The organism is Parvibaculum sp., from assembly GCF_039973015.1.
Taxonomy (GTDB): Bacteria; Pseudomonadota; Alphaproteobacteria; order Parvibaculales; family Parvibaculaceae; genus Parvibaculum.
The window spans coordinates 284126-337930 of sequence record NZ_JBDWLT010000002.1; the positions used below are offsets into that span (position 1 = coordinate 284126).

A 53805-nucleotide genomic window follows, 5' to 3' on the forward strand; every position below is an offset into this window, starting at 1 on the left:
GACATGCAGATGGCGGCAGGCGCGACCGAGCGTCTTGTCGAAATTCTCGATGTCGAGCCTCTGATTGCCGCGCCCGAAAATCCGGTGCCCATTCCTCAGGCGCAGGGTGAAATTGTCTTTGGCAATGTCACCTTCTCTTATCCCTCACGGCCCGGCATTTCGGCACTTCACGACTATTCGCTGACTGTTTCGCCTGGCGAGACCGTTGCGCTGGTTGGCCCCTCGGGCGCGGGCAAAAGCACGGTCTTCCAACTATTGCTGCGCTTCTATGACCCGCAGCAGGGCTCGATCCGGCTCGATGGTGTGGATCTGCGTCAGGCGGACCCCAAGGAGCTTCGCCGCCATCTCGCGCTTGTGCCGCAGGAAACAGTCGTTTTCGGGACGACCGTCACCGAGAATATCCGCTATGGCCGACCCGACGCTTCCTTCGAGGAAGTGCGTGCGGCGGCGATGGCGGCGCGGATCGACGATTTCATCATGCGCTTGCCGGATGGCTACGAGACCGAAGTCGGAGAGCGCGGTGTTACGCTTTCGGGCGGACAGCGTCAGCGCATCGCGATCGCGCGCGCGATCCTGCGCGATGCACCGGTTCTGTTGCTCGATGAGGCGACGAGTGCGCTCGACGCGGAAAGCGAGACGCTGGTGCAGCAGGCGCTTGAAGGGTTGATGCAGAACCGTACAACACTCGTCATTGCGCATCGTCTTGCGACCGTCCTCAAGGCGGATCGAATAGTGGTGATGGATGAAGGCCGTGTGGTTGCCTCGGGCACCCATGAGGAACTGGTAAAACAGGGCGGGCTCTATGCGCGCCTTGCGCAGCTGCAATTCGCAGGTGCGCGGGATATGGATCTCGGCGTGGAAGAACGTTCGGCCGCCCAGGGCGGCTGACAGGGAAGAAGAGAAGGGGAGAATATGTCCAGGGGTTGGCGCATTGCGGGCTATGTGGCCCTTGCGGGTATCGTGATTGTCAGTGTTCTCGCCTGGCGTTTTCTTTCGGCTGCCGGTTATTTCACTGGCATCCGGCAGGAGGTCGCAGCCGAGTGCCGCGCGATCCCGGCTGTGCCGGGGCCCGAGGACATCCTCATCGACCATGAGCGCAAGCTTGCCTATGTCTCCGCCTATGATCGCCGTGCGGTCATGTCCGGTGCACCGGGCTCAGACGCCATTCGCGGCGGCATCTACGCGATCGATCTTTCGTTGCCGGAAGCGGATTGGGCTCTCTACCCTGTGACGCCGCCGGCGCCGGAAGATTTCCGTCCTCATGGCATCAGCCTCTATATCGGCCCCGATGGCGAGCGGAGGCTCTTCGCGGTCAGCCATCCGGCAAAGGGCGGCGAGCGCGTCGAGGTTTTCTCCATCGCGGCGGATGGTACGCTCTCCCATGAAGAGAGTATGGAGAGCTCGCTTTTCATTTCGCTGAACGATGTGCTGGCCGTCGGCCCGCGCAGTTTCTACGCAACAAACGATCACACGACGCAGAGTCAGCTCATGCAGACGCTGAGCGACGGGCTGCTGCTTCGCAATTCCAATGTCGTCTATTTCGATGGAAGCGAAGCGAAAGTCGCCGCCGATACGCTGCTTTATCCCAATGGCATCAACATGAGTCCTGACGGGAAACAGGTCTATGTCGCTTCCGCTCTGGGCATGAGCATGTATATCTACAATCGCGATACGGAGACGGGCGTACTGACGGGTTTCGATCATGTCCGCCTCGGAACCGGCGTGGACAATATCGACGTGCAGCCGGATGGAACACTGCTTCTCGGTGCGCATCCGAAAATCCTCGACTTCCTTTCCCATGCTTCGGATGCGGAAGAGCTTTCGCCGAGCCAGGTCGTGCGCATGGAGCCCTCGCAGAAGAAAGCGGGCACGATCTATCTCAATATGGGCGAGGAAATTTCGGGTATCAGCGTCGCCGCCGGATATGGCAGCAAGATGCTGCTCGGTCAGGTCTTCCAGCCGGAAGTGCTTGTCTGCACGCAGTCCGAGGAGCTTCGCTCCTACTGATCAGCGTTCCGTCAGCTTGAACTCGATGCGGCGGTTACGCGTGTTTGCGGTCTCGCTGCGTCCCTGTTCAAGCGGATGGTACTGGCCGAAACCTGCGGCAACGAGACGGTTTGCCGGTACGCCCTGCTCGACAAGGTAATCCACGACGGCGATGGCCCGTGCACTGGACAGATACCAGTTCGAGGGAAATTGCGGGGTCGCGATCGGGTTTGCGTCGGTGTGGCCATCGACGCGCAGGACCCAGGGGATATCGCCGGGAATTTCCGCCGCGATTTCCCTGATTGCCTGGGAAATCTTGTCGAGTTGCTGCTCGCCGGACGGGTTGAGATCGGCCGAGCCCGAGGCGAAGAAAATTTCCGACTGCATTGCGAAGCGATCGCCGACGATTTCAATGTCCTGCCGGTCACCGAGAATGGCGCGCAGACGGCCGAAGAATTCGGAACGGTATTTTGCGAGTTCCTGGACCTTTTGTGCGAGTGCGGCATTGAGACGGCGGCCGAGATTGGCGATCTGTGCCTGTTGCTCGCGGTCCTTCTGCTCGGCAGCATCCAGCGCCGCCTCAAGCGTGGCGAGCTGACGGCGCAAGGCCGCGATCTGCTGGTTCAGGAGTTCAACCTGTGACAGCGCCTCGCTCGATACCTTTTTTTCGTCCGAGAGGGCGCTTTCGAGTTCGGCGACGCGCGATCCCGCGCCAGCACCTTCTTCGGCCATTGCGGAAAGACGGTCGCGCTCGGCGGTGGCGGCCGAAAGGGAATCCTGCAGCGAGAGGATTGTCGCCTGGAGGTCGGCCTTTTCCTGCTTTTCCAGCGCCAGCTGGTTCACGAGTTCGGCGATCTGACTTTTGAGGCTTTCGAGTGCGGAGTCCTTGTTGCTTACGAGCTGGCTCAGGAAAAACTGCGTGATCATGAAGATCGTAAGCAGGAAAATCAGAACGAGGAGCAGGCTCGACATCGCGTCGACAAAGCCCGGCCAGTAATCCCCGGTGGGCGCGCGGCCCCTGATGCGTCTGCCGCCGTGTGCCATGCGCGTCAGCCCTGCTGGCCGAGGCGGCGCGACAGCTCTTCGAGCACCGGCTGAAGGTTTTGCTGATTTTCCGCCATCTGCACGAGCAATTGCCGCTCCGCCTGCATCTGTTCGGTGAGTGCCGTGACCTGTCCCGCAAGGGCCTTGAGCGCGCCCTGATCGCTACCGGAGGCGAGCGCCTGTTCGATATTGCGAAGCCGCTTTGCGGTTTCACCGAGCATGCCCGGCGCGGCGGGATCGTAGTCGCCTGAAAGATTGGTCACGGTGGAGAGCCATTCTTCCAGTTCGTTGTAGAAGCGATTTTGCGCCTGCCCGGCCTGCAGATCGAGAAAGCCCAGGACGAGTGAACCGGCAAGACCGAAAAGCGAGGAAGAGAAGGCCGTGCCCATACCTCTGAGAGGGCCTTCGAGACCGCTCTTCAGGTTCGCGAAGACCGCCGCCGGATCGGTTCCTTCCACGCTCAGGCCCTGGATCGTGCCCGCGACGGAGGTCACGGTCGTCAGCAATCCCCAGAAGGTGCCGAGCAGCCCCAGGAAAATCAGGAGGCCGATGATGTAGCGCGAAATTTCGCGCTGTTCATCGAGGCGTGAGCCCAGCGAATCGAGGATTGAGCGCATGGAAAGCGCGTTGAGCTGCATCCGTCCCTTGCGGTCGCCGAGCATGGTGGCCATTGGCGCAAGAAGCTGGGGAGGCGGTGGCATGGCGAGGCCCGGATCGGCGCGGCGGAAGTCGTTGACCCAGCGTATTTCGCCGCGCAGCGACTGGACCTGCCTCAAGGCATAGAGGATGCCAATGAGGAGAACGCCGGCAATAAGCCCGTTAAGCCCCGGATTTGCGAGAAAAGCCGTTTCGATCTGCCGGTAGAGGATTGCGCCTACAAATGCCGTCAGGATGATGAAGAGGATCATCCGCGTCAGGTAAGTCCGCGGTTGGGAAAGCGCGAATCCGTCCCTGGTTTCCCTTGCCATGCGTTCTGCCCCTGTCCTTTTGCCGGGCGGCCGGTCAGCCGCCGAAAAGTCTTACATCCACGCGGTCGGTCGGACCGCTGTCGGATGTGCCCCCGAGCGCGCGCACATGGATGCGCTCCGCTGTTACACCGTTCGAGACGAGAACCCGTCTCACCGAAAGCGCGCGCTTCAAGGCAAGCCGGCGCGCATTAGACGAGGTGTCGTGCGGCGGGCCTGCATAAGCGCGCAATTCAAGCCGCCCGCTGCGGCGCCTGAAGTCTTCTGCGAAGACGGTCAGGTCTTCGCGTGATGTCTGCCCCATCGTCGCGGTTTCCGGCTCGAAGAGAACGCGGACGAGCGCAGGTTTGGGCGGCGACAGCGGCGCTTCGGCCGCGGCGAGCGGAGAAATGCCAAGCGTCAGCCAGATAGCGGCGCCAAGCATCGCGCCGAGCGCGCTCATGAGTCTTCTCTCGATAGGGCGGATCGTTATCCTGCAGAGTAAGGTCATGTGAAGCGAGGTCATCCGGGCGGGCAATCATTCGTGGCGGGCCGGCGGCAATCGTTTGCGCTAGTCTAGGCATGTTCGCGGCAAGGGAACAGACCCCGCCCAAAACAGGGATTTAGGCGGGGAATCCGGCGGAATTGGGGCTCTTTGGAAGAGGGGCTTTCAGTAGCCGTCGAAGCGGATATCGACGCGATCTTCAAGCGCATCGCCCTTGTCGGTGTTGCCCATGGTGCTCGCACGGATGCGGCCTGCTTCGATTCCTTGCGCGAGAAGTGCCTCCTGCACGGCGAGTGCGCGCTGCATGGCGATATCTTTCGCATTGGCATCGTCGCCCCGTGAGCGGTCGGCATAGCCCTTGATGTCCACATTGCCGACGCGCTGCCGGAAGTTCTGAACGAAGCCTGAAATGTGGTTCCTTGCCGAGCCGTCGAGCCGCGTCTCGCCCGGTTTGAAATAGATGCGGGCCAGTGTGCCGCGCGGGAGAACATCGGGGATAGACGACTGATAGACATCGTGAGGCTGGGTGATGTCTTGCTGGTTTTCTTCGCGCGGGGCCTGCTGCCTGGAGGAAGGGGTGGCAGGGCCAGTGCCGGGTGTCACCAATGTGCCCACGGGTTTGATGATTGCGCGCCCAAGGCTGTCGACAGGTGTTTCCTCCGGCTCGGGGCCGGGCAGGCCGATATTTTCCGTGGTTTTTGAGACCGTTTCGCCTGCCGTAGAGAGCGTCTCGTTCACGGTGCGGCCTGCGCCCGACACGGTCCTGCCTGTGGTGTCTGTAACCTTCTTTACGGTGCCGGTTACGGTGGAAAGGGGGTCGGCGTTTGCGGCAGGCGGCGATGCGCACAGCAGAGCGGCTGCCAGTACGAGCCTGTGGCGTTGCCCAAAAAACTTGTTGGAGCCGGTCATGTTTCTGCGCATGTCTTCCCTTGGCTCTCGGGGACGCGCTCAGCGCATCCCGACACAAGGATAGCATGCGTTGCCTTCGCCCTTGGGCGTGGACCTTGCCTTCGTGTGTAACGGCTTGAAGAAAATCGGTGGATCAGGCCTGCTTATGGGCCTTTTTGAGCAGGTCGCCGAGCTTGCGGTAGAGCGCATCGTTTCCCGCAATGATTCCACCGCTTTTGAGCATGGTGTCGCCGCCCTTGAGGTCGGAGACAAAACCGCCGGCTTCGCGGACGAGAACGATGCCTGCCGCCATGTCCCAGGGTGAGAGCGCGGCTTCCCAATAGGCATCGAAGCGGCCCGCCGCGATATAGGCAAGGTCGAGCGCCGCGGAGCCCATGCGGCGGACACCCGCCACTTCGTTCATGACCACGCCGAGTTCCGTATTGAAGCGGGCATGGTCCGGGCGTCCGATATGCGGGATACCGGTCGCGACGACGGATTGTGCGAGTTCGCGGCGTGCGGCAACGCGGATGCGGCGATCGTTCAGGAATGCTCCCTGACCCTTTTCCGCGATGAACATCTCATCGGAAATCGGATTATAGACGAGGCCCGCGACGAGCTGTCCTTCGCGTTCCAGCGCTATCGAAATCGAAAACATCGGAATGCCGTGGAGGAAGTTCGTCGTACCATCGAGTGGATCGATGATCCAGCGATGCGACTTGTCGGCACCTTCGACGACGCCGCCTTCTTCCATCAGGAAGCCATAGCCCGGCCGCCCTTTCGACAGTTCCTCGAAAATGACCTTCTCGGCTTTTTTGTCGGCGGCTGTAACGAAGTTCGCGGGCCCCTTGAGCGAGACCTGCAAGTTTTCGACTTCACCGAAGTCGCGCTGCAGGCCACGCGCTGCCTTGCGGGCAGCCGCGACCATGATGCTCATCGAAGGGGTGTGGCGGGACATCTTTACTTTTTTCCGTTCAGTCGGCGCGACGGAGATAGGTGACTTCGTTCGTGTCGACGACGATCTTTTCCCCGGTAGTGATGAAGGGCGGCACCATGACGCGAACGCCATTTTCGAGAAGTGCAGGCTTGTAGGAGCTTGCCGCCGTCTGGCCCTTTACCGTGGGTTCCGTCTCGGTGATTTCGAGCACAACCTGGTCGGGGAGCGAGATGCCAAGCGCTTTGCCTTCGTGGCTTTCCACCGTCACCTTCATGCCGTCCTGCAGGAAGGCGGCACGGTCGCCGACCCAGTCCTTCGCGAGTTCGATCTGTTCGTAGGTCTCGTTGTCCATGAAGGTCAGCATCCCGTCATTCTCATAGAGATACTGGTAGTCCTTCTGCTCAAGACGAACGCGTTCAACGGTTGCAGCCGAGCGGAAGCGTTCGTTGAGCTTGCGGCCGTCGACGAGGTTTTTCAATTCGACCTGCGCAAAGGCGCCGCCCTTGCCGGGCTTCACGTGCTGGACTTTCACCGCCGCCCAGAGGCCGCCTTCATGCTCGATGACGTTGCCGGGACGGATTTCATTGCCGTTGATCTTCATGGGACGCTCGAATTCTTGAAAAGGGTATGGGGCGGGCTCCGCCGGAGAGTCCGCAACCGGCGCTCTGATAACATCCCGGGCCCTTCATGCACAGTGCTTTTGGCCGGGCTCCCGGCCGGTGCTTTCGGGTAGCAGGGGAGGGGAGGGCGGTGCGCTCAGTTTGGCGAAGCGCTGTCCTTGTCGAGTTTTGCTATTTCCGCTGCGACCTTGGCCCGGATTTCCGGCGTAATCTCCGGCTCCATGGCGCTTCTGAGCGTATCGTCGGTCATGCCGTTCTGTTCTGCCAGGGTCAGCCATAGAAGCGCCGCCTCCACGTCCCGCGTCACACCCTGACCAAGGAAATAGAGGCGGGCAAGGCGGTCCTGGGCGAGCGCGTCGCCCCGCATGGCGGCTTCCACAAACCATTTTGCCGCCAACGTGTCGTTCTTTTCGATGCCCTCTCCGTTCAGATAGGAGAAAGCGAGGGAAGTCTGCGCGCCGGACACGCCCTTTTGAGCGGCCTCCTTGAAGCGGGTTACAGCCTCGGCAAGGCTTTTTTCGGTACCTGCGCCATCCTGCAGCATCAAGCCGAGCTGATAAGCCGCCTGCGGCTGCCCCTGGTCGGCGGCCATGCGGAAATAGCGGGCAGCTTCGCCGAGGTCGCGGGGTTTACCTTTACCTGACGCATAGAGAGTGCCGAGGTAGTACCGGGCGTTGGCATTGCCTTTGGCGGCTGCGCGATCAAACCATTTGGCAGCCTCTGCGAGATCCTGCGGGCCGCCGCGTCCGGTCGTGTACATGAGGCCAAGTTCAGCTTGTGAGGCGACATGGTTCTGTTCAGCGGCGCCTCTGAAATATTTGCGTGCCGCGACAGGATCGGCTCCATCGACGCGGCCATATTCCATGAGCATACCGAGCGCATATTGAGCGCCAGCCTCGCCTTTGGCTGCGGCCTTCGTGAACCATTTGGCCGCTTCTTCCGGATTGGGGGTAACCCCTTCGCCATTGTTGTAGATGGACCCCAGCATGAGCTGCGCCGAGACATTGCCCTTCTCGGCCAGCGGCGTTGCAATCAGCAGCGCCTGTTCATAGCGGCCTGCGCGGTAGGCTTCGAGCGCGGGGGCCATTGCGTCGTTGTCCTCGGTGGAGGAAGAGGCGCCCTGCGCGTGCGAAGGTGAGAGCGGCATCAGTAACATTGTGAGCGCTCCAGCAAGCGCTATCAGAAGATGCCTCATCGGGCCTTGCCTTCCTCCATCATGATCCTGTTCAGCGCACGGATGGCCGCCGCCGGTCCATCTTCATGAGACCATACTCCCGACGAGACGGCCAAGAAATCGGCTCCGGCCCGGACGAGCGGTGCGGCGTTATTCGCGGTTATTCCTCCGATAGCGACGCAGGGCAATTCGAACAGCTCGGACCACCAGGTGAGGATATCGGGCTCGGCCATACTTATAGGGTCTTTTGTGTCGGTTTTATAAAAGGCGCCGAACGCCACATAATCGGCGCCCGCTTCGCCGGCTTCCATGGCGAGATGGCGGGAGTCATGACAGGTGACACCCAGAATCTTGTCCGGCCCCAGCAGTTCTCTCGCCTCAGCATAGGCCAGGTCCGTCTGGCCGATATGTGCGCCGTCCGCGTCGAGTTCTGCGGCAAGGTCCGGGCGGTCGTTGATGAGGAAAGCGACCTCGTAGCTATGCGCCAGAGGCATCAGGATTTCGGTCGCTTTGCGAATGGCGTCGGCATCGGGCGGCGTTTCCTTCTCACCTTTCAGGCGCAGTTGAAGGCTGGCCACATCGCCTGCATCGAGGGCGGCCTTCAGCGTGTCGGCGAAGGCGAGCGGTTCGATGCGGGGAGGGGTGATGAGGTAGAGGCGGCAGGATTGGTCTGACATGGCGGTGTTTTATCCCGGAGGATTGGAAACGCAAAACGCCCCGCTCGCGGTGAACGGGGCGTTTCGAGAGTGAAAACTGCGCTTCAGGCAGATTTTTCGAGAGAGCTCTGCCATTCGCCAAGCGCGGCAAGGCTGTTCATCTTCGCGCGATGAAGGAAGGCCTTCTGGGCGGCGGGTACGTTTTCCGCCTTGCCTGCCCATGCCTTTTGCGGCGCTGCCTGCAGCGCGCGGCCATAGGAGAAAGACATCTTCCAGGGGAAGCCGCCGATCTTGTTCATGGCATCGAGATGGGCTGTCGCATCCTCATCGGACTGGCCGCCCGACAGGAAGACGATGCCCGGAATCGCCGACGGAACCGTGCGTTTGAAACAGGCGATGGTCTTTTCCGCCACTTCCTCGACACCGGCCTGCGTCGGGCACTTCTTGCCCGATACGATCATGTTCGGCTTAAGGATCGCGCCTTCGAGGTTCACATTGTGAAGCGCGAGGCGATTGAAGACGGCGCGGAGTGTCGCTTCCGTCACTTCGAAGCAGCGCTCGGCGGTATGTGCGCCGTCCATCAGGACTTCGGGCTCCACGATCGGAACGATCTTCGCTTCCTGGCAAAGTGCTGCATAGCGGGCAAGGGCCTCGGCGTTCGCTTCGATGCAGGCATTGGTCGGGATGCCGTCGGCAATGTCGATCACCGCGCGCCATTTCGCGAAGCGGGCGCCGAGATCGTAATATTCGGCAAGCCGCTCACGCAGGCCATCGAGGCCTTCCGTTACCGTTTCACCCGGGAAACCGGCCATCGGCTTTGCGCCCGCGTCCACCTTGATGCCCGGAATGGAACCGGCTTTCTTGATGAGGTCGACGAGGGGCGTACCGTCTTTTGCTTTCTGGCGGATCGTTTCGTCGTAAAGGATTACGCCCGAAATATGCTTCTGCATCGCCTCGTCGGTGCGGAACAGCAGTTCGCGATAGTCGCGGCGGTTGTCTTCCGTGGAGGCGACGTTGATCGCGTCGAAGCGCTTCTTGATCGTGCCGGAGCTTTCGTCGGCTGCCAGAATGCCCTTGCCCGGCGCAACCATGGCCTGTGCAATCGATTCAAGCGTCTCAGTCATTGTCTTGTCCTCTGGATACCAAACGGTGTTCGTCTATTTGCGGCTGAGAGCCGCGACGCCCGGCAGTTCAACACCTTCCATCCACTCCAGGAAGGCCCCGCCGGCGGCGGAAACATAGGTGAAATCATCGGCGGCGCCGGCTTCGTTCAAGGCCGCGACGGTATCGCCACCCCCGGCAACGGAAACGAGCTCGCCCTGTTTGCTGCGCATCGCAACAATACGAGCGGCTTCAGTCGTGCCGCGGTCGAAAGGCGGGACTTCGAAAGCGCCGAGCGGGCCGTTCCAGACTACCGTATTGGCCGTCTCGAAGCGTCCGGCAAGATGGGCGAGGGTATCGGGCCCTACGTCCAGGATCATCTCGTCTTCGGGAACCTCGTCAACCGTCGTCACCTTTGTCTTGGCGCCGGCTTTCAATTCCCTGGCTACCACAACGTCTGTCGGCAGCACGATGTCGCATTTTGCGCCGCGGGCATTGGCCAGAATGTGGCGCGCCGTGTCGAAGAGGTCGGGTTCGCAAAGCGATTTGCCGACCTTCTTGCCCTGTGCGGCCAGAAACGTGTTTGCCATGCCGCCGCCAATGACGAGTGCGTCCACCTTCTTGACGAGATTGCCGAGCAGGGAAATCTTCGTCGAAACCTTGGCGCCGCCCACGATAGCCACCACGGGGCGCTTGGGATTTCCGAGTGCGGCGTCGAGAGCGGTAAGTTCGGCTTCCATGGCGCGCCCTGCATAGGAGGGCAGAAAATAGGTGATGCCTTCGGTCGAGGCATGAGCGCGATGGGCGCATGAGAAGGCGTCGTTCACGTAGACATTACCGTTTTCGGCAAGTGCCTTCGCAAAATCCGGATCGTTGTTTTCCTCGCCTTCGTGAAAGCGGGTGTTTTCAAGGACGAGGATAGTGCCCGGCGCCATGCCGTCGCAGGCATTTGCGGCCTTCTCGCCCACGCAATCCTCGGCGAAGCCGACTTTCACGCCGACATAGGCGCCAAGCGCCTCGGCGACAGGTTTCAGCGAATATTTTGCCTCCGGCTTGCCTTTCGGGCGGCCGAAATGGGAAAGCACGATGACCCGGGCGCCCTGGCTTGCGAGTTCTTTCAGGGTGGGAGCAACGCGCTCGATGCGCGTTGCGTCCGACACCTTGCCGTCCTGCATGGGCACGTTGAGATCGGCCCGGACGAGAACCCTGAGGCCTTTCAGGCCAACCGCGGCAGCGAGATCGTCAAGCGTCTTGTGATCGGCCATGAGAGTTCGCTGCTCCGTTCAGAGCAGCTTGCCCATGGCGACAGCCGTGTCGCCCATGCGGTTCGAGAAGCCCCACTCGTTGTCGTACCAGGACAGTACCCGCACAAGCTTGCCGTCGATCACCTGCGTCTGCGTCAGATCGAAGGTGGAAGAGGCGGGGTTGTGATTGAAGTCGATGGAAACATTCGGCTCGTTGGTCGTCGCAAGGACGCCCTTGAGCGGGCCTTTCGCGGCGGCAACGATCGCAGCGTTCACTTCCTCGGCGGTGGTCTTCTTCTTCGACGTGAAGACGAGGTCGATCACCGATACGTTCGGGGTCGGTACGCGGATCGAAGTGCCGTCCAGCTTGCCCTGCAGTTCCGGCAGCACGAGGCCGACGGCCTTGGCGGCACCGGTCGAGGTCGGGATCATGGAGACGCCTGCGGCGCGGGCGCGGCGCGGGTCTTTATGCAGCGTGTCGACCGTGTTCTGGTCGCCGGTATAAGCGTGGATCGTCGTCATGTAGCCCTGTTCGATGCCGCAGGCCTTGTGCAGCACCTGTGCCACCGGTGCGAGGCAGTTGGTCGTGCAGGAGGCATTCGAGACGATCTTGTGGCTCTTTTTCAGGGCGCTGTGGTTCACGCCGTAAACGACGGTGAGGTCCGAATCTTCGCCCGGCGCGGAAATCAGGACTTTTTTCGCTCCCGCAGTCAGATGCGCTGCGGCCTTGTCGCGCGCCGTGAAGAGGCCCGTGCATTCGAGAGCGATGTCGACGCCGAGATCTTCCCAGGGAAGCTTTGAGGGATCGCGTTCGGCGAGCACCTTGATCGGGCCGCGGCCGAGATCCATGGAGGATTTCGTCGTCTTGATCTTGCCGGGGAAGCGGCCGTGTACGCTGTCGTATTTCAGCAGGAGCGCATTGGCATCGACCGAGCCGAGGTCGTTGATGGCTACAACTTCGATATCCTTGCGGCCGGATTCCGCAATGGCGCGGAGCACAAGGCGTCCGATCCGACCAAATCCGTTAATCGCAACGCGCACTGCCATTTCCTTGTTCTCCTGAGCGTAAGTTAGGCTTTTTCTGCGAGACAGGCTTTCGCCGCGGCTACTGCCGCCTCGGGCGTGATGTTGAAGTGCTTATAGAGTTCCGGCGCAGGTGCGGAAGCACCAAAGCCGGTCATGCCGATGAAAGCACCATCGGGGCCTATGTAGCGGTCCCAGCCGAAGCGGACACCGGCCTCGATTGCAATCTTCACCGTGCCCTGACCGAGCATGTCGGCCTGGAAGTCCTTCGACTGTTGATCGAAAATGTCGAGGCAGGGCATGGACACAACGCGCGCGGGGATACCGTCGCGTTCGAGCAGTTTCTGCGCCGCGAGCGCGATTTCGATCTCCGAGCCGGTGGCGAGAAGCGACACTTCGGCCTTGGAGGAGGCGGGCGAGAGCTCATAGGCGCCACGGGCGCAGAGGTTCTTGTCCGAATTCTCGGTGCGAACCGCCGGAAGGTTCTGGCGTGAAAGGGCGAGGATCGACGGTGTTCCCTTCGCCTCCAGCGCGAGCTGCCAGCATTCAAGCGTTTCAACGGCGTCCGCCGGGCGGAAGACATTGAGGTTTGGCATGGCGCGGAGGCTGGCGAGGTGCTCGACCGGCTGATGCGTCGGCCCGTCTTCGCCAAGGCCGATGGAATCATGCGTCATGACATAGATGACGCGCTGCCCCATCAGTGCGGAGAGGCGGATCGCGGGCCGGCAGTAATCGGTGAAGACGAGGAAGGTGCCCGAATAGGGGATCAGACCCTTGTGGAGCGCGATGCCGTTCATCGCAGCCGCCATGCCGTGCTCGCGGATGCCCCAATGGATGAAGGAGCCTGAGAAATCTTCCGCCGAGACGGGTTTTTGTTCCTTCGAGCGCGTGTTGTTCGAGCCCGTCAGGTCCGCGGAACCGCCAATGGTTTCGGGCAACGCTGCGTTGATGACGTTGAGCGCCTCTTCGGAGGATTTACGTGTCGCCCATTTCGGCTGGTCGATGACGAGCTTTTCCTTGAAGGCCTCGACGGCCTTGGCGAGACCCGCGGGAAGGTCACCGGCGATCCTGCGCTCGAACTCAGTACGGGTTTCGGCAGGCAGGGCCGCGAGCTTTTCCTCCCAGGCCTTGCGCTGCTTGGTGTTGCGAAGCCCTGCAATGCGCCAGGCATCCAGTGTCTCGCTCGGCACGGTGAAAGGTTCCGCCTTCCAGTGCAGCGTTTCGCGGGCAAGCACGATTTCGTCGGCGCCGAGCGGCGAACCATGCGCCGAGGATTTGCCCTGCTTGTTGGGCGAGCCATAGCCGATCACGGTACGGCAGGCGATGAGCGTCGGCTTGTCGGACTTCTGTGCTTTTTCGATGGCAGCGGCGATTTCGTCCGGGTTGTGGCCGTCGATACGGCTCGCGTTCCAGCCCGCAGCCTCGAAACGCTGCAGGGCATCACCCGATTCCGAGAGCGAAAGCGCGCCGTCGATGGTGATTTCGTTGTCATCGTAGAGAACGATGAGCTTCGAAAGCTTCAGGTGGCCAGCAATGCTGATCGCCTCGTGGCTGATGCCTTCCATAAGGTCGCCGTCGGAGGCGATAACATATGTATGGTGATCGACGATATCATTGCCGAAGCGGGCTGCCTGCAGGCGTTCGGCGAGCGCCATGCCTACCGCTGTCGAGATTCCCTGACCGAGCGGGCCGGTTGTCGTCTCGATGCCTTCGGCGTGGCCGTATTCGGGATGGCCGGCGGTGATCGAACCAAGCTGGCGGAAATTCCTGATCTGCTCGATCGTCATGTCTTCGTAGCCGAGCAGGTAGTTCACCGCGTAGAGCAGCATCGAGCCATGGCCGGCCGAGAGCACGAAACGGTCGCGGTCCGGCCAGCCGGGCTGGCGCGGGTCGATCTTGAGAAACTTCGTGAAAAGGACGGTGGCGATATCGGCGGTGCCCATCGGCATGCCGGGATGGCCGCAATTTGCCTGCTGGACGGCGTCCATCGCCAGGGCGCGGATCGCGTTCGCCATCGCATCGTGTGAGGCGCCAGAGGATTTCTCGGCTCCGGCTGATGATTTCGCCTTTTCGGCGACGGCTGATTTTTCAGTTGGCGTCATGTGTCACTCTGTTGCCCAGCCGGGCGCTGAGCGGGCAGGAGATTGCGGATGTTCCGCGCCTTGGGAAACCCGCTCATTTGCTCGTATCGGGGGCTTAACTCGGGCCCTGCCGAGAGCGGCGCCACAATGACCACGGACCCCCCCTGAGTCAATGCCGGAATCCCCGTATCGGGCGCGATTCCACGCATATCGGATTGCCAAATCGCGTCGACATGTCACTGGCGGCGTTGACCTCATTTCGAAGCCCTGCCTATCTTGGCAAAAGAATGCTCCGGCTGCTTTGGCCAGAGCGGTCAGCCCGGGAAAGACATGAGCAAACTCGATTCGGCTGTAGAGCGCTTTTCAGGCGCACTGGACAGGCTGGAAGCGACCATAAACCGGCAGGTGCAACGCGCCCAGGCGGCGCGACGGTTGCAGGAAGAGGTGGATACGCTGACCGAAAGCCGTTCGGAGCTTGCCGAGGAGCTTGACCAGATCAAGGCCGAGGCGCGGCGTTTGAACGAACTCAATGAACGCGCCTCCGAAACGCTCGCAGATGCGATAGAAGGCATCAGGGAAGTTCTCGCCGAAGGCTGAGAAGACCCGCCAGAAAGGAAGTTTCATGGGACAGGTCAAAGTCTCGATCAATGATCGCTCCTACACGGTCGCCTGTGGGGACGGGGAGGAGGAGCATGTCCGGGAACTCGCGTCCTATATTAACAAGCATGTAACCGACCTTGCTCAGGAAGTCGGGCAGGTGGGTGATGCGAGGCTTCTGCTCATGGCCGGGCTCCTGATCGCGGACGAGCTTTCCGACGCGTTTCAGAAAAACAAGCTTCTGGAACAGGAAATCGAAAATCTCAGCGGATCGCGGGCTTCCGCGCTCGAACGCTCCCGGGAGGCCGAGGATTCGCTGGCCGATGTGATGGACGATGCGGCCCGCCGGATCGAGGATCTTGCCAAGCGGATCGAGGCAGCGTGACGTTCTGCCTCTGGCTTTTCAGGCTGGCCTGTCAGCTATTTAGCTTGACCGGAGACCGCCGTACCCCAGATAGAATAAAGTCGGGTACTGCCCGGTACGTTAGGAATAATTACTCTCGGGGCCTTACGCTCCTTGAGGGAGCTGTCCCTGGGGGAGACCGTGGTCTCCTTCACACGGCGCCCACCTACGTTAGTAGGTCTCCGAGGAACGACATTCCGACGGCCGTGGCGGTCCCACATCATGTTTCCGGTTTATCATGAGCGCCGAAGCGAAGCGGCGCGCCCGGGAACAGGCGCGGCTCAGACGGGACGCCGCCCATGCGGCGCTGGCGAAAACAGCGCCTGCGCTCATTGCTTCTCATTTTCTCCGGTCGGTTCCGCTCGCAGCAGGGGCCTGCGTGGCGGGCTATGCCCCCATCGGGAGCGAGCCCGATCCGGCGTTTCTTCTCGGTCAGCTTGCCGGGCGCGGTCATCCTTGTGTGTTGCCGCGTGTCGCCACGCGCAACAGGCCGCTCGTCTTCAATCTCTGGCAGCCGGGCGATGAACTGGTGCCCGGCGATCATGGCACACGCGAACCCCGGCCCGGAGCACCGGAGCGCCGGCCGGATGTCGTGCTGGTGCCGCTTCTCGCTTTTGATAGCGACGGGCGCCGCCTCGGATATGGTGGCGGCTATTATGACCGGACGTTCGAGCAGCTAAGACGAGCGGGGGGGCAGGTTCTGGCTGTCGGGGTTGCGTTTTCGGCGCAGGAAGCTCAAGACCTCCCCGAAGAGGAATTCGACGCCCGGCTCGACTGGATCGTGACGGAAAAAGGCGCAAGGGCGTTCGGCCCGCGTGCCGGAGGTTGAGTATGAGACTGCTGTTCATGGGCGATATTGTTGGGCGCAGCGGACGCGACGCGCTTGTCGCGGAGCTGCCAAACCTGCGCCGCGAGCTCGGCCTCGATTTCATTGTTGTGAACGGCGAAAACGCAGCAGGCGGTTTCGGCATCACGGGCGCAATCTGCGACGATATTTTCGATGCGGGCGCCGATGTCATCACGCTCGGCAATCATTCATGGGATCAGCGCGAGGCGCTGGTCCATATCGAGCGCGAGCCGCGTCTCGTAAGGCCCGCGAATTACCCTTCCGGCACGCCGGGGCGGGGCGCGGCACTGGTCGAGGGGACGACGGGTGCCCGGGTTCTCGTCGTCAATGCTCTTGGCCGTGTCTTCATGGAGGCGCTCGATTGTCCCTTCGAGGCAATCGACGAGCAGATTTCGGCTTGCCCGCTCGGCGAGGGAGCGGATGCCATTCTCGTCGACATGCATGCCGAGGCGACCTCGGAAAAGATGGCGATGGGGCATTACTGCGACGGGCGCGTGTCGCTCGTTGTCGGTACGCATAGCCATGTGCCGACCGCGGACGCGCAGATATTGCCGGGCGGGACCGCCTACCAGACCGATGCGGGCATGTGCGGCGACTACAACTCCGTCATCGGCATGGACAAGGACGAGCCATTGAACCGCTTTGTAACGCGCATTCCCAGCGGGCGTTTTCAGCCTGCGCTCGGGCCTGCGACGCTTTGCGGCGTCTTTGTCGAGACGGACAGTTCCGGTCTTGCGCGCCGTGTCGAGCCTGTGCGCATTGGCGGACGCCTTTCCCAGGTTCTGCCGGAGGTTTGAGCGTCATGCGGATCGTGCTTGCCGGGAATTTCAACGAGAAGCGCGCCGGCACGAATTTCTATGCAACGGTTCGCAAGTTTGCGAACGGGTTTGTGCGCAATGGCCATCAGGTGATGGGCTTCAGCGACCGCGATATCGCCCGCGAGGCGGGCAAATGGGGCATTGGCCGTGCGGGCAACCGCCACGCGAACAGGCGGCTCATTGAGCTTTGTTCCAATTTCCGGCCCGAGCTTCTCGTTCTTTTCCATGCCGACAAGATCGAGAACGACACGATACGAACCTTGCGCAGGATGCTGCCTGCGCTGCGTGTTTGCGTCATCAATATCGATGCGCTTTTTCTGGATGAAAATGTTGCGCGCATTCATCGCTTTGCCGAGGTTGCCGATACAACCTTCATCACGACGGCAGGCGAGCGCCTCGACGACTTCGTGACGCCAACCCATTCACTCGCCTTTATTCCCAATCCCGCCGACCCGTCCATCGAGACGCTGGAATGCTTTGCGGAAAGCGATCAGCCCGTCGATTTTCTTTGTGCGGTCGGGTCCGAAACATCGACATCGCCGCGCGGCCGGTTCCTCAAGGACATTGAGAAGCGTGTGCCCGAGGCGCGTTATGCGTTCTACGGTCTGGAGGAGCGTGCTGCCTTGCAGGGCATGGATTATTACGACGCCATTGCCGGTGCCCGGATGGGGCTCAACCTCAACCGGGAGGAGGGGTATCCCCTCTATTCTTCCGATCGTCTCGCGCAATATGCAGGGAACGGGCTCCTCGTCTTCGTGGCGCGCTCGACCGGCTATGACGAGATTTTCTCGGATGAGGAATTCGCCTTCTATCGCGATCTGGACGAACTCGCGGACAAGCTTCGGTATTTTCTGAAGAATGACGGCGAACGTCAGCGCATCGCGCGCAACGGGCATGAGCGGTATCACAGTTTTTTTAGTGAGTGCCTTGTCGCCCGATATGTTGTGGAGACGATGGAGGGCAGGCCTCTTTCAGGGCCCTATGCCTGGCCGACCGATATTCACAAATAGCGCCGTCAGACTTGTCCAGCGAAGAACCGCCCCGTCCGCTTCTGCCGGCCGAGGTGGGTGAGGCGGACAGGGGGACGAGGCGGTGCGCCTTCGCGTGCGTTGCGTTGGCTTAATCCGGCGCGGGCTGGGCGGGGCCACGAGCCGGTCTCTGGTATTGCCGCCAGCCTCTGGAGAAAGTTGGGCAAACCTCCCCTTCCGGCGACAGGAACAGCCTGCCCGGGAAACCTTAAACACACGTTAAGGGAGCATAAAAATATAAATAACACGTTATGCGTGTATACCGTTGTGCCGTCCGAAGTATGGATTTCGGCAGGTGTGACCTCTATAAAGGCGCAAATTTCAGCACTTGCTCGAAAGGTTTTCGGAGGCGGAATGGCCGGCCACTCACAATTCAAGAACATCATGTATCGCAAGGGCGCGCAGGATAAGAAGCGCGCCAAGCTCTTTGCCAAGCTTGCCAAGGAAATCACCGTGGCGGCGAAAATGGGTTTGGCAGATCCTGAATATAATCCACGCCTTCGCGCGGCAATTCAGGCGGCGCGCGCGGAAAACATGCCGAAAGACAATATCGAACGCGCGATCAAGAAGAGTACGGATCAGGGCGGCGAGAATTATGAGGAAGTCCGCTACGAGGGCTTTGGTGTGGGGGGTGTCGGTGTCATCGTTGAAACCCTGACTGACAATCGCAACCGGACGGCGGGCGAAGTACGCGCCATTTTCACCAAAAATGGCGGCAATCTCGGTGAAACGGGCGCCGTGTCTTTTGGTTTCGACCGCCTCGGCCTCGTCGAATATCCCGCGGATGTCGCGACCGCCGATGAAATGCTCGAAGCAGCGATCGAGGCTGGTGCGGACGATTGCCAGTCGGGTGAGGAGCTGCATGAGCTCTACTGCGCGCCGGATGCGTTGCATGAAGTATCCGGTGAGCTTGAGAAGAAATTCGGTGAACCGCGCAGCGGGCGTATCGTCTGGAAGCCGCAGAACACCATTGAGCTGGACGACGAAAAAGCCGAGACGATCCTCAAGATGCTCGAAGCGCTGGACGACAATGACGATGTGCAGCAGGTTTATGCGAACTTCGAGATGTCCGATTCGGTCCTGGAGAAGATGTCCGCCTGACGCCATCGAGCGCGAAGCGGCTTCCCGGCAGCGGGCATGAACCGGACGGTTCCGGCCTCGCCCGAGGCTGGCCCGGACACAAGGACTTTCCGCTCATGCCGGCATCGTTCAGATATCTCGGCATCGATCCCGGCCTCACCGCCACGGGATGGGGCATAATCTCCGTCCAGGGCTCGAAACTCGTCCATATCGCGAATGGCACAATCACCTCGAATGCGCGTCTCGGCATTGCGGAGCGGCTTGTCGAGATCGAGGCGGGGCTCGTTCGTATTGTCGATGAACATGGACCGGATGCCGCCGCCGTCGAGCAGGCCTTCGTCGCGCGTGATGCATCCGCTGCCTTGAAGCTCGGTCAGGCGCGTGCCATCGCGCTTCTGGTCGCCGCGCGGGCCGGGCTCGCGGTTGCCGAATACGCGCCCAATCATGTGAAGAAATCCGTCGTCGGAGCAGGCCATGCTGACAAGGCGCAGATAAGGCTCATGGTCGAGATGCTTTTGCCTGGTTCGAAAGCGGGGAGCGAACATGCCGCCGATGCGCTTGCCATCGCCATAGCGCATGCGCATTCGGGGGCCGCGAATGAAAGGCTCGCCGCTGCCGTTGCGCGGGCCGGGGCGGGCCGATGATCGGCAAGCTCAAAGGTATCGTTGATTCCACGGGCGAGGACTGGGTTGTCGTTGATGTTGGCGGTGTCGGCTATCACGTCACCTGTTCGCGCCGTACGTTGCAGAACCTCGCGGCGCCGGGTGGCGCAGTAACACTCTCCATCGAGACCAAGGTGAGCGACGACGCCATCCGCCTGATCGGATTCGAGACCGATAACGAGCGCGACTGGTTCCGTCTTTTGCTCGGTGTGCAGGGTGTGGGTACGAGGGTTGCGCTTGGTGTGCTGGGGACGCTTGCACCCGACGATCTTGCCCGTGCCATTGCGCTGGACGACAAGAAAGCGATTTCGGCGGCGCCCGGCGTTGGGGCGAAAGTTGCCGCGCGTATCGCAGCCGAGTTGAAAGACAAGGCGCCCGAAGGTGCATCGCTTGCCGCCGTTCTCGACGGGCAGGTCAATGGTGCGGCGGCACCCGTTTCTCCCGCTCCCATGCGCGATGCCGTCTCCGCCCTCGTGAATCTCGGCTATCCGCAAGCGCAAGCCACGGGCGCCGTGTCGGCGGCGGCGAAGACGCTTGAAGGTGCCGCGAGCACGGAGCAGCTCATCAGGCAGGGTCTGAAGGAGCTGGCGCGATGACGGAAAGGCTTGTCGGTGCGGCCAAGCGCGAGGAAGACGAGCTGGAGCGCACGCTTCGGCCGCAGCTTCTTGCCGACTTCACCGGACAGGCGCGCGCGCGTGAAAATCTTGCGGTCTTCATCGAGGCCGCGCGCAAGCGCGGCGAGGCGCTCGATCATGTTCTCTTCGCGGGACCGCCCGGTCTCGGCAAGACGACCCTGGCGCAGATCGTTGCGCGCGAACTGGGCGTCAATTTCCGTTCGACTTCCGGTCCGGTGATTTCCAAGGCAGGCGATCTCGCCGCGCTGCTCACCAATCTCGAACCGCGCGATGTTCTCTTCATCGATGAAATCCATCGCCTGTCGCCTGCGGTCGAGGAAATCCTCTATCCGGCGATGGAGGATTTTCAGCTCGACCTCATCATCGGCGAAGGGCCGGGCGCGCGTTCCGTGCGTATCGAGCTGGCGCCCTTCACGCTGGTCGGCGCGACAACGAGGACGGGCCTTCTGACAACGCCGCTGCGCGACCGCTTCGGCATTCCGGTACGGCTCAATTTCTACGAGATCGGCGAACTGGAAAGTATCGTCCGTCGCGGGGCCAGCGTTCTCGGTATTTCCATGACTGCCGATGGCGCACATGAGATCGCGCGCCGTGCGCGCGGTACGCCTCGTGTCGCCGGAAGGCTGCTTCGCCGTGTGCGGGACTTTGCAGCGGTCGAAGGCGTCACGAGCATCGATGCCAAGGCGGCGGACCGGGCGCTTCAGCGCCTTGAGGTCGATGAACTGGGGCTCGACGCGCTCGATCATCGTTATTTGCGTTGTATCGCAGTCAGTTTTTCTGGCGGGCCTGTCGGGGTCGAAACGATTGCCGCCTCGCTTTCCGAGCCACGCGATGCGATCGAGGAAATCATCGAGCCCTATCTTATCCAGCAGGGGCTGGTGAACCGTACGCCGCGAGGGCGCGTGCTGACGGCGGCGGCTTTCGCTCATATCGGGCTTTCCGTCCCCTCGGTTTCTCCTGCGGGTCAGCCGGGCCTTTTCGGTGCGGAGGGAGAGGGCGAGGCATGAGCGAGTGGCCCGATATTTCCGGCCGGATCGAGGGACAGGTCCACAAGTTGCCCGTCCGCGTCTATTATGAGGACACGGATTTCTCCGGCATCGTCTACCACGCGAATTATCTGCGGTTTGCCGAAAGGGGGCGCTCCGACTTCCTGCGGCTCGCCGGGGTCCACCATACAGACCTCTTCGATACCGAGGATCCCGTCGCCTTCGCCATTCATCGCATGGAAATGGATTTCCGTCAGCCTGCACGCATCGACGACCGGCTGGAGGTTCATACCGTCTATGTGCGGGCGAGCGGCGCGCGGATCAAGGCCGAGCAGTCGATCTGGCGTCTCGGGCCGGATAGTAAGCCGGTGGATGAATTATGGCGGGCGAAGGTCTTTGCAGCGGTTCTCGACAAGGAGGGCAGGCCACGCCGCCTCCCTGCGGCCGTGAAGGAGGCGCTGGCCCCTTATATCGGCCGGGCCTGATGCGGGTCGCCGAGCCTGCGGGCCTTCCTCCACTCTGTGACCGGGCCGCAACATTCGCCTGCTAACCTCTTGAGCAAGCGACTCGAATCCCGCCAGACGCCACGGTAATGACATAATTGAACGACTAACTTCAGCCGCAATTCGGGGGCACACATACGGCAGTAGGGCGCAACGGGCACAGCTCGACTGCGTAAGCTGCGTCTGTCATGTGCCGCTCCCTGCAATGAGCCCGAGAGCACGGAGAGGCACCGAATGGATCCCGTCACCACCACTCAGGTGATTACAGAAACGACAGCCGCTGACGCGGTCCCGCTGGATTTTTCCATCTGGGGCCTGTTCATGCGCGCCGACGTCATCGTCAAACTCGTGATGCTGGGGCTGTTCTTCGCCTCGATCTGGTCATGGGCGATCATTTTCGACAAGTGGTGGCGTTTTGCCCGCGTCGAGCGCCGCGCCGACCAGTTTGAACGCATCTTCTGGTCGGGCCGCTCGCTGGACGACCTCTATCAGGAGATGGGCCACCGCCCGCAGCATCCGCTTTCCGCTCTCTTCATCGCGGCCATGCGTGAATGGCGCCGCTCGCAAGATGTCGTGACGAGTTCCTTCGTCGGTCTGAAAGAGCGTGTCGACAAGGTCATGCAGGTCACGATCAGCCGGGAGATGATGGCGCTTGAAAGCCGCCTTCTCTTTTTGGCGACAGTTGGATCGGTTGCACCCTTCGTCGGTCTGTTCGGCACGGTCTGGGGCATCATGAACTCGTTCCAGTCCATCGCGATCAGCCGCGACACAAATCTTGCGGTCGTGGCACCGGGCATCGCCGAAGCGCTGTTTGCGACGGCGCTCGGCCTTGTCGCCGCCATTCCGGCGGTCATCGCCTATAACCGCTTCTCCAATCAGGTTTCGCGTATCGGCGGACGTATGGAGAGTTTCTCCGACGAGTTCTCCGCGATCCTGTCGCGCCAGCTCGACGAGCGGGGCTGATCAATGGCGATGTCGGTCGGGAACAAGAGCAAGGGCCGCGGACGCTATGCGCGTCAGCCCATGTCCGAAATCAACGTGACACCCGTCGTTGATGTGATGCTGGTGCTGCTCATCGTCTTCATGGTGGCGGCCCCGCTTCTCACCGTCGGTGTGCCGGTCGACCTGCCCAAGACGGAGGCGGCCCCGCTTTCGGGCGATACCGAGCCCTTGACGATCACGATCAACGGCAAGGGCGAGATCTTTGTGCAGGAAACGCTGACCGAGCCGGATGCTCTCGTGCCCCAGCTCACCGCGATTGCGGAGAACGGTTATGAGCAGCGCATTTTCGTGCGCGCGGACAACTCGATCAACTATGGCTCGGTCATGGATGTGATGGGCCGGTTGAGTGCTGCCGGTTTCTCCAAGGTTGGTCTCGTGACCGAGACCCAAACGTCGCCGGCGAAGAAGCCGGGTGCAAATTAAACGGCGAGAATGCGTAAACCGGTTCTCCTTTCGGCCGCGGCGCATGTGGTGATCGTGTCGCTCGCGCTTGTGGCGTTTCCTTCACCCGAGGAGCTTCCCTCGGTGCAGACGCGCGCGCTGCCGGTCGAACTCGTGACGATCGATCAGGTGACGAACCTGATGAGTACGAAAAAGGTCGAAAATCCGAAGCCGGTCGAGAAGCCGGAACCGCCGAAGCCGGAAGAGCCCGAGAAGCCGACGCCAGAACCGAAACCGGAACCGGAGCCCGCGCCTCCGCCGCCGGAGGAGAAGGCCGAGATTATTCCGGAAAAGAAGGTCGAGAAGAAAGAAGAGAAGCCGAAGCCGGTCGAGAAGAAGGTCGAAAAGAAACCGACGCCGCCAAAGAAGGAACCGGAGAAGAAATCCTTCGACCCGAACCAGATCGCGGCGCTGCTCGACAAGACGCCTGACACGGCGCGGAAGAGCGAGGCGCTGGAATCGACACAAGATTTCGAGTCGCCCGTGACCGACGATCCTTCGGCGGCAATGACGATGAGCGAGATCGATGCGGTGCGGCAGAAGGTTCAGCGTTGCTGGAACATTCGCGACTTCGCGGGCAGTGCGGACGCAGACAAGCTTGCGGCGACGATTAGCTTCTCGCTCAATCAAGACGGATCGCTTGCTGGCTTTCCGTCGATCGCAAAAACAAGTGGCGGATCGTTGTCGCGTCTTTTTGCCGAACGCGCCATTCAGGCCGTTCAGAAATGCGCCCCTTACGATTTTCTGCCGCCCGACAAATTTACAAGCTGGCGGGATATGAGGCTCTCATTCACTCTCTCTGAAATGATGTGAGCGGACGAAGCGAACCCGAAAGGCAGGAGAAGCCGAAATGGTTGAATTCCGAAATGTGATGATCGCTATTCGTGCGCTGATGCCGGCGCGGCCATTGATGGCGCTGGCTGCAATGATTGCGTTTGTTCTTGCTGCGCTGCCCGCAAGGGCCGAACTGCAGATCGATATCGGTCAGGGCAATGTCGAGCCGCTTCCCATCGCGATCACCGATTTTGTCGGTGGAACCGAGCAGGATTCGAAGGTTGGTGCCGACATCTCATCCGTCATCACCAACAATCTCGAACGCTCGGGCCTTTTCCGCCCGCTACCGAAGGCCTCCTTCATCGAGAAGATTTCCGACATCAACGTGCAGCCGCGCTTCGGCGACTGGCGCGTGATCAGTGGGCAGGCGCTGGTGACCGGTCAGACGCGCCTCGAATCCGATGGACGGCTTCGCGTTGAATTCCGTCTCTGGGACGTGCTCGGCGAACAGCAGATGACGGGACTTCAGTTCTTCACGACACCGGATAACTGGCGCCGCGTTGCACATCTCATCTCGGATGCGATCTACAAGCGGCTGACCGGTGAGGAAGGTTATTTCGACACCCGCATCGTCTATGTCTCGGAAACCGGACCGAAGAATGCGCGCGTGAAACGTCTCGCGATCATGGACCAGGACGGGCACAATCCGCGCATGCTGACGAACGGCAACGACCTCGTTCTCACGCCGCGCTTCAGCCCGAACTCGCAGGAGATTACCTATCTCGCCTACCGGAACGCCCGGCCGCGGGTCTATGTCCTCGACATCGAAACCGGCCAGCAGGAAGTGGTGGGCGAGTTCCCGGGCATGACCTTCGCGCCGCGTTTCTCGCCCGACGGGCAGAAGATCATCATGAGCCTTCAGCGCGGCGGCAATTCCGACATCTATACGATGGATCTGCGCAGCCGGCAGGTGACGCGCCTGACCAATACCGCCGCCATCGATACGGCGCCGAGCTATTCGCCCGACGGGCGGCAAGTCACGTTCGAATCGGACCGCGGCGGCTCCCAGCAGGTCTATGTCATGGACGCTAACGGCTCGAACCAGCGCCGCATCAGCTTCGGGCAGGGCAGCTACGCCACCCCGGTCTGGTCGCCGCGTGGCGATCTCATTGCCTTCACCAAGATATCGGGCGGCCGGTTCGTGATCGGTGTGATGCGGCCGGACGGGACGGGTGAGCGCATTCTGACCGAGGGCTATCACAATGAAGGCCCCACATGGGCGCCGAATGGCCGCTTGCTGATGTTCTTCCGCGAGACGCGCGGCGCGCAGGGCGGCCCCGGGCTCTGGTCGGTCGATGTGACCGGTTATAACGAGCGGCCCGTGCCGGCTACGACCATGGCGTCGGACCCGGCCTGGTCACCGCGGATTCAGTAAGGAATACAAGTATTCGGAGTGGACCGGTTGCGTGACTGCTTCATTCATGATGTAAAAATGTCACTTAACCTTGGCTGAAAAGTCGCATGATATTTGTTGCTTCTTGCCTGATACTCCGTTGCTAGCTAGTATCGTGTTGCGGTACAGCAACCCCAGCGTCGGCCAATTGCGGGCGACGTAAATTTCGGTCTGGAACGATGCCGGTCCGAAAAGGTTCTCTAGCATGATGCTGCCTCCGGTAGTCGGGTCTGGGCCCGTTTTACTGCGGGGGCTGCACGTGCAAGAGTGTCTATTCAATGGAGCGCTGAGGCGCCATGGCCGCTGAGATCAAAAGGAGATCACCCGAATGAAGTCCCCGAATGCTGGCCTGCGGTTTGCCGCCGTGGCTGCTGCTTTCCTTATGCTTGCCGCTTGCTCGTCGACCGATGAGAATGCCGGTGCGAACACCTCTCCCTCCTCGTCGTCCAGCACGATCGCGCCGGGCTCGCAGGAAGACCTCGTTGCCAATGTCGGCGACCGCGTTTTCTTCGACACCGACCGCTCTTCGCTCAGCGATGAAGCCCGTGCGACCCTGCAGCGTCAGGCCGCGTGGATGGAGCTTTACCCGAACCTGACCTTCACGCTTGAAGGTCATGCCGACGAACGCGGCACGCGCGAATACAACCTTGCGCTGGGTGGCCGCCGTGCCAACTCCGCGAAGGATTATCTCGTGAGCCTCGGCGTCGATGGCGGCCGTCTCAACACCGTGTCCTACGGTAAAGAGCGTCCGGTCTGCCTCGAATCCAATGAGAATTGCTGGGCCCAGAACCGTCGCGCCGTGACGGTTGTTGCCTCCGGCGCCGCGAGCTAAGCGGCGCTTAGCGAATCCGGGTTCGCAAGAGAATAAGAAGCGCTCTTCCGCCCTGCGCGGAAGGGCGCTTTTTTGTTGCCGTCCCTAATTCCGGCCGATGCGGTTATCTTGGATGCCGCAATTTGGTCGCGTTTGATTTTAAGATAGCGTCTTGATCACAAACCCGAACGGGAGGTTCGATTGCGGCCCGATCGTCGTTCTTTGAAAACCGTCTTTCTCCACGCCGCCGCGGCAGCGCTTGTTGGCATGCCGCTCATAGCAGCTGGAACCGCGCATGCGCAGGATACGGACCCGCGTGCCATGGCAAATCGTATCGACAGGATCGAGCGCGAGATTTCCGATCTTCAGCGCCAGGCGTATAGCGGTGGCGGCTCGTCCGGCTCGCCGGTTGTGATGGAGAGCGGGGCCGGTGCGGCCAATCTTCAGGCCCGCGTCGTCGAGCTTGAGGACCAGGTGCGCGCACTGAATGGCCGTCTGGAAGAGGCGAACCACCGGGCCGAGACGCTTGCGCGCAATCTCGAAGCCTTCAGGCAGGATGTGGATCTTCGTTTCCGCGATCTCGGTGCTGCTTCTGCTCCTGCGGGTGCTTCTGCGGGCGGAGAGGGTGGGGCGCAGTCTTCCGCCGCGCCCGCCCAAGGGACGCTCGGCGCGGCCTCTCCCGCAGGTTCCCCCGGGGCGGCGGCCGGTGGCGGTTCGGCTCCCTCGGTGCTGCCGAACGGTACGCCCGAAACGCAGTATGATTTTGCAATCGATCTCATGAAGCGCGGGCAGTACGACAAGGCGCGTGGTGCCTTCGAGGAATTTCTCCAGCTTCATCCCAAGCATGCGCTTGCGGGCAATGCGCAATACTGGCTTGGCGAAACCTTCTACGCGCAGAACGACTACAAGCGCGCGGGCGATGCTTTCCTCACCGGCTACACGACCTATGCGTCGAGCAGCAAGGCGCCGGACAGCTTGCTCAAGCTCGGTATGAGCCTCGCCGCGCTCGACAACAAGGATGCGGCCTGTACGGTCTGGGGCGAGCTTGGCTCGAAGTTCCCGCAGGCTTCGCCTTCGGTCGTGGCCCGCGCGAAGCTTGAGCGGCAAAAAGCCGGTTGCTGATTATTCATGTCGGAGGGGGAAATGAACGCGGAGGATGAAACCGCGCGCCCTTCTTCCCCTGTTACGGCCTCTCCCGTCACGGCCTCTCCCGTTTCGGCGGCGGAGTTCGCTGCCTGCATGGTCTCCCTTGATCCGGGAAAGGGCGTAGCGGTCGCCCTGTCGGGCGGGCCGGATTCGCTTGCGCTTCTTGTTCTTGCGGCGCGTTGGGCCGCTCGGCGCAAGAGCACGTCGCTTTACGCTTTTACCGTCGATCATGGGCTGCGTCCGGCTTCTGCTCGCGAGGCGAAAATTGCGGCCCGGTTCTCGGCGAAGCTCGGTGTCCCTCATCGTATTTTGAAGTGGAAGGGCGGAAAGCCGGCCAGCGGTATTCAGGCCGCCGCGCGCGATGCGCGTTACCGGCTGCTTCTCGCTGCTTGCCGCGAAGCGGGTGTGGCGGATCTTCTGGTCGCCCACCATCTCGAAGATCAGGCGGAGACCTTTCTTCTCCGGCTTGCGCGGGGGAGCGGCGTGGATGGGCTTTCCGGCATGACGGCATCGCGGCCTCTTTCTGCCGAGAAGCCTGAAGTGCGTCTCCTGCGTCCCCTGCTCGATTTTCCGAAGGTCAGACTGGCGGCAACAGTGGCGAAGGCGGGTTTCACGCCGATCCTGGACCCGAGCAACGAGGATGAACGCTTCGACAGGGTGAAGATGCGCAACGCTCTTTCCGTTCTCGCGCCGCTCGGGCTTGATGCCGGGCAGCTTGCCCGCACGGCCGCCCGGATGGGGCGGGCCCGCGAAGCGCTGGAAAGGCAGACAGGGGCGCTCCTCTCTGCGCATGCCGCGCTCTCACCCTTCGGCTTTGTAGAGATGAGGGTGGAACCTTTTGCCGCCGCACCGCCGGAAATCGGGCTGCGGGCGCTTGCAGCCCTCATGTCTATTGTCGGGGGCGGGCACTATGCGCCGCGTCTGGCCGCGCTTGAAGCCGTCCATGCCGCAATCGGCAAGCGGGAGCTTGGCCGGGGGCGGACGCTTGGCGGCGTCAAGCTGGCGCTGAAGGGAGAGACCCTTGTTGTGACCCGGGAGGTGGCGGCGGCGCTGAAATCACCGTCTCTTTCGCTCAAACAGGGCGGGCAGGGGCTTTGGGACGAAAGGTTCCATGTATCGTTTGTGAAGGCGCCACGCGGCCAGTGCGTCGAGGTGCGCGCGCTGGGTGCGCAGGGTCTTGCCGCTCTTCGCGCAGCGAAAATGGCCCTTCCAGCGGTGCCGAGCGCCGTTCTTCAGGCCCTGCCGGGCTTCTGGCAGCACGATAAATTGCTTGCCGCGCCCCAATTGGGGACGCTGCGCCCCGACGTCGAGGCCCATGTGGCGCTCGGCCGCACACTCCCCCCATAGCTCGGCAAACCGGCGAGAAATGCCCGAATGTGAGGCAAACAAACGGGTGCTGGTACTTGGTAAACCTTTCTATGGTCACTATCTTCTCTTAGATTAGAAACACTCGAGAAGCGGCGGTGCATCTGGCACGCACCCTGCAAAGTAGCGCCTGTCGTCAGGTAAAAAGGTAAAAGCTCTTGTCCAATTTCAAGAATTTCGCTGTCTGGGTTCTTGGCGCGCTGCTTCTGGTGGCGCTGTTCAATCTCTTCCAGAACCCCTCGCCGCAGAATGCCTCCGGCACCGAGATCACTTTCTCGCGCCTGCTGGCGGACGTCGACTCCGGCAGCGTGAGCGAAGTCACCATTCAAGGCGAGAAGATCAGCGGCACCTATTCTGACGGTCGCAAGTTCTCGACTTTCGCGCCGCAGGATCCCTCGCTGGTCGACCGTCTCTACAACAAGGGCGTCACGATCACCGCCAAGCCGACAGATGACAACGTACCCTCGTTGCTCGGTGTTCTTGTTTCCTGGTTCCCGATGCTGCTGCTTATCGCGGTCTGGATTTTCTTCATGCGCCAGATGCAGGGCGGTGGCGGCAAGGCCATGGGCTTCGGCAAGTCCAAGGCGAAGCTGCTGACCGAACGGCATGGCCGCGTGATGTTCGACGACGTTGCGGGCATTGACGAGGCGAAGGACGACCTCACCGAGATCGTCGACTTCCTCCGCGACCCGGCGAAGTTTCAGCGCCTTGGCGGCCGCATTCCGAAGGGCGTGCTGCTCGTCGGTCCTCCCGGCACGGGCAAGACGCTTCTCGCGCGCGCCATCGCAGGCGAGGCCAATGTTCCCTTCTTCACGATTTCCGGTTCGGATTTCGTCGAGATGTTCGTCGGCGTCGGCGCGAGCCGTGTGCGCGACATGTTCGAGCAGGCGAAGAAGAACGCGCCCTGCATCATCTTCATCGACGAAATCGATGCGGTGGGCCGTCATCGCGGCGCCGGTCTGGGCGGCGGGAATGACGAACGCGAGCAGACGCTGAACCAGTTGCTTGTCGAGATGGACGGTTTCGAGCCGAACGAGGGCATCATCCTCATTGCGGCGACCAACCGGCCGGACGTGCTCGACCCCGCGCTGCTGCGCCCGGGCCGCTTCGACCGCCAGGTCGTGGTGCCGAACCCGGATGTCATCGGCCGCGAAAAGATCCTCAAGGTCCACATGAAAAAGGTGCCGCTGGCGCCGGATGTCGAGCCGCGCACGATCGCGCGCGGTACGCCGGGCTTCTCGGGCGCCGATCTGGCCAACCTCGTCAACGAGGCTGCGCTCATGGCGGCTCGCCGCGGCAAGCGCCTCGTCACCATGGCCGAGTTCGAGGATGCGAAAGACAAGGTCATGATGGGCGCGGAACGCCGCTCCATGGTCATGACGGAAGAAGAAAAGAAGCTCACGGCCTATCATGAAGGTGGTCATGCGCTGGTTGCTCTTCACATGCCGGCCTCTGATCCGATCCACAAGGCGACGATCATTCCGCGCGGACGTGCGCTCGGCATGGTGATGCGCCTGCCGGAACGCGACCAGATTTCGGTGACGCGCGGCAAGCTCCAGGCCGACCTTGCGGTTGCGATGGGCGGGCGTATCGCCGAGGAAGTCATCTTCGGGCACGACAAGGTAACGTCGGGCGCGTCATCCGATATCGCGATGGCGACCAAGATGGCGAAGGCGATGGTTACGCGCTGGGGCATGAGCGACAAGCTCGGGCCGCTCGCCTATGGCGAGAACGAGGAAGAAGTCTTTCTCGGCCATTCTGTCGCGCGGACCCAGAACATGTCGGAAGAGACGCAACGCACGATCGACTCGGAAGTGCGGCGCATCGTCGATGAAGGCTACGATACGGCAAAGAAGATTCTCGCCGATCACATCGACGAATTGCACATCATCGCCAAGGGCTTGCTGGAATACGAAACGCTTTCGGGCGACGAGATCCAGAACCTTCTCAAGGGCGAACCGCCGGTCCGCGATCGCGGCGAACCGGAAAAGCCCGCCGAAGGTCCGACCTCCTCGGTCCCGGTTTCGGGAGGGAATGGTCCGGTTGGTGCGCCGCCAGCCCCGCAGGGAACATAAAGCCCCGCAGGGAACGAAAAAACGCCGCGACAGCGGAATGAAAAAGGGAGGCTCCGGCCCCCTTTTTGCTGTTCTTTGCTGTTCGTGACTGTCTCGCGTCAGGCGTGCAGCTTTACCGGCATATAGGCGTAACCGCGCACGAAGTTGGAGCGGACGCGTTCCGGCTCCTTCAGCACTTCGATATGGGAGAAGCGCGCGAGTATTTCCTCCCAGAGAATCCTCAACTGCATTTCAGCCAGCCGGTTGCCGACGCAGCGATGAACGCCGAAGCCGAAGGAGAGATGCTGGCGCGGACGGGCGCGGTCGATGATGAGTTCTTCCGGCCGTTCGATCGCGTCTTCGTCACGATTGCCGGACAGGTACCACATCACCACCTTGTCGCCTTTCTTGATCGTCTTGCCGCCGATCTCGTGGTCTTCCATCGCCGTGCGGCGCATATGGGCGAGCGGCGTCTGCCAGCGGATCACTTCCGGCACCATCGTATCGATGAGTGCGTGATTGGCTTTCAGCTTTTCGAATTCCTTCGGAAAGCGGTTGAGCGCCAGCACACTGCCCGTCATCGAGTTGCGCGTGGTGTCGTTGCCGCCGACAATCAGCAGCAGAATATTCCCGAGGAATTCTTCCGGCGGCATGTTCCGTGTCGCGGGCGAATGGGCGAGCATCGAGATAAGGTCATTGCCCGGTTTCTTCGCGTTCACGCGCTGGTTCCACAAGGTCATGAAGCTCGCAGCGCATTTCTGAAGTTCCTTCGTGCGCTGCTCCCAGCTATCGATGATGCCGCTGCCCGGTTCGGCGGTTGTGACGTCGGACCATCGCGTCAGCTTGCGGCGCTCTTCAAAGGGGAAATCGAACAGCGTCGCGAGCATTTGCGTCGTGAGTTCGATGGACACGTTATCCACCCAGTCGAATTCCTCGCCGACCGGCAGACGGTCGAGAATGTTCTGCATCCGCTCGCGGATCGTCTTTTCCAGCACCATGAGATTGCTCGGCGCGACGATGGGACTGACCGTCTTGCGCTGGGCATCGTGGTCCGGCGGGTCCATGGTGATGAAGCTGCGCAGAGGCAGACCTTCGCTGCGCACGTTATTGTCGTCGATGATGATGCCGCCGACGCCTGCTTCCGACGAAAACACCTGGTGATTGGTGTCGACCGCCATGATGTCGTTGTATTTGGTGATCGACCAATAAGAGCCATAGGCGCTTTCCGCGCAGTAGTGCACGGGGTCTTCCTTGCGCAATCTCGCAAAGTACTCGCCTACCGTGTCGCTTACAAAAAGGTCCGGGTTGCTTACATCAATCTTGTCGAGGGGAACGGACAGGGCGGGGCTGGCATCAAGCGTTGCAGTGCTCATTTCTCTCTCCCACAGATTTTTCAGTCTTGTTCTTGTGTTTATTAGCGCCGCTCCAGGGGGGTGATGTCAATACGGGGTTCGTAGCCGCAATACGCATTTTCGGCGGTTTTCGCCGTAAAACTGCGCAGTGCCGAAATAAAAAGGGAGGTTCTTTCGAACCTCCCTCTTCCCTGTCCGGCGTCTCCCGATGCCGTCAGTGCTGCTTCTCCGGCAGCTTCAGAATCAGCCCGTCGAGGTTGTCGGCGATCACGATCTGGCAGGCGAGGCGGCTTTGCCCGGTCACGTCTTCGGCAAATTCCAGCATGCTCTGCTCCAGTCCTTCTGCCGCCGGTCCTGTCCTGCCGATCCATTCAGGGTCGACATAGACGTGGCAGGTCGCGCATGCGGCGGCACCGCCGCAATCGCCATCAATGCCGGGAACGCCGTTCTTTACTGCGGCTTCCATGGCGGAGATGCCAGGATCGGCTTCCACCGCATATTCGGTTCCGTTTGCGTCGATGTATTTGATCAGGGTCATACCGGTCCTCCGTCTCAGGCGTGTAGCCGCACGGGCATTCGGGCATAGCCGCGCACGAAATTGGAACGAACGCGCGCAGGTTCCGCCATGACCTCGATACGGCTGAAGCGCTTCAGGATTTCCTCCCAGAGAATCTTCAACTGCATCTCCGCCAGCCTGTTGCCGACGCAGCGGTGAACACCAAAGCCAAAGGAGAGGTGCTGGCGCGGACGTTCGCGGTCGATGATGAAATCGTCGGGCCGGGTAATCGCGTCTTCATCGCGATTGCCGGAGACGTACCACATCACCACCTTGTCGCCCTTGCGGATAGTCTTGCCGCCGACAACGGCATCGGTCAGCGCCGTGCGGCGCATATGCGCAAGCGGCGTCTGCCACCGGATGATTTCCGGCACCATGCTGTCGATAAGCCGGGGATTGGCTTTCAGTTTTTCAAACTCCGCAGGGTTTTCGTGCAAGGCAAGGACACCGCCGGTCATTGAATTTCGCGTCGTGTCGTTGCCGCCGACGATCAGCAGAAGCACGTTGCCCAGATAATTCTGGGGAGTCATGTCGTGGGTCGCGGGCGAATGCGCCAGCATGGAAACGAGGTCCATGCCCGGATTTTCGAGACGCTCGTTCCAGAGCCCCTGAAAGCATTCTGCGCATTCCATGATTTCGCTTGTGCGCTGTTCCCAGCTATCGACGATGCCGCTGCCCGGCTCTGCGGTAGCGACATCGGACCAGCGGGTGAGCTTGCGGCGATCCTCGAAGGGGAAGTCGAAGAGCGTTGCGAGCATCTGTGTCGTCAGTTCGATCGATACCGTGTCGACCCAGTCGAACTCTTCGCCAACCGGCAGGCCGTCAAGGACGCGGCCGACTCGTTCGCGGATCGTCCCTTCGAGCTTGGCGAGATTGGAAGGCGCGACGATGGGGCTGACGGCCTTTCGCTGTTCGTCGTGCTTCGGCGGGTCCATGGCAATGAAGTTCGGCAGATCGATCGCGCCTTCGGCGCTGCTTTTCTGGATACCGTCTTCGATGATGATGCCGCCGAGCCCGGCTTCCGAGGAGAATACCTGGTGGTTCGTATCCACCGTCATGATGTCCTTGTATTTCGTGATCGACCAATAGGGGCCATAGGCGCTGTCGGTGCAGTAATGCACCGGGTCTTCGCGGCGCAGGCGGCGGAAATAGTCGCCCTCTACGTTGCGCTCAAAGAGTTCGGGTCTGCTCACGTCGATCTGATCGAGGGGCAAACTTGCGGCTTCGGTCGTATCTTGAATGGCGGATGCGATAGCGGTCATGGCGTTCCCTCCCGGCTGCCTTGGTTCACTATTGAGTAATATATCAATAGCTATTGAGCCCAGAGTCAATATGGATTGAAATAACCTATCGCCTTGGCTGCCGCTCGCTGTCCGCCCGTCTATACTTGCCGCAGAAATCAGCCGATTCCCGAGGGAGAACCTGTCTTGTGACCCGTCCTGCCAGAACCGTCCGCACGAGGCTCACGCCGGAAGCGCGCCGTGCGCAGCTTCTCGAATGTGCCTTGGCGGCCTTCGCGGAGAACGGTCTGGCGCGGGCCACGCATAGCCATGTCGCCGAGCGGGCGGGTGTTTCGGTCCCGGCGGTTCACTCCTATTTCCGGACGCGGGAGGATCTCGTGGCCGCCGTCCTCGGCGAGGTCGAGGCTTATTTGATTGAGGTCGTCTCCACCGCGCTTGGCGGGCGCAAATCCGTTCAACAGGCGCTCCGGTCGCTTGCGGTCAACTTCTCCAATGCGGCCAGGGAGAAGCCCGACATAATCAAGGTCTGGCTCGACTGGAGTACGGGCGTACGGGCGGATGTCTGGCCGCGCTACATGGCGTTGCTGGACCGCTTGCACGGAATTGCGCAGCAGCTTCTCGAGCGGGGCAAGCAGGAGGGTGTCATCCCGCCCGCGCTGAATGCCAGGGCGGCGGCGCGCGCCTATCTTGGCGGCGGTCACACCGTTGCGCTCATGAAATTCTCGGGAGCAACGCCGCGTGAATTCGATGCGGTGATCGAACATCTCGTGCGCAGTGCCATGGGGCTCGGTGCAGGGGAAGACCTGCCCGACTGAGCTTTTTTCGTCGCCTGAGGAAGGCCGTGCTAGAACAAGCCATGCGCCAGCGCCCCCTTATTTTCGGCATCGTCAACATCACGCCGGACAGCTTTTCCGATGGCGGGAAATACCTCGCTGCCGATGCCGCCATCGCTCATGCGCGCAGGCTGGTGAAGGAGGGTGCGGATGTGATCGATCTCGGCCCCGCCTCGTCGAACCCGGATGCGGCGCCTGTGCCGGCCGAAGAAGAGATCCACCGCCTCGCGCCTGTCATCGAGGCGCTGGCGAGCGAAGGCATCCCGCTCTCCATCGACAGCTTTCGTTCCGAGACGCAGGGCTTTGCGCTTGCGTATGGCGCGTCTTTCCTCAACGACATTCGCGGCTTTGCGGATGCGGCTTTCTATCCTTCTCTGGCCGCAAGCCACGCGAAGCTCGTTCTCATGCATTCGATCCAGCGCGAGGGTAATGCCGACCGGCGCGAGGCGCCCGAGGGCGATATCGTGGAGCATGTGAGCGCCTTCTTCGCAGCGCGGCTCGCGGCGCTTGAAGCGGCGGGCATCGCCCGCGACCGGCTCGTCCTCGATCCGGGCATGGGGTTCTTTCTGGGGCCGAAGCCGGAAACTTCCTTCGAGGTTCTCTCGCGCATAGATGAACTCTGCGAGCGTTTCGGGTTGCCGGTCTTCATCTCCGTCTCGCGGAAATCCTTTCTGCGGGCGGTCACAGGCCGTGCGCCGGGGGAGGCGGGGGCGGCAACGCTCGCCGCCGAGCTTCTGGCCGTCCAGCGGGGGGCGGCGATGATTCGAACCCATGAACCGGCACCCCTTGCCGATGCACTGGCCGTCATGGCCCGCTTCGAGACGCCTTTCGGCGGGCTCTGAAAGATTTGGCAAGAATTATTTAACTGCAATCGGCGCATAGATTCCTATATTCGCCACATATTGTTTGCATGACAGTTTCGTAGGCGTACATGCCGGGGCCGTGGGGGCATTTGGCAGGTTGCGGTGAAGCACAGACCTAGACAGGGCGCGAGGACCGTTCAATTCATGGGCCGCAAATATTTTGGCACCGATGGAATCCGGGGCACTGCCAATGCCGGATACATGACCGCGGAAACCGCACTGCGCGTCGGCATGGCCGCTGGCCGCGTTTTCCGTCGTGGCGAGCATCGCCATCGTGTGGTGATCGGCAAGGATACGCGCCTCTCCGGCTATATGCTGGAGCCCGCGCTCACCGCCGGCTTTACGTCCATGGGCATGGATGTCTTTCTGTTCGGCCCGTTGCCGACGCCCGCCGTCGCCATGCTGACGCGCTCGCTGCGGGCCGATCTCGGCGTGATGATTTCCGCCTCGCATAATTCCTTCCAGGACAATGGCATCAAGCTGTTCGGTCCCGATGGTTTCAAGCTGTCGGATGAGGTGGAACTTGCCATCGAGCACCACATGGATAATGGCCTTGCCGATAATCTGGCCGGGCCGCGTGAGCTTGGCCGCGCGAAACGCATCGACGATGCGCAGGCGCGCTACATCGAACATGTGAAGCACACGCTGCCCAAGCAGCAGACGCTCGAAGGTTTGCGGATCGTGATCGACTGCGCGAATGGCGCTGCCTACAAGGTCGCGCCCGCCGTGCTCTGGGAACTCGGCGCCGAAGTGGTGACCGTCGGCGCGAGCCCGGATGGTTTCAATATCAACGACGAATGCGGCTCGACCTCGCCGGAGCGCATGTGCGCCACGGTGCGCGAGCGCCGCGCCGATATCGGTATCGCGCTGGACGGGGATGCCGACCGCGTCATCATCGCGGATGAACGCGGCAAGGTTGTCGATGGCGATCAGATCATGGGTCTCATCGCGCGTCACTGGAAGGATATGGGCACATTGTCGGCGCCGGGTGTCGTTGCGACCGTCATGTCCAATCTCGGTCTCGAGCGTTATCTGAAGTCGCTCGATCTCGACCTCATTCGGACGCAGGTCGGCGACCGCTATGTCGTCGAACATATGCGCCAGCACGGCTTCAATGTCGGCGGCGAGCAATCCGGCCATATCGTGCTCAAGGATTTCTCGACCACGGGCGACGGCCTCATTGCTGCGTTGCAGGTGCTTTCCGTCATGAAGGCGAGCGACAAGCCGGTCAGCGAGCTCACCCATGTCTTCGACCCGCTGCCGCAGCTCCTCAAGAATGTGCGCTTCAGGAAGGGAGAGCCCCTGAAGGACAAGGACGTTCAGGAAGCAATCCGCGAGGGCGAGAACAGGCTCGGCGCGGGCGGCCGTCTCGTCATCCGCAAGTCCGGCACGGAGCCGCTCATTCGCGTCATGGCGGAAGGCGATGACGAGAAGCTCGTTGCTGCCGTCGTCAACGACATCGCCGCCGTAATCGAGCATAATGCCGCCTGATTTACGGCAGCATTTTCGCGGATCAAATCAATGACATCTCTTCCCCAGGGCCGCGTGCTCATCGTGGCGGGCTCGGATTCGGGCGGCGGCGCGGGCATCCAGGCCGACATCAAGGCCGTCACCGCGATGGGCGGTTTTGCCATGACAGCCGTCACCGCGATCACCGTGCAGAATACGCTCGGCGTCACCGGCATTCACGAAGTGCCGCTCGACGTCGTTGTCGGGCAGATGCGTGCGGTGCTTGAGGATATCGGTGCGGACGTCATCAAGACGGGCATGCTTCACAATGCGGACATCGTGGAGGCAGTGGCGGAGGAACTTTCACGCGGCGAGGAAAGTCCGGTTCTCGTTGTCGACCCGGTCATGATTGCGAAGGGCGGCGCGTCATTGCTGGAAGATTCAGCCGTGGCTGCAATCCGCGAGGTGCTGATCCCGCTTGCGACGCTTGTCACGCCCAATGTGCCGGAGGCGGAAGTGCTCACCGGCCGCAAGATCGTGGATGTGGAGGGGCAGAAGGCGGCGGCCGATGCGCTTCTCGGTCTCGGCGCCGAAGCCGTTCTCGTGAAGGGCGGGCATCTCTCCGGCGATCTCATTTTCGACGTGCTGGCGACGCAGGAGACGATCCAGATATTCTCCTCGCCCCGCATCGACACGCGCCATACGCATGGCACGGGTTGCACGCTCGCCTCTGCCATTGCGGGCCTTCTCGCGCAGGGGGTGGAGCTTACTGCCGCCGTTGCCGCGGCCCGCGACTATGTGCATGAGGCGATCCGCACGGCGCCGGGTTTTGGAAAGGGCTACGGCCCGCTCAACTTCCTCGCCGCAGTCAATGACGACGGGAATGACGAGACCGGCGATGAGGACGACGATTGAACCTCAGATCTTGCGCTGCATCAGCGGCAGCTTCCGTCCCGGCACGGAACCGGAAGGCGCTTCCCCGCAGACGCTGAAACCTTCGCGTTCGTAGAAGTCTGTCGCGTTCGGATCTGCTTCCACCGTCACCCGGTGAACGCCGTGGCGGCGTGCATGGTCGAGCATATCGAGCATCAGCCGGTGGCCGATGCCGGTGCCGATGTAACGTGGCGCGACAAAGAATTCCTCCACATCTGCCGCGCCGTCGTGATAGCGCGTTGCGGAAAAGCCTGCGATCTCGCGTCCCGCCTGCGCCACGCGCATGCGAAAGCGCGCGATTTTCTCCGGCGTCACTTTCAATTCGTCGCGGCAAAGATTCATGAAGTCGTCGTCATAGCCCCAATGGGCCTTCGACTCCTGCGCAAGTGCGGAAAGCGTCTCGCATTCGTCGGGCAAAACGGGACGTATGAGCAGCGGCTGGTGTGTCCGTGCGGTCATGGCGGCCTCCTTGCAGCAAGCCTAGCAACGCGATGCGTCGACCGGAAGACAGCGGCCTTCTAAATCTTCAGCAGGCTCACGCAGGTTCCACGATCCCGATATGGGATTCGCTGAGCAGCGACGTCACGACGGCAAGGCCACGCGCAAGTTCGTCGCGCGTTTGTGGCTGGCCGATGGCGAGCCGCACGTGACGCGAGGCGCGATCCGCGCGCCCGACCATGAAATCCTCGCCCGCGGCAATGGCGACGCCGCGTGTTCGTGCGGCTTCCACGAAACCGTGCGCGCGCCATGTGTCGGGCAGTTCCACCCAGGCATAAAGCGCAGCCGGGTGAGCGGTAACGCGTTCGGTGCCGAGCGCCTTTGCCGTCATTTCGTGACGTGCCGCCATCTCGCTGCGAATGCGCTCGCACAATGTGGCGGCATCGCCTGTTTCGATGAGCCGGCTGGCGAGTTCCGCCATGAGCGGCGGCACGGTCTGGCCGAAGCCGTTCTGGATGGCGCGTGCGCGCTCCAGCAAGCGCGATGGCGGAATGAGAAAGCCGATGCGCAGGCCGCATCCGACCGATTTTGCGAGGCTGGTCGCATACCAGGTGTGGTCCGGTGCGAATTGCGCGATGGGAGAAGGGCGATCGGTGGCGAGTACGCCGTAAATATCGTCCTCGATGATCGAAACATCATGCGCAATCGCAAGTTCCGCGATCTTGCGCCGCCGTCCCTCACTCATGATAGCGCCTGTCGGGTTCTGCAATGTCGGCACAATGAAGATGGCCGCTGGCTTCTGCTCGCGAAGCGCACGTTCAAGCGCCTGCGGTATCATGCCTTCTTCGTCGATATCCACGGGGGCGACGCGGCGGCCCATCTGTCCTGCCTGCTGCACCATCGCATGATAGGTGAGCTCCTCGGTGAGGATCAGGTCGCCCGGTTCCGTCGCCGCGAGGATCGATGTGAGGATCGCCTGTTGCGTGCCTGAGCAGATCAGAATGCCGCCGGGCTGCGGTGTGAAATCATCGAAGGAAAGCCAATGTGCCGCGGCGCGCCGATGCTGCTCTTCGCCGCCCGGCACGAGATAGGTGTTGAAGGGGGAGGGGGCGTCCCGGCCGGGCAGTTCCGCAAGCAGCGCCGCCATTGCCGCGCCTGCAATCTCCGTCTGCCCGACCGGCGGGGCGAGGGCTGCCTTCATTGCCGCTTCCGTTGCTTCCGGCATGGTCAGGAAGGCGGCGGAGCCGACACCCGTTCCCGTCTGTGCGGCGGAGCCGAGACCAAGCACATAGGTGCCGCGCCCCACCTCGCCGGAGACCTCTCCCCGGCTTGCCGCCAATGCATAGGCGCGTGACACGGTGCCGACGGTGACGCCAAGCTCATGGGCGAGGTCGCGTAGCGGTGGCAGCCGCGTACCGGGAGCGACGGTTCCTGCGCGGATCGCATCGCGCAACTGGTCGGCGATGGCGCGGTAGCGCGGGCCTGGCCGGGCGGCAACGTTTCGCAGGTCGAAGATTGAAATTGTCATGGTAACAATAAACTCATTGAATCCATTTCTGGAGTCAATCATGTTCCTGTTTCGGTGACAATCAGTGTTTTTAGCTGATTTCAACAGTCATTCACTCAATATTGTATTGATACAATATGGTGATTGAGGAAACGGAGCGGAACGATGAAAGCGGTTCTCTATCAGGTCGACGCCTTCGCGGATCGTGTCTTCGAGGGCAATCCGGCGGCCATCGTGCCGCTCGACGTCTGGCCTTCCGTGGAGGTCATGCAGGCCATCGCCGCAGAGAACAATCTCGCGGAGACGGCCTTCCTGGCGCCCGAAGGAGAGGCGTACCGCCTGCGCTGGTTCACGCCCACGGTCGAGGTCGATCTTTGCGGCCATGCGACGCTCGCCTCGGCTCATGTCCTTTTCGCGCATCTTGGATATTCGGAGCCGGAAATCCGTTTTGAAACGCGCAGCGGAACGCTTGTCGTCAGCCGCGAGGGCGACAAGCTGTCGATGGACTTCCCGGCGGCGAAGCCGAAGCCTTACCCTGCGCCGGAAGCGATTGCCGAAGCGCTCGGCGCGAAGCCGCTCGTCTGGGCGAAGACCTCGAACCTGATGGCGGTTTTCGACAGGGCAGAAGAAGTGGTGGCGCTGAAGCCCGACTTTCCGGCGCTTGGCAAGCTGCTTGAACCGCTCAATGCCGGGCTTGTCGCGACGGCGCCGGGCGAGGATGGCATCGATTTCGTTTCGCGCTTCTTTGCGCCTGCGCACGGGATCGACGAAGACCCGGTAACGGGCTCTGCGCATTGCACCAGCGTTCCCTATTGGGCGAAGAAGCTCGGCAAGAGCGATCTCGTTGCGCGCCAGGTCTCGAAACGTGGCGGCACACTCTGGTGCAGCGATGCAGGCGAGCGCGTGATCCTGCGCGGGCGTTGTGCGGATTTCATGAAGGCCGAAATTTCCTTCTAGTCTTCTTTCATGGCGGTGCAGTCATGTCACTCGAAGCACTCACTCTCGGTGCGTTTTTTATTGCGACCATGAGCTTTACGCCCGGTCCGGCCAATCTCAGTCTTCTGTCCATCGGCGCGTCGGTGGGGTTGTCGCGTGCGCTGCCCTATCTCGTCGGGGTTTGGACGGGCGGGCTTGCCGTTGTCGCGGCGGGCGCGCTGGGACTGGGCGCGCTCTTTGTCGCGCTGCCAACCCTTTTTCTCACGCTGAAATTTGTCGGTTTTGCCTATATCTGCTGGCTTGCATGGAAGCTGGTCCGGGCGGGCTTCGGCGGGTCTGTGCTCGACATCGCGCCCTCCTTCTGGGCAGGCGTGGCGCTTCACCCGGTGAATCCGAAGGCCTATGTCCAGGTTGTCATGGTCTTTTCGGTCTTCGTTGCGCCGGACAGCCCTTATGCGCCACAGGCCATCATTCTCGCTGCGCTCTGCATCGCCACCATGATGATGGCGACGTCTCTCTGGGGGCTTGGCGGCGATGCGATCCGTCTCTTCGTGCGCGATCCGCGTGTCATGCGGTTCGTTGCCGTGGCGGCCTCCCTCTTCATGGTCGCAAGCGTGGGTGCCGCGCTTGTTCTCTGACCTTGCGGTGCCACTCACTCACTGCAATGCCCGCCAGAATGAGTGCAAGCCCCATCAGTACACGGAGCTTCAATTCCTCATCGAAAATGAGGAAGCCCGCCACAGCCGCAAAGACAGGCACCAGATAGTTGGTCAGCGAAACAAAAGTCGCGCCCGCCTTGTCCACCAGCCGGAAGAAGACGAGGGCGGCAAGCCCGGTCGAGAAGATGCCGAGCCCGGCAATGCCGAGCAGCGAGGCGGTGCTCGCCTCTCCGAGAGACAGGGGCGATGTGACCGCGCTGGCAAGGGCCGTGCCTGCGAGGGCACCCGCCAGCATGACGCCGGAGGACTTCACGAGTAGCGGCATCTCCGGCGCGCGCCGCGCCATGACGTTGTTGCAGGCGAAAAAGAAGGCGCCAGCGAGTATGGCGAACTGGCCGAACAGTCTTTCGCCGCCCGCCGTCAGGTCGGTGAGGGCGCGCGGGCCGAGCACGATAACAAGGCCTGTAAAGCCGATGACGAAACCTGCGGCGCGCAGCGGCGTGATGCGCTCGTCCTCGATAAGAAAATGCGCCAGCACGAGCGTTGCAAGCGGCGTAAAGCCGATCAGGATGCCAGCCAGCGCCGAGGGCACATATTGCTGCCCCCAGCTTATCGCGAAGAAGGGGGCGATATTGCCGACAAGCGCGAGCGCCGCGAGCCAGCCCCATTCTCCGCCCGCGCGCGGAAACCTCACGCCCGCCCATAGAGCGAGCGGAAGCAGCAGGAAAGCGCCGGCGGTGAGCCGTCCGGCCATGGTCCATTCCGGCGCCACGGTGGCAACGGCGATCTTCGCGAAGGCGAAGGCCGAGCCCCAGAGGGCAACGAGGATGGCCAGCATGAGCCAGCGTGACATTGAGGGCGGCAAAGGCGATTCCCGGCGGGTTTTTTTGCGGATTACGTCCTACCACACTCAATGCCGCGGAATACTGCGGGTTCCATGCAATGCGCCTTTCAGCCACAGGGCTGTCATTTGACTTGGGTCCGGCACCGGCATATACGCAGCGGCGGGACACCCCTCCCCACCGAGGGGCAGCTATCTGAAAGGATAGGTTGCAAATGACCGCTACCGAGCGTCCGGACGTGCGTCCGGCCAATCCGCACTTCTCTTCCGGCCCCTGCGCCAAGCGCCCCGGCTGGACCATCACAAATCTCGAAAATGCCCTTGTGGGCCGCAGCCATCGCTCCAGGCCGGGCAAGGTGCGCCTCGCCGACGCCATTGAAAAGACCCGCAGCGTACTCGGCGTGCCCGCCGATTACCGCATCGGCATCGTGCCCGCCTCCGACACGGGCGCCGTTGAAATGGCGCTCTGGTCGATGCTCGGCGCGCGCGGCGTCGACATGCTCGCCTGGGAAAGCTTCGGCGAAGGCTGGGTCACGGATGTCGTGAAACAGCTCAAGCTCAAGGATGCCCGCATCCTGAAAGCGCCCTATGGCGAACTTCCCGATCTTGCCGATGTGAATTTCGACAATGACGTCGTCTTTACCTGGAACGGAACGACTTCCGGCGTCCGTGTGCCGAATGGCGAGTGGATCCCGGACGACCGTCAGGGCCTCACGATCTGCGATGCGACCTCGGCTGCTTTCGCGCAGGATCTCGCATGGGCAAAGCTCGATGTCGTGACCTTCTCCTGGCAGAAGGCGCTGGGCGGCGAAGCCGCGCATGGCGTGCTGATCCTTTCTCCGCGCGCCGTCGAACGCCTTGAGAGCTACACGCCCGCATGGCCGCTGCCGAAGATCTTCCGCATGACCAAGGGCGGCAAGCTCATTGAAGGCATCTTCAAGGGAGAGACGATCAACACGCCGTCCATGATCTGCGTCGAGGATTATCTCGATGCCCTCAACTGGGCAGACTCGATCGGTGGTCTCAAGTCGCTGATCGGCCGCGCCGATGCGAACACCGCCGTCATCGCCGAATGGGTCGGACGCACCCCCTGGGCCGATTTCCTCGCGAAGGAAATCGATACCCGGTCCAACACCTCCGTCTGCCTCAAGATCGTCGATGAGCGCGTCACCGCTCTCTCCGATGACGAGCAGGTCGCCTTCGCCAAGAAGATCGCCGATCTTCTCGACAAGGAAGGTGTGGCGAACGACATCGCGGGTTATCGCGACGCTCCAGCCGGCCTTCGCATCTGGGCGGGCGCAACGGTCGAAACGACCGATATGCGTGCGCTGATGCCCTGGCTCGACTGGGCCTTTGCGGAAGCCATCGCCTCGCTCAAGGCAGCGGCGTAAGTCATTTCATTCGTTTTCGGTCCTGATCCGGCGGGCATCGCGCCCCGCCGGGAAAGGCGCCTATCCAACCAGGAGGCATGAATGCCCAAGGTTCTGATTTCCGACAAGCTGTCCCCCGCCGCCGTGCAGATCTTCAAGGATCGCGGTATCGATGTGGACGTGAAGACCGGTCTCGACCGGGACGAACTCATCAAGATCATCGGCGAGTATGACGGTCTTGCCATTCGCTCGGCCACGAAGGTGACGCCGCCCGTTCTCGAAGCGGCGAAAAACCTCAAGGTTGTCGGCCGCGCCGGCATCGGCGTCGATAATGTCGATCTCCCGGCCGCGACCGCAGCCGGCGTCATCGTCATGAATACGCCTTTCGGCAACTCGATCACCACTGCCGAACACGCCATCGCCATGATGCTTTCGCTCGCCCGCGACATCCCGCAGGCGAATGCTTCCACTCATGCAGGCAAGTGGGAGAAGTCGAAGTTCATGGGTGTCGAAGTCACCGGCAAGGTGCTTGGCGTCATTGGCTGCGGCAATATCGGCTCCATCGTCGCCGATCGCGGCATCGGCCTTCGCATGAAGGTCATTGCTTTCGATCCGTTCCTCACGCCCGAGCGCGCGCAGGATATCGGCGTGGAAAAGGTCGAGCTTGACGAGCTTCTCAAGCGCGCCGATTTCATCACGCTGCACACGCCGCTTACCGACAAGACCCGCAACATCCTCAATGCGGAAAACATCGCCAAGTGCAAGAAGGGCGTCCGTATCGTCAATTGCGCGCGTGGCGGTCTGATCGTCGAAGCCGACCTGAAGGCGGCTATCGAGTCCGGGCATGTTGCAGGTGCCGCACTCGACGTGTTCGAGGAAGAGCCCGCGAAGGAAAATGCACTCTTCGGCATGGAGCAGGTCATCTGCACGCCGCATCTCGGCGCGTCGACCTCCGAGGCGCAGGAAAATGTCGCGCTTCAGGTTGCCGAACAGATGGCGGACTATCTTCTGAACGGCGCGATCACGAACTCGATCAACGTGCCTGCCGTTTCGGCGGAAGAAGCGCCGAAGCTCACGCCGTTTCTCACGCTCGCCCAGCAGCTTGGTTCCTTTGCGGGCCAGCTCACCGAGAGCGGCATTTCCGCTGTCACCATCGAATTCGCAGGCGATGTCGCGGAGATGAATACGCGTGTCCTCACCAATGCCGCGCTTACGGGCCTGCTCAAGCCGCAGCTCGAAGACGTGAACATGGTTTCCGCGCCCGTCATCGCCAAGGAACGCAACATCGACGTATCCGAGGTAAAGCGCGAGCAGAAGGGTGCCTACGAAACCTATATCCGCATCACCGTGAAAACGGAAAACCAGGAGCGTTCGGTCGCTGGTACGGTCTTCTCCGGCGGTCTGCCCCGCATCATCCAGATCAAGAGCGTGAACATGGAAGCGGCCATCGGCCCGCACATGCTCTATGTGACGAACCAGGACAAGCCGGGCTTCATCGGTGCGCTCGGCTCCACGCTCGGCAAGGCCGGCATCAACATCGCGAACTTCAACCTCGGCCGCGAGGCGGCCGGTGGCGATGCGATCTGCCTCATCGAGGTCGATGCCGATGTGCCTGCCGGTACGATCGCCGAGATTCAGGCCCTGCCGCATGTCGTGCAGGTGAAGGAGCTCAGCTTCTGATTGCTCCGCATACGGCGCTGTTACACGGCGGGCCTCCGGGCCCGCCGTTTTATTTTGTGTGATCATACTTCGTGCTACAGTTCCGGCGGGTTGATGCCGCGATTTTGCATGTATTTCGCGGAGTTTTGTGTGTGCGTCGGGGGGTGTTGTGGAAGGTATGTTCAGGGATGCGCGTCTGGCGCATCTTTTCGACTATTGGCGCGAGCGGCGGGGCAATCGCCCGGCGCCGGCCCGCCGCAGTATCAGGCCGATGGAGATTCCGTCGATTCTCTCCATCGTCCATCTGATCGATGTCCATGAAGATCCTCTCGCTTTTCGGCACCGCTTGATCGGTTCGGAGATCGTTGAGTCGCTCGGGCGGGACGTCACCGGCAAATGGGTCGATGAGGAAATCTATGGCGAGATGGCCGGGGAGATTTTCGATGGCCTTGCCGCCGTTGCGTGGGAGATGCGCCCTTATCGGCGGCTTTCCCGGCTCGACTGGATCGCGCGTCCCTGGCTTGCGATGGAGTCGCTCGAAATGCCGCTTCTCGACGACGACGGCAGGGTCAACATGATCCTGCGCGGCGCGAGCCATTTCACCGTCGGTGCCGACTGGGGGGTTGCGCGCCGTCTGAGCTGGCCCATGCACGTCTAGGGTTTGCGCGCGGCCTCTTCGAGCTCGGCAATCCTCTTGCGATAGGCGTCTGCATCGCCATAGGCAACGAAGCCGAGATAATGCTCATGCGCACCGGCGGCTTTCTTCGCGTGCTTGATCGGGCACCAATAGGCCTCGGTGCGGCCTGCGACTTCGCGCACATAGGCGATGAGCCCGTTCGCATAAGAGCAATAGGCGCAGTTCAGCTTTTCGAGCGGGTTCAGATAGGCAAGGTGGCCACGGTCGAAGATCATGTAGTCGCGCCGCTTCACCTTCTCTATGCCATAGGCGGGAAAGCAGACCGCTTGATAGATGCTGACGAAGATATCCAGCAACACCAGCGGAAAGATCAGCGAATAGATGACAGGGGCGGTGAGCACCACGAGGGGCCGGGCATTCAGCAGATAGCGCGTCAGCGTCGTCTGCAATTCACGATGCCGCCGCAGGACTTCCTGCTCGAACACGGCGCGTCCATGTTCGAGGCCGTAGCGAAGGGCGGCACCTTGCCGCGCGACCTCCGCCTCCAGTTCGAGCTGCAATGCCTCGATGCGGCGCGTGAGCTCGCTGATCTTCTCGGTCATTGCCGTCGTTTCCCCGATGTTCGATGCAAATGGCCGGGATCGTCAGGTCATTCAAATCTTGTGACGATGGGCGTGCCGCGCTTCAGCGTCTTCGTCACGGGCGTCTTTTCGATGATGTCGCGAATGCGCTCCATCCGCTCTTCGGAAATGTTCTCGCTGAAGGAGATCACGCGTTCGATCTTCTCGTTGCCATCGGCATCGCGCTTGAACTTGAGATCCGCCGTGATCGTTCCGAGCTCAAAGCCCTTGCGGCCGGCATACATGCGCAAGGTGGCCGAGGAGCAGGCGGCAAGCGAGGCGAGAAGCAACTCATAAGGCGCGGGCCCCTTGTCGGTGCCGTGATTGTTTTCGGGCTCGTCCGCCGTCATGCGGTGCTGGCGCGATTCCATTTCCTGGAACATGCCTGTCTTGCTGACGAGATGCAGCTCGGTCGCCATTGGACTCTCCTCGCGTTCGCAAACCCTACCGCTCGGGCAGGGGGATGGATTCCGTTTCGCCGGGCACCGCCTTGAAGCGTTTTTGCACCCAGTCTTCCTTCGCCTGCTCGATGCGGTCGCGGCTGGACGATACGAAGTTCCACCAGATGTGGCGAGGCCCTTCCAGCGCCGCGCCGCCGAGAAGCATCATCCGTGTCTTTGCTGCGGCTTTCACGGTAATCCGGTCGCCGGGGCGGAAGATCAGGAGCTGCGGTCCCTCGAAGGTCTCGCCTGCAATCTCCACCGCGCCGTCGGCGACATAGATTGCGCGCTCCTCGTAATCCGTATCGAGCGGCACACTCTTGCCTGCCTCAAGCGTCACATCGGCATAGAACCAGTCGGAAAGCGTCTTCACTGGCGAGCGTTTGCCGAACATGTCGCCCGCGATCACGCGCGCCGTCATGCCGTCATCCGTCACCACGGGCAGGCTGTCGGCGGGGTAGTGCTGGAAACCTGGATCGGTTTCCTCCAGCGCCTTCGGCAATGCGATCCAGCTCTGCATGCCCGATAGCCGTTGGCCGCTCGCGCGCCGGGCGTCGGGCGTCCGCTCCGAATGGGCGATGCCGTGTCCGGCCGTCATCAGGTTCATCGCGCCGGGCAGGATTTCGAGCGCATTGCCCTCGCTGTCGCGATGCATGATCGCGCCTTCGAAGAGATAGGTGACGGTCGACAGGCCGATATGGGGGTGGGGGCGCACATCCATGCCGATACCGGCGGGCATAGAGGCCGGGCCCATCTGGTCGAGAAAGATGAAGGGGCCGACCATCATCCTCTTCGCCTGCGGCAGCGCGCGCCGCACCTCGAAATTGCCGATGTCGCGTGCCCTCGGCACGATCGCGAATTCCAGTGCATCGCAGGATTTACGGTCGCCGGGTTCCGGTTCCTTGTCGGGCATCCAGCTCATGGTCGAACTCCGAAAGATGGTCTGGCTGGAAGGATAGCCGTTGCTGTCGCCAAAGTCCTTTCCATCGGCCTCCCGATCGGATAGACAATCTCAAAGCCCCCGGCCCAAAAGGCCAAGGGGGCTTTCGGCTTGTCTGGGGGTCCGCGCGGACGCCTCGCGCAGGCAGGCACCCACTTCCTAAGGCATTGAAACAAATGGCAAATGTGGCGGTAGTCGGCTCCCAGTGGGGAGACGAGGGCAAAGGCAAGATCGTTGACTGGCTGTCGGAACGCGCCGATGTCGTGGTGCGTTTCCAGGGCGGTCATAATGCGGGCCATACGCTCGTCATCGATGGTGTCACCTACAAGCTCTCGCTGCTGCCTTCCGGCATCGTGCGCAAGGGCAAGCTCTCGATCCTCGGCAATGGCGTCGTGCTGGACCCCTGGGCCTTTGCCAAGGAAGTGGACGAGATTGCCTCCAAGGGCGTCACGGTCACGCCCGAAAATCTCAAGATCGCGGAAAACGCCGTCCTGATCCTGCCTGTGCACCGTGAACTCGACGAGATGCGCGAAGGCTCGAACTCCGGCGTCAAGATCGGCACCACGAAGCGCGGCATCGGGCCTGCCTATGAAGACAAGGCCGGCCGGCGCGCCATCCGCGTGATCGACCTTGCCGATCCCTCGACGCTGCCCATCAAGGTCGAGGGGCTCCTCGCGCATCACAATGCGCTGCGCCGTGGCAACAATCTCGATGAACTTCAGCCCGGCCCCATCGTCGAGGCGCTGATAGAGATCGCGCCGCGCGTCCTGCCCTTCGTCGCGCCTGTCTGGAACGTGCTCGACGAAGCCAAGCGCAAGGGCCAGCGCATCCTTTTCGAGGGTGCGCAGGGCACCATGCTCGATGTCGATCACGGCACCTATCCCTTCGTCACCTCGTCGAACACGGTGGCCGGGCAGGCGGCGGGCGGCTCCGGTGTCGGTCCCGGCGCCATCGGCTATGTCCTCGGCATCACCAAGGCCTATACGACGCGTGTCGGCGAAGGCCCGTTCCCGAGCGAGCTTACCGACGAGACCGGCCAGCGGCTCGGCGAGCGCGGGCACGAGTTCGGCACCGTCACGGGCCGCAAGCGCCGCTGCGGCTGGTTCGACGCCGTCATGGTCCGACAGGCGATCAAGACCGGCGGCATCACCGGCATAGCGCTGACGAAGCTCGACGTGCTGGACGGTTTCGACGAGCTGAAAGTCTGCGTCGCCTACGAAGTCGACGGCAAGCGCCTCGACCATTTCCCGGCCGGCATGGATGCGCAGAAGAAGGTGACGCCGATCTACGAAACGCTCGAAGGCTGGCAGGACAGCACGCAGGGCGCGCGTTCATGGGCTCAGCTTCCTGCGGCCGCCGTCAAATATGTCCGCTACGTGGAAGAGCTGATCGAGGCGCCCGTCGCGCTTCTCTCCACCTCGCCCGACCGCGACGACACGATCCTGATGACGGATCCCTTCGCGGATTGAAGAAAACGCGAAACACAAAAAAAGGCGCCGGAAACTCCGGCGCCTTTTCTCGTTGAAAGAATGCGGTGGTTACATCGTCGCCTGCAGCAGCGCGATGAAGACCATCGCATAGCCGACCACGCCCGCGAACCAGCAGATGGTGCGGATGCCCGCCGCCGTGAGGCCCGCCACATAGACGATGGCGTAAAGCACACGGGCGATGATGAATATCTGCGCGCCGAGTACGCTCAGCGACGAGCTTGCACCCGCCATCACCAGCGGGATTGCGAAACAGGCATAGATCAGCAGGTTTTCGAGATGGTTCAGATAGGCGCGGCGCGCGCGGGCGCCCCATCCCGTCGTCGTTGCCGCCTGATCGCGGTTGCCGATGCCCCAGCCCATGCCCATCGCGGACACGTTTGCATTGGCCGACATGGTTATGAGAACAAAAAGAAGCAAGCCGCCCCATACGAGCGACCACATTTCCATCGACATGGGTTTCCTCCCCTATTGATTGCCACCGGCGGGAAGCTTAGGCCCGATTCGCGCCGCCTGCCACGTGGAACTTCATCCGTAGGCTGAATCGAATCGAACCCTCACTCACCGATTCGCTCATTCCATCAGCGCTGCGATAAGCGCCCGGTCGAAAAGCGGCACCATGCAAAGCACGATGCCCATTGTCGCGATCAGCCAGATCAGCGTTCTGACCCAGGCAAGCCCGATTGCATAAGCCGGGAGATAGGCGAGGCGGCCCCAGAAATAGACCTGCGCGCCGATCTCGCTCCATCCGTTCGAGCGGTCGGTGGCGTAGACGGCGAGGATCACGGCGGCGAATATGGGGAAGGTTTCGAGATAGTTGCGGAGTGCGCGTTCCGTCCGGCCCGCAAGTCCCGTGGCGGGACGATGTTCGTCCCGCGCGCCGACCGTATAGGCGTTTCCTTCCTGGCGCTTATAGGCCAGCGCCTGCGCGCCCACCTGCACAAGCCCCAGCACGGCGGCCCAGAACAGCATGGCAATTTCGACGGTCATGGGATTTCCTTCGCTGTTTTCGCCAGTCTATCCGATCTTCCCTTTACGCGCGCGAGCGCCCGAGTCACACTCGCGGCAATCCGAGGGGGGCCGGCGCAACCGGCTGAGATGATCCTGCCGCGGGATCACCACCCTTAAAACCTGATCCGGGTCATGCCGGCGAAGGGACGGGCATTGGCCGCGTAATATGGCCGCCACCTCCGCTCAATCCCGGATTTCCACATGCGCCCGTCGCGGGGCCACGCAGAGGAGATCCATGATGAATATCCAGACACCGAAGGCCGAGGCGGAACTCGCCGTCACCACCGGCCCGCTTCCTGCCAGCAGCAAGGTTTTCACGAGCCCGGAGGGCTTTCCCGATCTGAAAGTCCCCTTCCGCGAGATTGCGCTGCACGAGACGGCAATGGAGCCGCCGGTTCGCGTCTACGACACGTCGGGCCCCTATACCGATCCAGCAGCCGCCATCGACGTTGAAAAGGGTTTGCCGCGCCACCGTGAAGCCTGGATCGAGGCGCGCGGGCATACCGAGCTTTACGATGGCCGCGAGGTGAAGCCGGAAGACAATGGCAATGTCGGGAGCAAACATCTCGCGCGCGCCTTCCCGGTCGCGAACCGTCCGCGCCGGGGCCTTCCCGGCCAGCCGGTCACGCAATATGAGTTCGCCAAAGCGGGCATCGTCACCGCCGAGATGGCCTATATCGCGGAGCGCGAAAACATGGGCCGCAAGGCCGCGCTCGAAAACGCGGCCCACAAGCTTGCGGAGGGCGAGAGCTTCGGCGCCAATGTGCCGGAATTCATCACACCTGAATTCGTGCGCGACGAGGTCGCCGCGGGACGCGCCATCATCCCGGCGAACATCAACCACCCGGAGCTTGAGCCGATGATCATCGGCCGCAACTTCCTCGTGAAGATCAACGCCAATATCGGCAATTCCGCCGTCGCCTCATCCGTCGCCGAAGAAGTCGACAAGATGGTCTGGGCGATCCGCTGGGGCGCGGACAATGTCATGGACCTGTCCACGGGCCGCAACATTCACAACACGCGCGAATGGATCGTGCGCAATTCGCCCGTCCCCATCGGCACCGTACCGATCTATCAGGCGCTGGAAAAAGTCGATGGCGTTGCCGAAGACCTCACATGGGAGGTTTACCGCGACACGCTGATCGAGCAGGCGGAGCAGGGCGTCGATTATTTCACCATCCATGCGGGCGTGCGCCTCGCCTATGTCCCGCTCACCGCGAAGCGCGTGACGGGCATCGTGTCGCGCGGCGGCTCCATCATGGCGAAGTGGTGCCTCGCGCATCACAAGGAGAGTTTCCTCTACACCCACTTCGAGGAAATCTGCGACATCATGCGCCAATATGATGTGTCCTTCTCGCTGGGTGACGGGCTTCGCCCCGGCTCTATTGCCGACGCAAACGACGAAGCGCAATTCGCCGAACTGGAAACGCTGGGCGAACTCACGCAGATCGCGTGGAAGAAGGGCTGCCAGGTGATGATCGAAGGGCCGGGTCATGTGCCGATGCACAAGATCAAGGTCAACATGGACAAGCAGCTGAAGCATTGCGGCGGCGCGCCCTTCTACACGCTCGGGCCACTGACGACCGACATTGCGCCGGGTTACGACCACATCACGTCGGGCATCGGCGCCGCCATGATCGGCTGGTTCGGCTGCGCCATGCTCTGCTACGTCACGCCGAAGGAGCATCTGGGCCTGCCGGATCGCGCGGATGTGAAGGAAGGCGTCATCACCTACAAGATCGCAGCCCATGCGGCGGACCTTGCGAAGGGTCATCCCGCCGCGCAGCTTCGCGACGATGCGCTGTCACGCGCGCGTTTCGAGTTCCGCTGGGAAGACCAGTTCAACCTCGCGCTCGATCCCGAACGGGCGAAGGAGTTCCACGACCGCACGCTGCCGAAGGAAGCGCATAAGGTCGCGCATTTCTGCTCCATGTGCGGGCCGAAATTCTGCTCCATGAAGATCACGCAGGAAGTCCGCGACTACGCGGAAAGCGGCATGGCGGAAATGGCCTCCGAATTCCGCAACTCGGGAAGCGAGATTTATCTCGAAGAGGCCGACGCCGCGAACAAGGCGGCCAACAAGTCGCTTTCGGGCAAAGCGGCGGAGTAAAAAACAGGGTGTCATCCCGGGGCTTGTCCCCGGGACCCAATCCACGTTTCAGCGACATGAGACGTCCATGGATCCCCTGAGTTCACAAACGAAGTGCAACACCAGCTTGGGCTTAAGGTGTTGCGATGGGGCACAAATACAAGCAGTTCACTCTGGAAGACCGGTGCGAGATTGCCCGCCTACGTGGCGAAGGGCGCTCGATCCGGCAAATCGCTGCAGCTCTGGATCGCCAGCCGTCGTCGGTCGCCCGTGAGCTGAAGCGCAACGGCGCCGCCAAAGACACCTACAAACCGGTCTTCGCCCAGCAAAAGGCCGGGGCCCGGCGATGGACCGGTAGCAAGCTCGACCGCGACAAGGCCCTGCGCGAGGACGTGCTCCGGCACCTCGCAGGAGGATGGTCGCCCGAGCAAATCGCAGGCCGCACAAGACGCGATCCCGAGCTCCCTGCCATCAGCCACGAGACCATCTACCGCTTCGTCTATGCCCAGATCGATCGCCACAACGACTTCTCCTGGCGCCACTATCTGCCCCGCGCCAAATACAAGCGCGGGCGCAGGCCCGGCAAGGGCGGAAGCCCGGCGATGCATATGGCCCAGCGTATCTCCGTCAGCGAACGCCCCGTACAGGCCAACGACCGATCCCTCCCCGGACACTGGGAAGCCGATCTCATGGCCTTCTCCAGATACGGACAGAACATCCTCATGCTGCATGACCGCCACTCCCGCCTGCTGATCGCAAAGCGCCTCCCCGCCAAGAAGGCCGTCATCGTCGCCCGCGCCATGACCCGCATGCTCGAACCCCTGCCGGGCTCATTGCGCAAGACAGTCACCTTCGACAACGGTACCGAGTTCGCCCGCCACTACGACCTTCATGCCCTCGATCTCGACACCTACTTCTGCGATCCCCATGCCCCGTGGCAGAAGGGCGGCGTCGAAAATGCCATCGGACGCATGCGACGATTCCTGCCCCGAAAGACCGATCTCGCAGCCCTCTCCGATAGCCGCTTCAACCTCCTCCTCGCCCTCTACAACAACACGCCCCGCAAATGCCTTGACTTCCGCACCCCCGCCGAACTCTTCTCGGAGAAACTGTTGCACTTCAAATGTGAATCCACA

At 61.8% G+C, this 53805-nt stretch carries 55 protein-coding genes, 1 other RNA gene and 1 riboswitch (1 of these 57 running past the window's edge); of the genes, 33 read left to right on the forward strand and 23 right to left on the reverse strand.

Annotated features, from left to right (window positions below):
- Together ABJO61_RS01625 and ABJO61_RS01630 are read left to right on the forward strand one after the other, a co-directional pair.
- Positions 1–888, forward strand: partial view of an ABC transporter transmembrane domain-containing protein gene (locus tag ABJO61_RS01625; RefSeq protein ID WP_348324829.1) — the 3' end only. It extends 963 nt beyond the left edge of the window; the window shows 888 of its 1851 coding nt (coding positions 964–1851); its start codon lies off the left edge, out of view; its stop codon occupies positions 886–888.
- Between the two features lie 24 nt (positions 889–912).
- Positions 913–2007: an SMP-30/gluconolactonase/LRE family protein gene (locus ABJO61_RS01630; RefSeq protein WP_348324831.1), complete on the forward strand. Its 1095-nt coding sequence runs from the start codon at positions 913–915 to the stop codon at positions 2005–2007.
- Here the strand turns inward: ABJO61_RS01630 and ABJO61_RS01635 are convergent, their stop codons facing one another.
- The 12 genes from ABJO61_RS01635 to tkt form a co-directional block, all read right to left on the reverse strand.
- Entirely contained in the window at positions 2008–3030 is a 1023-nt protein-coding gene (locus tag ABJO61_RS01635) for a peptidoglycan -binding protein (RefSeq protein ID WP_348324833.1), read from the reverse strand.
- Positions 3031–3035: 5 nt separating this feature from the next.
- Positions 3036–3998 carry a flagellar motor protein MotA gene (locus ABJO61_RS01640; protein WP_348324835.1) on the reverse strand — a complete coding sequence of 321 codons (963 nt, stop codon included), beginning with the start codon at positions 3996–3998 and terminating at the stop codon, positions 3036–3038.
- A gap of 34 nt (positions 3999–4032) precedes the next feature.
- Positions 4033–4437 carry an OmpA family protein gene (locus tag ABJO61_RS01645; RefSeq protein WP_348324837.1) on the reverse strand — a complete coding sequence of 135 codons (405 nt, stop codon included), beginning with the start codon at positions 4435–4437 and terminating at the stop codon, positions 4033–4035.
- 207 nt (positions 4438–4644) lie between these two features.
- On the reverse strand, positions 4645–5400 hold the full coding sequence (locus ABJO61_RS01650; protein ID WP_348324839.1) for an OmpA family protein: 756 nt from the start codon (positions 5398–5400) through the stop codon (positions 4645–4647).
- Between the two features lie 121 nt (positions 5401–5521).
- A complete protein-coding gene (locus ABJO61_RS01655; protein ID WP_348324841.1) occupies positions 5522–6325 on the reverse strand; it encodes an inositol monophosphatase family protein in 804 nt (267 codons plus the stop codon).
- 16 nt (positions 6326–6341) lie between these two features.
- Positions 6342–6905 carry an elongation factor P gene (gene efp, locus ABJO61_RS01660; protein WP_348324843.1) on the reverse strand — a complete coding sequence of 188 codons (564 nt, stop codon included), beginning with the start codon at positions 6903–6905 and terminating at the stop codon, positions 6342–6344.
- 155 nt (positions 6906–7060) lie between these two features.
- Complete coding sequence (locus ABJO61_RS01665) at positions 7061–8119, reverse strand: tetratricopeptide repeat protein (RefSeq protein WP_348324845.1); 1059 nt, start codon at positions 8117–8119, stop codon at positions 7061–7063.
- Entirely contained in the window at positions 8116–8775 is a 660-nt protein-coding gene (gene thiE, locus ABJO61_RS01670) for a thiamine phosphate synthase (protein WP_348324847.1), read from the reverse strand. Before thiE ends, ABJO61_RS01665 begins: the two co-directional genes overlap by 4 nt.
- An 83-nt stretch (positions 8776–8858) precedes the next feature.
- On the reverse strand, positions 8859–9878 hold the full coding sequence (locus tag ABJO61_RS01675) for a class I fructose-bisphosphate aldolase (RefSeq protein WP_348324849.1): 1020 nt from the start codon (positions 9876–9878) through the stop codon (positions 8859–8861).
- A 33-nt stretch (positions 9879–9911) separates the two neighbouring features.
- Positions 9912–11120 (reverse strand): phosphoglycerate kinase, encoded by a 1209-nt coding sequence (locus ABJO61_RS01680; RefSeq protein WP_348324851.1) that lies wholly within the window; start codon positions 11118–11120, stop codon positions 9912–9914.
- Between the two features lie 18 nt (positions 11121–11138).
- A complete protein-coding gene (gene gap, locus ABJO61_RS01685; protein ID WP_348324853.1) occupies positions 11139–12146 on the reverse strand; it encodes a type I glyceraldehyde-3-phosphate dehydrogenase in 1008 nt (335 codons plus the stop codon).
- A gap of 23 nt (positions 12147–12169) precedes the next feature.
- Positions 12170–14224, reverse strand: coding sequence for a transketolase (gene tkt / locus ABJO61_RS01690; RefSeq protein WP_348324855.1), 2055 nt, complete (start codon positions 14222–14224; stop codon positions 12170–12172).
- Between the two features lie 309 nt (positions 14225–14533).
- Here tkt and ABJO61_RS01695 point away from each other — a divergent pair, with 309 nt between their 5' ends.
- The 19 genes from ABJO61_RS01695 (at position 14534) to ftsH (ending at position 30829) form a co-directional block, all read left to right on the forward strand.
- On the forward strand, positions 14534–14800 hold the full coding sequence (locus ABJO61_RS01695) for a DUF4164 family protein (RefSeq protein WP_348324857.1): 267 nt from the start codon (positions 14534–14536) through the stop codon (positions 14798–14800).
- Positions 14801–14825: 25 nt separating this feature from the next.
- Positions 14826–15185, forward strand: coding sequence for a cell division protein ZapA (gene zapA / locus ABJO61_RS01700; protein WP_348324859.1), 360 nt, complete (start codon positions 14826–14828; stop codon positions 15183–15185).
- 81 nt (positions 15186–15266) lie between these two features.
- A non-coding RNA gene (gene ssrS / locus ABJO61_RS01705) (6S RNA) lies at positions 15267–15423 on the forward strand.
- Between the two features lie 18 nt (positions 15424–15441).
- A complete protein-coding gene (locus tag ABJO61_RS01710; protein WP_348324861.1) occupies positions 15442–16032 on the forward strand; it encodes a 5-formyltetrahydrofolate cyclo-ligase in 591 nt (196 codons plus the stop codon).
- 2 nt (positions 16033–16034) lie between these two features.
- Positions 16035–16847 (forward strand): TIGR00282 family metallophosphoesterase, encoded by an 813-nt coding sequence (locus ABJO61_RS01715; protein WP_348324863.1) that lies wholly within the window; start codon positions 16035–16037, stop codon positions 16845–16847.
- Between the two features lie 5 nt (positions 16848–16852).
- Entirely contained in the window at positions 16853–17878 is a 1026-nt protein-coding gene (locus ABJO61_RS01720) for a glycosyltransferase (protein ID WP_348324865.1), read from the forward strand.
- Positions 17879–18250: 372 nt separating this feature from the next.
- Positions 18251–18997 carry a YebC/PmpR family DNA-binding transcriptional regulator gene (locus ABJO61_RS01725; RefSeq protein WP_348324867.1) on the forward strand — a complete coding sequence of 249 codons (747 nt, stop codon included), beginning with the start codon at positions 18251–18253 and terminating at the stop codon, positions 18995–18997.
- Between the two features lie 95 nt (positions 18998–19092).
- Positions 19093–19620 (forward strand): crossover junction endodeoxyribonuclease RuvC, encoded by a 528-nt coding sequence (ruvC, locus tag ABJO61_RS01730; protein ID WP_348324869.1) that lies wholly within the window; start codon positions 19093–19095, stop codon positions 19618–19620.
- Positions 19617–20234: a Holliday junction branch migration protein RuvA gene (gene ruvA, locus ABJO61_RS01735; protein WP_348324871.1), complete on the forward strand. Its 618-nt coding sequence runs from the start codon at positions 19617–19619 to the stop codon at positions 20232–20234. Before ruvC ends, ruvA begins: the two co-directional genes overlap by 4 nt.
- Complete coding sequence (gene ruvB / locus ABJO61_RS01740) at positions 20231–21280, forward strand: Holliday junction branch migration DNA helicase RuvB (protein ID WP_348324873.1); 1050 nt, start codon at positions 20231–20233, stop codon at positions 21278–21280. Before ruvA ends, ruvB begins: the two co-directional genes overlap by 4 nt.
- Complete coding sequence (locus tag ABJO61_RS01745; RefSeq protein WP_348324875.1) at positions 21277–21744, forward strand: YbgC/FadM family acyl-CoA thioesterase; 468 nt, start codon at positions 21277–21279, stop codon at positions 21742–21744. The genes ruvB and ABJO61_RS01745 overlap by 4 nt, the downstream gene beginning before the upstream one ends.
- Before the next feature lie 252 nt (positions 21745–21996).
- Positions 21997–22725 (forward strand): protein TolQ, encoded by a 729-nt coding sequence (gene tolQ / locus ABJO61_RS01750; protein ID WP_348324877.1) that lies wholly within the window; start codon positions 21997–21999, stop codon positions 22723–22725.
- A 3-nt stretch (positions 22726–22728) separates the two neighbouring features.
- The gene (tolR, locus tag ABJO61_RS01755) at positions 22729–23187 is read left to right on the forward strand and encodes a protein TolR (protein WP_348324878.1); all 459 of its coding nucleotides are present in this window, start codon (positions 22729–22731) and stop codon (positions 23185–23187) included.
- A gap of 9 nt (positions 23188–23196) precedes the next feature.
- Positions 23197–24018, forward strand: coding sequence for a hypothetical protein (locus tag ABJO61_RS01760; RefSeq protein WP_348324880.1), 822 nt, complete (start codon positions 23197–23199; stop codon positions 24016–24018).
- A 79-nt stretch (positions 24019–24097) separates the two neighbouring features.
- A complete protein-coding gene (tolB, locus tag ABJO61_RS01765; RefSeq protein WP_348324976.1) occupies positions 24098–25414 on the forward strand; it encodes a Tol-Pal system beta propeller repeat protein TolB in 1317 nt (438 codons plus the stop codon).
- Between the two features lie 346 nt (positions 25415–25760).
- On the forward strand, positions 25761–26264 hold the full coding sequence (pal, locus tag ABJO61_RS01770) for a peptidoglycan-associated lipoprotein Pal (RefSeq protein WP_348324882.1): 504 nt from the start codon (positions 25761–25763) through the stop codon (positions 26262–26264).
- A gap of 300 nt (positions 26265–26564) precedes the next feature.
- Positions 26565–27365 (forward strand): tol-pal system protein YbgF, encoded by an 801-nt coding sequence (ybgF, locus tag ABJO61_RS01775; RefSeq protein WP_348330636.1) that lies wholly within the window; start codon positions 26565–26567, stop codon positions 27363–27365.
- Between the two features lie 21 nt (positions 27366–27386).
- Complete coding sequence (gene tilS / locus ABJO61_RS01780) at positions 27387–28736, forward strand: tRNA lysidine(34) synthetase TilS (RefSeq protein ID WP_348324886.1); 1350 nt, start codon at positions 27387–27389, stop codon at positions 28734–28736.
- A 176-nt stretch (positions 28737–28912) separates the two neighbouring features.
- Complete coding sequence (ftsH, locus tag ABJO61_RS01785) at positions 28913–30829, forward strand: ATP-dependent zinc metalloprotease FtsH (RefSeq protein WP_348324888.1); 1917 nt, start codon at positions 28913–28915, stop codon at positions 30827–30829.
- 98 nt (positions 30830–30927) lie between these two features.
- Here ftsH and ABJO61_RS01790 read toward each other — a convergent pair whose 3' ends face one another.
- The 3 genes from ABJO61_RS01790 to ABJO61_RS01800 all read right to left on the reverse strand — a co-directional run bounded on the left by ABJO61_RS01790 (position 30928) and on the right by ABJO61_RS01800 (position 33978).
- On the reverse strand, positions 30928–32181 hold the full coding sequence (locus tag ABJO61_RS01790; RefSeq protein ID WP_348324890.1) for a cytochrome P450: 1254 nt from the start codon (positions 32179–32181) through the stop codon (positions 30928–30930).
- A 193-nt stretch (positions 32182–32374) separates the two neighbouring features.
- Complete coding sequence (locus ABJO61_RS01795) at positions 32375–32698, reverse strand: 2Fe-2S iron-sulfur cluster-binding protein (protein ID WP_348324892.1); 324 nt, start codon at positions 32696–32698, stop codon at positions 32375–32377.
- 14 nt (positions 32699–32712) lie between these two features.
- Positions 32713–33978 carry a cytochrome P450 gene (locus ABJO61_RS01800; RefSeq protein ID WP_348324894.1) on the reverse strand — a complete coding sequence of 422 codons (1266 nt, stop codon included), beginning with the start codon at positions 33976–33978 and terminating at the stop codon, positions 32713–32715.
- Between the two features lie 167 nt (positions 33979–34145).
- Here ABJO61_RS01800 and ABJO61_RS01805 point away from each other — a divergent pair, with 167 nt between their 5' ends.
- The 4 genes from ABJO61_RS01805 to thiD all read left to right on the forward strand — a co-directional run bounded on the left by ABJO61_RS01805 (position 34146) and on the right by thiD (position 38017).
- The gene (locus ABJO61_RS01805; protein ID WP_348324896.1) at positions 34146–34772 is read left to right on the forward strand and encodes a TetR/AcrR family transcriptional regulator; all 627 of its coding nucleotides are present in this window, start codon (positions 34146–34148) and stop codon (positions 34770–34772) included.
- A 41-nt stretch (positions 34773–34813) separates the two neighbouring features.
- On the forward strand, positions 34814–35632 hold the full coding sequence (folP, locus tag ABJO61_RS01810; protein ID WP_348324898.1) for a dihydropteroate synthase: 819 nt from the start codon (positions 34814–34816) through the stop codon (positions 35630–35632).
- Between the two features lie 165 nt (positions 35633–35797).
- Positions 35798–37144 (forward strand): phosphoglucosamine mutase, encoded by a 1347-nt coding sequence (gene glmM / locus ABJO61_RS01815; RefSeq protein WP_348324899.1) that lies wholly within the window; start codon positions 35798–35800, stop codon positions 37142–37144.
- 30 nt (positions 37145–37174) lie between these two features.
- Positions 37175–38017 carry a bifunctional hydroxymethylpyrimidine kinase/phosphomethylpyrimidine kinase gene (thiD, locus tag ABJO61_RS01820; protein ID WP_348324901.1) on the forward strand — a complete coding sequence of 281 codons (843 nt, stop codon included), beginning with the start codon at positions 37175–37177 and terminating at the stop codon, positions 38015–38017.
- 3 nt (positions 38018–38020) lie between these two features.
- Here thiD and ABJO61_RS01825 read toward each other — a convergent pair whose 3' ends face one another.
- Positions 38021–38494 (reverse strand): GNAT family N-acetyltransferase, encoded by a 474-nt coding sequence (locus ABJO61_RS01825; RefSeq protein WP_348324903.1) that lies wholly within the window; start codon positions 38492–38494, stop codon positions 38021–38023.
- Between the two features lie 76 nt (positions 38495–38570).
- Positions 38571–40001, reverse strand: coding sequence for a PLP-dependent aminotransferase family protein (locus tag ABJO61_RS01830; RefSeq protein ID WP_348324905.1), 1431 nt, complete (start codon positions 39999–40001; stop codon positions 38571–38573).
- Between the two features lie 144 nt (positions 40002–40145).
- On the opposite strand from ABJO61_RS01830, the gene ABJO61_RS01835 reads away from it, so the two are divergent.
- Both ABJO61_RS01835 and ABJO61_RS01840 read left to right on the forward strand, forming a co-directional pair.
- The gene (locus tag ABJO61_RS01835; protein ID WP_348324907.1) at positions 40146–40937 is read left to right on the forward strand and encodes a PhzF family phenazine biosynthesis protein; all 792 of its coding nucleotides are present in this window, start codon (positions 40146–40148) and stop codon (positions 40935–40937) included.
- 23 nt (positions 40938–40960) lie between these two features.
- Positions 40961–41554, forward strand: a complete 594-nt coding sequence (locus ABJO61_RS01840) for a LysE family translocator (RefSeq protein WP_348324909.1) — start codon at positions 40961–40963, stop codon at positions 41552–41554.
- On the opposite strand, the gene ABJO61_RS01845 is transcribed toward ABJO61_RS01840, so the two are convergent.
- Complete coding sequence (locus ABJO61_RS01845) at positions 41517–42428, reverse strand: DMT family transporter (protein WP_348324911.1); 912 nt, start codon at positions 42426–42428, stop codon at positions 41517–41519. The genes ABJO61_RS01840 and ABJO61_RS01845 overlap by 38 nt on opposite strands.
- Before the next feature lie 203 nt (positions 42429–42631).
- Here ABJO61_RS01845 and ABJO61_RS01850 point away from each other — a divergent pair, with 203 nt between their 5' ends.
- The 3 genes from ABJO61_RS01850 to ABJO61_RS01860 all read left to right on the forward strand — a co-directional run bounded on the left by ABJO61_RS01850 (position 42632) and on the right by ABJO61_RS01860 (position 46103).
- Positions 42632–43807 (forward strand): phosphoserine transaminase, encoded by a 1176-nt coding sequence (locus ABJO61_RS01850; protein WP_348324913.1) that lies wholly within the window; start codon positions 42632–42634, stop codon positions 43805–43807.
- An 81-nt stretch (positions 43808–43888) separates the two neighbouring features.
- Positions 43889–45466, forward strand: coding sequence for a phosphoglycerate dehydrogenase (gene serA / locus ABJO61_RS01855; protein WP_348324915.1), 1578 nt, complete (start codon positions 43889–43891; stop codon positions 45464–45466).
- A 157-nt stretch (positions 45467–45623) separates the two neighbouring features.
- Entirely contained in the window at positions 45624–46103 is a 480-nt protein-coding gene (locus ABJO61_RS01860) for a PAS domain-containing protein (protein WP_348324977.1), read from the forward strand.
- Here the strand turns inward: ABJO61_RS01860 and ABJO61_RS01865 are convergent.
- From ABJO61_RS01865 to ABJO61_RS01875, 3 genes are read right to left on the reverse strand one after another with little or no spacing between them, the layout of a single operon-like run.
- Positions 46100–46684, reverse strand: coding sequence for a hypothetical protein (locus tag ABJO61_RS01865; protein ID WP_348324917.1), 585 nt, complete (start codon positions 46682–46684; stop codon positions 46100–46102). The genes ABJO61_RS01860 and ABJO61_RS01865 overlap by 4 nt on opposite strands.
- Before the next feature lie 47 nt (positions 46685–46731).
- Entirely contained in the window at positions 46732–47121 is a 390-nt protein-coding gene (locus tag ABJO61_RS01870; RefSeq protein WP_348324919.1) for an OsmC family protein, read from the reverse strand.
- Between the two features lie 25 nt (positions 47122–47146).
- Positions 47147–48064, reverse strand: coding sequence for a pirin family protein (locus tag ABJO61_RS01875; RefSeq protein WP_348324921.1), 918 nt, complete (start codon positions 48062–48064; stop codon positions 47147–47149).
- A gap of 194 nt (positions 48065–48258) precedes the next feature.
- Between ABJO61_RS01875 and ABJO61_RS01880 the strand changes: the two genes are divergently transcribed.
- A complete protein-coding gene (locus tag ABJO61_RS01880; protein ID WP_348324923.1) occupies positions 48259–49551 on the forward strand; it encodes an adenylosuccinate synthase in 1293 nt (430 codons plus the stop codon).
- A gap of 69 nt (positions 49552–49620) precedes the next feature.
- On the opposite strand, the gene ABJO61_RS01885 is transcribed toward ABJO61_RS01880, so the two are convergent.
- Both ABJO61_RS01885 and ABJO61_RS01890 read right to left on the reverse strand, forming a co-directional pair.
- The gene (locus tag ABJO61_RS01885) at positions 49621–50025 is read right to left on the reverse strand and encodes an MAPEG family protein (RefSeq protein ID WP_348324924.1); all 405 of its coding nucleotides are present in this window, start codon (positions 50023–50025) and stop codon (positions 49621–49623) included.
- 117 nt (positions 50026–50142) lie between these two features.
- Positions 50143–50559, reverse strand: coding sequence for an MAPEG family protein (locus ABJO61_RS01890; RefSeq protein WP_348324926.1), 417 nt, complete (start codon positions 50557–50559; stop codon positions 50143–50145).
- A gap of 73 nt (positions 50560–50632) precedes the next feature.
- Positions 50633–50744, forward strand: a riboswitch (TPP riboswitch).
- A gap of 74 nt (positions 50745–50818) precedes the next feature.
- On the opposite strand from ABJO61_RS01890, the gene thiC reads away from it, so the two are divergent.
- Positions 50819–52690, forward strand: a complete 1872-nt coding sequence (thiC, locus tag ABJO61_RS01895) for a phosphomethylpyrimidine synthase ThiC (RefSeq protein WP_348324979.1) — start codon at positions 50819–50821, stop codon at positions 52688–52690.
- A gap of 125 nt (positions 52691–52815) precedes the next feature.
- Positions 52816–53805: IS30 family transposase (locus ABJO61_RS01900; protein ID WP_348330639.1), on the forward strand; the 990-nt coding region annotated here is incomplete at its 3' end.

What these genes read in the sequence shown, in the direction of transcription:
- ABJO61_RS01630 (WP_348324831.1), top strand. Translation starts at nt 913, where the DNA reads ATGTCCAGGGGTTGGCGCATTGCGGGCTATGTGGCCCTTGCGGGTATC.
- ABJO61_RS01635 (WP_348324833.1), bottom strand. Translation starts at nt 3,030, where the DNA reads ATGGCACACGGCGGCAGACGCATCAGGGGCCGCGCGCCCACCGGGGAT.
- ABJO61_RS01640 (WP_348324835.1), bottom strand. Translation starts at nt 3,998, where the DNA reads ATGGCAAGGGAAACCAGGGACGGATTCGCGCTTTCCCAACCGCGGACT.
- ABJO61_RS01645 (WP_348324837.1), bottom strand. Translation starts at nt 4,437, where the DNA reads ATGAGCGCGCTCGGCGCGATGCTTGGCGCCGCTATCTGGCTGACGCTT.
- ABJO61_RS01650 (WP_348324839.1), bottom strand. Translation starts at nt 5,400, where the DNA reads ATGCGCAGAAACATGACCGGCTCCAACAAGTTTTTTGGGCAACGCCAC.
- ABJO61_RS01655 (WP_348324841.1), bottom strand. Translation starts at nt 6,325, where the DNA reads ATGTCCCGCCACACCCCTTCGATGAGCATCATGGTCGCGGCTGCCCGC.
- efp (WP_348324843.1), bottom strand. Translation starts at nt 6,905, where the DNA reads ATGAAGATCAACGGCAATGAAATCCGTCCCGGCAACGTCATCGAGCAT.
- ABJO61_RS01665 (WP_348324845.1), bottom strand. Translation starts at nt 8,119, where the DNA reads ATGAGGCATCTTCTGATAGCGCTTGCTGGAGCGCTCACAATGTTACTG.
- thiE (WP_348324847.1), bottom strand. Translation starts at nt 8,775, where the DNA reads ATGTCAGACCAATCCTGCCGCCTCTACCTCATCACCCCTCCCCGCATC.
- ABJO61_RS01675 (WP_348324849.1), bottom strand. Translation starts at nt 9,878, where the DNA reads ATGACTGAGACGCTTGAATCGATTGCACAGGCCATGGTTGCGCCGGGC.
- ABJO61_RS01680 (WP_348324851.1), bottom strand. Translation starts at nt 11,120, where the DNA reads ATGGCCGATCACAAGACGCTTGACGATCTCGCTGCCGCGGTTGGCCTG.
- gap (WP_348324853.1), bottom strand. Translation starts at nt 12,146, where the DNA reads ATGGCAGTGCGCGTTGCGATTAACGGATTTGGTCGGATCGGACGCCTT.
- tkt (WP_348324855.1), bottom strand. Translation starts at nt 14,224, where the DNA reads ATGACGCCAACTGAAAAATCAGCCGTCGCCGAAAAGGCGAAATCATCA.
- ABJO61_RS01695 (WP_348324857.1), top strand. Translation starts at nt 14,534, where the DNA reads ATGAGCAAACTCGATTCGGCTGTAGAGCGCTTTTCAGGCGCACTGGAC.
- zapA (WP_348324859.1), top strand. Translation starts at nt 14,826, where the DNA reads ATGGGACAGGTCAAAGTCTCGATCAATGATCGCTCCTACACGGTCGCC.
- ABJO61_RS01710 (WP_348324861.1), top strand. Translation starts at nt 15,442, where the DNA reads ATGAGCGCCGAAGCGAAGCGGCGCGCCCGGGAACAGGCGCGGCTCAGA.
- ABJO61_RS01715 (WP_348324863.1), top strand. Translation starts at nt 16,035, where the DNA reads ATGAGACTGCTGTTCATGGGCGATATTGTTGGGCGCAGCGGACGCGAC.
- ABJO61_RS01720 (WP_348324865.1), top strand. Translation starts at nt 16,853, where the DNA reads ATGCGGATCGTGCTTGCCGGGAATTTCAACGAGAAGCGCGCCGGCACG.
- ABJO61_RS01725 (WP_348324867.1), top strand. Translation starts at nt 18,251, where the DNA reads ATGGCCGGCCACTCACAATTCAAGAACATCATGTATCGCAAGGGCGCG.
- ruvC (WP_348324869.1), top strand. Translation starts at nt 19,093, where the DNA reads ATGCCGGCATCGTTCAGATATCTCGGCATCGATCCCGGCCTCACCGCC.
- ruvA (WP_348324871.1), top strand. Translation starts at nt 19,617, where the DNA reads ATGATCGGCAAGCTCAAAGGTATCGTTGATTCCACGGGCGAGGACTGG.
- ruvB (WP_348324873.1), top strand. Translation starts at nt 20,231, where the DNA reads ATGACGGAAAGGCTTGTCGGTGCGGCCAAGCGCGAGGAAGACGAGCTG.
- ABJO61_RS01745 (WP_348324875.1), top strand. Translation starts at nt 21,277, where the DNA reads ATGAGCGAGTGGCCCGATATTTCCGGCCGGATCGAGGGACAGGTCCAC.
- tolQ (WP_348324877.1), top strand. Translation starts at nt 21,997, where the DNA reads ATGGATCCCGTCACCACCACTCAGGTGATTACAGAAACGACAGCCGCT.
- tolR (WP_348324878.1), top strand. Translation starts at nt 22,729, where the DNA reads ATGGCGATGTCGGTCGGGAACAAGAGCAAGGGCCGCGGACGCTATGCG.
- ABJO61_RS01760 (WP_348324880.1), top strand. Translation starts at nt 23,197, where the DNA reads ATGCGTAAACCGGTTCTCCTTTCGGCCGCGGCGCATGTGGTGATCGTG.
- tolB (WP_348324976.1), top strand. Translation starts at nt 24,098, where the DNA reads ATGCCGGCGCGGCCATTGATGGCGCTGGCTGCAATGATTGCGTTTGTT.
- pal (WP_348324882.1), top strand. Translation starts at nt 25,761, where the DNA reads ATGAAGTCCCCGAATGCTGGCCTGCGGTTTGCCGCCGTGGCTGCTGCT.
- ybgF (WP_348330636.1), top strand. Translation starts at nt 26,565, where the DNA reads ATGGCAAATCGTATCGACAGGATCGAGCGCGAGATTTCCGATCTTCAG.
- tilS (WP_348324886.1), top strand. Translation starts at nt 27,387, where the DNA reads ATGAACGCGGAGGATGAAACCGCGCGCCCTTCTTCCCCTGTTACGGCC.
- ABJO61_RS01790 (WP_348324890.1), bottom strand. Translation starts at nt 32,181, where the DNA reads ATGAGCACTGCAACGCTTGATGCCAGCCCCGCCCTGTCCGTTCCCCTC.
- ABJO61_RS01795 (WP_348324892.1), bottom strand. Translation starts at nt 32,698, where the DNA reads ATGACCCTGATCAAATACATCGACGCAAACGGAACCGAATATGCGGTG.
- ABJO61_RS01800 (WP_348324894.1), bottom strand. Translation starts at nt 33,978, where the DNA reads ATGACCGCTATCGCATCCGCCATTCAAGATACGACCGAAGCCGCAAGT.
- folP (WP_348324898.1), top strand. Translation starts at nt 34,814, where the DNA reads ATGCGCCAGCGCCCCCTTATTTTCGGCATCGTCAACATCACGCCGGAC.
- glmM (WP_348324899.1), top strand. Translation starts at nt 35,798, where the DNA reads ATGGGCCGCAAATATTTTGGCACCGATGGAATCCGGGGCACTGCCAAT.
- thiD (WP_348324901.1), top strand. Translation starts at nt 37,175, where the DNA reads ATGACATCTCTTCCCCAGGGCCGCGTGCTCATCGTGGCGGGCTCGGAT.
- ABJO61_RS01825 (WP_348324903.1), bottom strand. Translation starts at nt 38,494, where the DNA reads ATGACCGCACGGACACACCAGCCGCTGCTCATACGTCCCGTTTTGCCC.
- ABJO61_RS01830 (WP_348324905.1), bottom strand. Translation starts at nt 40,001, where the DNA reads ATGACAATTTCAATCTTCGACCTGCGAAACGTTGCCGCCCGGCCAGGC.
- ABJO61_RS01835 (WP_348324907.1), top strand. Translation starts at nt 40,146, where the DNA reads ATGAAAGCGGTTCTCTATCAGGTCGACGCCTTCGCGGATCGTGTCTTC.
- ABJO61_RS01840 (WP_348324909.1), top strand. Translation starts at nt 40,961, where the DNA reads ATGTCACTCGAAGCACTCACTCTCGGTGCGTTTTTTATTGCGACCATG.
- ABJO61_RS01845 (WP_348324911.1), bottom strand. Translation starts at nt 42,428, where the DNA reads ATGTCACGCTGGCTCATGCTGGCCATCCTCGTTGCCCTCTGGGGCTCG.
- ABJO61_RS01850 (WP_348324913.1), top strand. Translation starts at nt 42,632, where the DNA reads ATGACCGCTACCGAGCGTCCGGACGTGCGTCCGGCCAATCCGCACTTC.
- serA (WP_348324915.1), top strand. Translation starts at nt 43,889, where the DNA reads ATGCCCAAGGTTCTGATTTCCGACAAGCTGTCCCCCGCCGCCGTGCAG.
- ABJO61_RS01860 (WP_348324977.1), top strand. Translation starts at nt 45,624, where the DNA reads ATGTTCAGGGATGCGCGTCTGGCGCATCTTTTCGACTATTGGCGCGAG.
- ABJO61_RS01865 (WP_348324917.1), bottom strand. Translation starts at nt 46,684, where the DNA reads ATGACCGAGAAGATCAGCGAGCTCACGCGCCGCATCGAGGCATTGCAG.
- ABJO61_RS01870 (WP_348324919.1), bottom strand. Translation starts at nt 47,121, where the DNA reads ATGGCGACCGAGCTGCATCTCGTCAGCAAGACAGGCATGTTCCAGGAA.
- ABJO61_RS01875 (WP_348324921.1), bottom strand. Translation starts at nt 48,064, where the DNA reads ATGAGCTGGATGCCCGACAAGGAACCGGAACCCGGCGACCGTAAATCC.
- ABJO61_RS01880 (WP_348324923.1), top strand. Translation starts at nt 48,259, where the DNA reads ATGGCAAATGTGGCGGTAGTCGGCTCCCAGTGGGGAGACGAGGGCAAA.
- ABJO61_RS01885 (WP_348324924.1), bottom strand. Translation starts at nt 50,025, where the DNA reads ATGTCGATGGAAATGTGGTCGCTCGTATGGGGCGGCTTGCTTCTTTTT.
- ABJO61_RS01890 (WP_348324926.1), bottom strand. Translation starts at nt 50,559, where the DNA reads ATGACCGTCGAAATTGCCATGCTGTTCTGGGCCGCCGTGCTGGGGCTT.
- thiC (WP_348324979.1), top strand. Translation starts at nt 50,819, where the DNA reads ATGAATATCCAGACACCGAAGGCCGAGGCGGAACTCGCCGTCACCACC.